Annotated in this window: 54 protein-coding genes (1 of these 54 only partly in view); 30 read left to right on the top strand and 24 right to left on the bottom strand. The window is 62.2% G+C overall.

Annotated elements, in window-relative coordinates; translation table 11 throughout:
- The first annotated feature begins 100 nt into the window (after positions 1-100).
- Complete coding sequence (locus CSZ94_RS00985; RefSeq protein WP_102119768.1) at positions 101-1,780, top strand: AMP-binding protein; 1,680 nt, start codon at positions 101-103, stop codon at positions 1,778-1,780.
- Positions 1,781-1,856: 76 nt separating this feature from the next.
- On the opposite strand, the gene CSZ94_RS00980 is transcribed toward CSZ94_RS00985, so the two are convergent.
- The 8 genes from CSZ94_RS00980 to hutC form a co-directional block, all read right to left on the bottom strand.
- Positions 1,857-2,837, bottom strand: a complete 981-nt coding sequence (locus tag CSZ94_RS00980; protein ID WP_258000703.1) for a choice-of-anchor A family protein — start codon at positions 2,835-2,837, stop codon at positions 1,857-1,859.
- Positions 2,838-3,035: 198 nt separating this feature from the next.
- Positions 3,036-4,760: an ArnT family glycosyltransferase gene (locus CSZ94_RS00975; RefSeq protein WP_102119766.1), complete on the bottom strand. Its 1,725-nt coding sequence runs from the start codon at positions 4,758-4,760 to the stop codon at positions 3,036-3,038.
- 151 nt (positions 4,761-4,911) lie between these two features.
- On the bottom strand, positions 4,912-5,181 hold the full coding sequence (locus CSZ94_RS00970; protein ID WP_010401544.1) for a type B 50S ribosomal protein L31: 270 nt from the start codon (positions 5,179-5,181) through the stop codon (positions 4,912-4,914).
- A 177-nt stretch (positions 5,182-5,358) separates the two neighbouring features.
- On the bottom strand, positions 5,359-6,621 hold the full coding sequence (gene rho / locus CSZ94_RS00965; protein WP_034746249.1) for a transcription termination factor Rho: 1,263 nt from the start codon (positions 6,619-6,621) through the stop codon (positions 5,359-5,361).
- A gap of 156 nt (positions 6,622-6,777) precedes the next feature.
- The gene (trxA, locus tag CSZ94_RS00960) at positions 6,778-7,104 is read right to left on the bottom strand and encodes a thioredoxin TrxA (protein ID WP_102119765.1); all 327 of its coding nucleotides are present in this window, start codon (positions 7,102-7,104) and stop codon (positions 6,778-6,780) included.
- 313 nt (positions 7,105-7,417) lie between these two features.
- Entirely contained in the window at positions 7,418-7,876 is a 459-nt protein-coding gene (locus tag CSZ94_RS00955) for a response regulator (RefSeq protein ID WP_102119764.1), read from the bottom strand.
- A 71-nt stretch (positions 7,877-7,947) separates the two neighbouring features.
- Entirely contained in the window at positions 7,948-11,274 is a 3,327-nt protein-coding gene (locus tag CSZ94_RS00950) for a PAS domain-containing hybrid sensor histidine kinase/response regulator (RefSeq protein ID WP_102119793.1), read from the bottom strand.
- Between the two features lie 330 nt (positions 11,275-11,604).
- Positions 11,605-12,324: a histidine utilization repressor gene (gene hutC, locus CSZ94_RS00945; RefSeq protein ID WP_102119763.1), complete on the bottom strand. Its 720-nt coding sequence runs from the start codon at positions 12,322-12,324 to the stop codon at positions 11,605-11,607.
- Positions 12,325-12,504: 180 nt separating this feature from the next.
- Between hutC and ada the strand changes: the two genes are divergently transcribed.
- From ada to CSZ94_RS28415, 3 genes are all read left to right on the top strand, one after another.
- Positions 12,505-13,560, top strand: coding sequence for a bifunctional DNA-binding transcriptional regulator/O6-methylguanine-DNA methyltransferase Ada (gene ada, locus CSZ94_RS00940; RefSeq protein WP_102119762.1), 1,056 nt, complete (start codon positions 12,505-12,507; stop codon positions 13,558-13,560).
- Positions 13,557-14,246, top strand: a complete 690-nt coding sequence (locus CSZ94_RS00935) for a 2OG-Fe(II) oxygenase (RefSeq protein WP_102119761.1) — start codon at positions 13,557-13,559, stop codon at positions 14,244-14,246. Before ada ends, CSZ94_RS00935 begins: the two co-directional genes overlap by 4 nt.
- A gap of 154 nt (positions 14,247-14,400) precedes the next feature.
- Entirely contained in the window at positions 14,401-14,565 is a 165-nt protein-coding gene (locus tag CSZ94_RS28415; RefSeq protein ID WP_258000702.1) for a hypothetical protein, read from the top strand.
- A 365-nt stretch (positions 14,566-14,930) separates the two neighbouring features.
- Here the strand turns inward: CSZ94_RS28415 and CSZ94_RS00930 are convergent, their stop codons facing one another.
- Positions 14,931-15,428, bottom strand: coding sequence for a hypothetical protein (locus tag CSZ94_RS00930; RefSeq protein ID WP_102119760.1), 498 nt, complete (start codon positions 15,426-15,428; stop codon positions 14,931-14,933).
- Positions 15,429-15,562: 134 nt separating this feature from the next.
- Here CSZ94_RS00930 and CSZ94_RS00925 point away from each other — a divergent pair, with 134 nt between their 5' ends.
- The 8 genes from CSZ94_RS00925 to CSZ94_RS00890 all read left to right on the top strand — a co-directional run bounded on the left by CSZ94_RS00925 (position 15,563) and on the right by CSZ94_RS00890 (position 26,134).
- A complete protein-coding gene (locus CSZ94_RS00925; RefSeq protein WP_102119792.1) occupies positions 15,563-17,242 on the top strand; it encodes an amidohydrolase in 1,680 nt (559 codons plus the stop codon).
- A 106-nt stretch (positions 17,243-17,348) separates the two neighbouring features.
- Entirely contained in the window at positions 17,349-19,052 is a 1,704-nt protein-coding gene (gene hutU / locus CSZ94_RS00920) for a urocanate hydratase (protein ID WP_102119759.1), read from the top strand.
- A 19-nt stretch (positions 19,053-19,071) separates the two neighbouring features.
- Positions 19,072-20,631 carry a histidine ammonia-lyase gene (gene hutH / locus CSZ94_RS00915; RefSeq protein WP_102119758.1) on the top strand — a complete coding sequence of 520 codons (1,560 nt, stop codon included), beginning with the start codon at positions 19,072-19,074 and terminating at the stop codon, positions 20,629-20,631.
- Positions 20,632-20,651: 20 nt separating this feature from the next.
- The gene (gene hutG / locus CSZ94_RS00910; protein ID WP_102119757.1) at positions 20,652-21,440 is read left to right on the top strand and encodes an N-formylglutamate deformylase; all 789 of its coding nucleotides are present in this window, start codon (positions 20,652-20,654) and stop codon (positions 21,438-21,440) included.
- Entirely contained in the window at positions 21,425-22,813 is a 1,389-nt protein-coding gene (locus CSZ94_RS00905) for a formimidoylglutamate deiminase (RefSeq protein ID WP_102119756.1), read from the top strand. Before hutG ends, CSZ94_RS00905 begins: the two co-directional genes overlap by 16 nt.
- Positions 22,813-23,388, top strand: coding sequence for a HutD/Ves family protein (locus CSZ94_RS00900; protein ID WP_102119755.1), 576 nt, complete (start codon positions 22,813-22,815; stop codon positions 23,386-23,388). The genes CSZ94_RS00905 and CSZ94_RS00900 overlap by 1 nt, the downstream gene beginning before the upstream one ends.
- Before the next feature lie 13 nt (positions 23,389-23,401).
- On the top strand, positions 23,402-24,628 hold the full coding sequence (hutI, locus tag CSZ94_RS00895) for an imidazolonepropionase (protein WP_102119754.1): 1,227 nt from the start codon (positions 23,402-23,404) through the stop codon (positions 24,626-24,628).
- A 21-nt stretch (positions 24,629-24,649) separates the two neighbouring features.
- Complete coding sequence (locus tag CSZ94_RS00890; protein ID WP_374703551.1) at positions 24,650-26,134, top strand: glycine betaine ABC transporter substrate-binding protein; 1,485 nt, start codon at positions 24,650-24,652, stop codon at positions 26,132-26,134.
- 5 nt (positions 26,135-26,139) lie between these two features.
- On the opposite strand, the gene CSZ94_RS00885 is transcribed toward CSZ94_RS00890, so the two are convergent.
- Positions 26,140-26,319 carry a hypothetical protein gene (locus CSZ94_RS00885; RefSeq protein ID WP_102119753.1) on the bottom strand — a complete coding sequence of 60 codons (180 nt, stop codon included), beginning with the start codon at positions 26,317-26,319 and terminating at the stop codon, positions 26,140-26,142.
- Between the two features lie 14 nt (positions 26,320-26,333).
- On the opposite strand from CSZ94_RS00885, the gene CSZ94_RS00880 reads away from it, so the two are divergent.
- Both CSZ94_RS00880 and CSZ94_RS27840 read left to right on the top strand, forming a co-directional pair.
- Positions 26,334-26,513 (top strand): hypothetical protein, encoded by a 180-nt coding sequence (locus CSZ94_RS00880; protein WP_102119752.1) that lies wholly within the window; start codon positions 26,334-26,336, stop codon positions 26,511-26,513.
- Positions 26,514-26,551: 38 nt separating this feature from the next.
- Positions 26,552-26,689: a hypothetical protein gene (locus CSZ94_RS27840; RefSeq protein ID WP_180977308.1), complete on the top strand. Its 138-nt coding sequence runs from the start codon at positions 26,552-26,554 to the stop codon at positions 26,687-26,689.
- Between the two features lie 196 nt (positions 26,690-26,885).
- Here the strand turns inward: CSZ94_RS27840 and CSZ94_RS00875 are convergent, their stop codons facing one another.
- The 4 genes from CSZ94_RS00875 to CSZ94_RS00860 all read right to left on the bottom strand — a co-directional run bounded on the left by CSZ94_RS00875 (position 26,886) and on the right by CSZ94_RS00860 (position 29,678).
- On the bottom strand, positions 26,886-27,395 hold the full coding sequence (locus CSZ94_RS00875; protein ID WP_102119751.1) for a GNAT family N-acetyltransferase: 510 nt from the start codon (positions 27,393-27,395) through the stop codon (positions 26,886-26,888).
- On the bottom strand, positions 27,392-28,336 hold the full coding sequence (locus CSZ94_RS00870; RefSeq protein WP_102119750.1) for a DMT family transporter: 945 nt from the start codon (positions 28,334-28,336) through the stop codon (positions 27,392-27,394). The genes CSZ94_RS00875 and CSZ94_RS00870 overlap by 4 nt, the downstream gene beginning before the upstream one ends.
- A gap of 321 nt (positions 28,337-28,657) precedes the next feature.
- Positions 28,658-29,107 (bottom strand): glycine zipper 2TM domain-containing protein, encoded by a 450-nt coding sequence (locus CSZ94_RS00865; protein WP_102119749.1) that lies wholly within the window; start codon positions 29,105-29,107, stop codon positions 28,658-28,660.
- A 142-nt stretch (positions 29,108-29,249) separates the two neighbouring features.
- Complete coding sequence (locus CSZ94_RS00860; protein ID WP_102119748.1) at positions 29,250-29,678, bottom strand: Mpo1 family 2-hydroxy fatty acid dioxygenase; 429 nt, start codon at positions 29,676-29,678, stop codon at positions 29,250-29,252.
- Between the two features lie 95 nt (positions 29,679-29,773).
- On the opposite strand from CSZ94_RS00860, the gene CSZ94_RS00855 reads away from it, so the two are divergent.
- Entirely contained in the window at positions 29,774-30,298 is a 525-nt protein-coding gene (locus CSZ94_RS00855; RefSeq protein ID WP_102119747.1) for a DNA-deoxyinosine glycosylase, read from the top strand.
- Positions 30,299-30,320: 22 nt separating this feature from the next.
- On the opposite strand, the gene CSZ94_RS00850 is transcribed toward CSZ94_RS00855, so the two are convergent.
- Positions 30,321-31,529 (bottom strand): hypothetical protein, encoded by a 1,209-nt coding sequence (locus tag CSZ94_RS00850; protein ID WP_102119790.1) that lies wholly within the window; start codon positions 31,527-31,529, stop codon positions 30,321-30,323.
- 106 nt (positions 31,530-31,635) lie between these two features.
- Positions 31,636-32,502, bottom strand: coding sequence for an HDOD domain-containing protein (locus CSZ94_RS00845; RefSeq protein ID WP_102119746.1), 867 nt, complete (start codon positions 32,500-32,502; stop codon positions 31,636-31,638).
- Between the two features lie 289 nt (positions 32,503-32,791).
- Here CSZ94_RS00845 and CSZ94_RS00840 point away from each other — a divergent pair, with 289 nt between their 5' ends.
- Positions 32,792-33,370 carry a DNA-3-methyladenine glycosylase gene (locus CSZ94_RS00840; RefSeq protein ID WP_102119745.1) on the top strand — a complete coding sequence of 193 codons (579 nt, stop codon included), beginning with the start codon at positions 32,792-32,794 and terminating at the stop codon, positions 33,368-33,370.
- Here the strand turns inward: CSZ94_RS00840 and CSZ94_RS00835 are convergent.
- Together CSZ94_RS00835 and CSZ94_RS00830 are read right to left on the bottom strand one after the other, a co-directional pair.
- Positions 33,367-35,061: a methyl-accepting chemotaxis protein gene (locus tag CSZ94_RS00835; protein WP_102119744.1), complete on the bottom strand. Its 1,695-nt coding sequence runs from the start codon at positions 35,059-35,061 to the stop codon at positions 33,367-33,369. The two genes, CSZ94_RS00840 and CSZ94_RS00835, sit on opposite strands and share 4 nt — an antisense overlap.
- Before the next feature lie 68 nt (positions 35,062-35,129).
- Positions 35,130-35,594: a cache domain-containing protein gene (locus CSZ94_RS00830; protein WP_102119743.1), complete on the bottom strand. Its 465-nt coding sequence runs from the start codon at positions 35,592-35,594 to the stop codon at positions 35,130-35,132.
- A 283-nt stretch (positions 35,595-35,877) separates the two neighbouring features.
- Between CSZ94_RS00830 and CSZ94_RS00825 the strand changes: the two genes are divergently transcribed.
- The 5 genes from CSZ94_RS00825 to CSZ94_RS00805 all read left to right on the top strand — a co-directional run bounded on the left by CSZ94_RS00825 (position 35,878) and on the right by CSZ94_RS00805 (position 41,596).
- Complete coding sequence (locus CSZ94_RS00825) at positions 35,878-37,242, top strand: KamA family radical SAM protein (RefSeq protein ID WP_258000701.1); 1,365 nt, start codon at positions 35,878-35,880, stop codon at positions 37,240-37,242.
- 2 nt (positions 37,243-37,244) lie between these two features.
- Entirely contained in the window at positions 37,245-38,594 is a 1,350-nt protein-coding gene (locus CSZ94_RS00820) for an MFS transporter (RefSeq protein ID WP_180977307.1), read from the top strand.
- Positions 38,539-39,387, top strand: coding sequence for a fumarylacetoacetate hydrolase family protein (locus CSZ94_RS00815; protein ID WP_102119741.1), 849 nt, complete (start codon positions 38,539-38,541; stop codon positions 39,385-39,387). The genes CSZ94_RS00820 and CSZ94_RS00815 overlap by 56 nt, the downstream gene beginning before the upstream one ends.
- Positions 39,387-39,953: a carboxymuconolactone decarboxylase family protein gene (locus tag CSZ94_RS00810; protein WP_102119740.1), complete on the top strand. Its 567-nt coding sequence runs from the start codon at positions 39,387-39,389 to the stop codon at positions 39,951-39,953. The genes CSZ94_RS00815 and CSZ94_RS00810 overlap by 1 nt, the downstream gene beginning before the upstream one ends.
- A gap of 95 nt (positions 39,954-40,048) precedes the next feature.
- Positions 40,049-41,596, top strand: a complete 1,548-nt coding sequence (locus tag CSZ94_RS00805; protein WP_258000700.1) for a S1C family serine protease — start codon at positions 40,049-40,051, stop codon at positions 41,594-41,596.
- A gap of 56 nt (positions 41,597-41,652) precedes the next feature.
- On the opposite strand, the gene CSZ94_RS00800 is transcribed toward CSZ94_RS00805, so the two are convergent.
- The 3 genes from CSZ94_RS00800 to yjgA all read right to left on the bottom strand — a co-directional run bounded on the left by CSZ94_RS00800 (position 41,653) and on the right by yjgA (position 43,621).
- Positions 41,653-42,321 (bottom strand): alpha/beta hydrolase, encoded by a 669-nt coding sequence (locus tag CSZ94_RS00800; protein ID WP_102119738.1) that lies wholly within the window; start codon positions 42,319-42,321, stop codon positions 41,653-41,655.
- Positions 42,318-42,947 (bottom strand): molybdopterin adenylyltransferase, encoded by a 630-nt coding sequence (mog, locus tag CSZ94_RS00795; RefSeq protein WP_102119737.1) that lies wholly within the window; start codon positions 42,945-42,947, stop codon positions 42,318-42,320. The genes CSZ94_RS00800 and mog overlap by 4 nt, the downstream gene beginning before the upstream one ends.
- Before the next feature lie 74 nt (positions 42,948-43,021).
- A complete protein-coding gene (gene yjgA / locus CSZ94_RS00790) occupies positions 43,022-43,621 on the bottom strand; it encodes a ribosome biogenesis factor YjgA (RefSeq protein WP_102119736.1) in 600 nt (199 codons plus the stop codon).
- Positions 43,622-43,713: 92 nt separating this feature from the next.
- Here yjgA and pmbA point away from each other — a divergent pair, with 92 nt between their 5' ends.
- From pmbA to CSZ94_RS00775, 3 genes are all read left to right on the top strand, one after another.
- Positions 43,714-45,066 carry a metalloprotease PmbA gene (gene pmbA, locus CSZ94_RS00785; RefSeq protein ID WP_102119735.1) on the top strand — a complete coding sequence of 451 codons (1,353 nt, stop codon included), beginning with the start codon at positions 43,714-43,716 and terminating at the stop codon, positions 45,064-45,066.
- Positions 45,067-45,312: 246 nt separating this feature from the next.
- The gene (locus CSZ94_RS00780; protein ID WP_102119734.1) at positions 45,313-47,724 is read left to right on the top strand and encodes a TonB-dependent receptor plug domain-containing protein; all 2,412 of its coding nucleotides are present in this window, start codon (positions 45,313-45,315) and stop codon (positions 47,722-47,724) included.
- 9 nt (positions 47,725-47,733) lie between these two features.
- Positions 47,734-49,053, top strand: coding sequence for an aminotransferase class V-fold PLP-dependent enzyme (locus tag CSZ94_RS00775; protein WP_219725953.1), 1,320 nt, complete (start codon positions 47,734-47,736; stop codon positions 49,051-49,053).
- A 43-nt stretch (positions 49,054-49,096) separates the two neighbouring features.
- On the opposite strand, the gene CSZ94_RS00770 is transcribed toward CSZ94_RS00775, so the two are convergent.
- Positions 49,097-50,239, bottom strand: coding sequence for a cytochrome-c peroxidase (locus CSZ94_RS00770; protein WP_258000699.1), 1,143 nt, complete (start codon positions 50,237-50,239; stop codon positions 49,097-49,099).
- Between the two features lie 242 nt (positions 50,240-50,481).
- Entirely contained in the window at positions 50,482-51,606 is a 1,125-nt protein-coding gene (locus tag CSZ94_RS00765; RefSeq protein WP_102119732.1) for a M14 family metallopeptidase, read from the bottom strand.
- Between the two features lie 141 nt (positions 51,607-51,747).
- Between CSZ94_RS00765 and CSZ94_RS00760 the strand changes: the two genes are divergently transcribed.
- A complete protein-coding gene (locus CSZ94_RS00760) occupies positions 51,748-52,002 on the top strand; it encodes a hypothetical protein (RefSeq protein ID WP_102119731.1) in 255 nt (84 codons plus the stop codon).
- A 110-nt stretch (positions 52,003-52,112) separates the two neighbouring features.
- Here CSZ94_RS00760 and paaX read toward each other — a convergent pair whose 3' ends face one another.
- On the bottom strand, positions 52,113-53,063 hold the full coding sequence (paaX, locus tag CSZ94_RS00755) for a phenylacetic acid degradation operon negative regulatory protein PaaX (protein WP_102119730.1): 951 nt from the start codon (positions 53,061-53,063) through the stop codon (positions 52,113-52,115).
- Between the two features lie 267 nt (positions 53,064-53,330).
- Here paaX and paaA point away from each other — a divergent pair, with 267 nt between their 5' ends.
- The 5 genes in view from paaA to paaE are tightly spaced (at most 39 nt apart) and all read left to right on the top strand, a layout consistent with a single transcriptional unit that may run on beyond the window.
- A complete protein-coding gene (paaA, locus tag CSZ94_RS00750) occupies positions 53,331-54,320 on the top strand; it encodes a 1,2-phenylacetyl-CoA epoxidase subunit PaaA (protein ID WP_102119729.1) in 990 nt (329 codons plus the stop codon).
- Between the two features lie 28 nt (positions 54,321-54,348).
- Entirely contained in the window at positions 54,349-54,633 is a 285-nt protein-coding gene (paaB, locus tag CSZ94_RS00745) for a 1,2-phenylacetyl-CoA epoxidase subunit PaaB (protein ID WP_034746356.1), read from the top strand.
- A 14-nt stretch (positions 54,634-54,647) separates the two neighbouring features.
- Positions 54,648-55,400 carry a 1,2-phenylacetyl-CoA epoxidase subunit PaaC gene (gene paaC / locus CSZ94_RS00740; protein WP_102119728.1) on the top strand — a complete coding sequence of 251 codons (753 nt, stop codon included), beginning with the start codon at positions 54,648-54,650 and terminating at the stop codon, positions 55,398-55,400.
- Entirely contained in the window at positions 55,400-55,939 is a 540-nt protein-coding gene (paaD, locus tag CSZ94_RS00735; RefSeq protein WP_102119727.1) for a 1,2-phenylacetyl-CoA epoxidase subunit PaaD, read from the top strand. The genes paaC and paaD overlap by 1 nt, the downstream gene beginning before the upstream one ends.
- A 39-nt stretch (positions 55,940-55,978) precedes the next feature.
- On the top strand, positions 55,979-56,713 hold the 5' portion of the coding sequence (gene paaE / locus CSZ94_RS00730; protein ID WP_102119726.1) for a 1,2-phenylacetyl-CoA epoxidase subunit PaaE. Its footprint extends 345 nt past the window's final position; 735 of the gene's 1,080 nt are visible here — the first part of the coding sequence; its start codon is at positions 55,979-55,981; its stop codon lies off the right edge, out of view.

Below are 56,713 nucleotides of genomic sequence, written 5' to 3'. Positions count from 1 at the left end.
ATTACAGCAAGCCGGTGCAGGGCGGGGGCGGTTGCGGCTATAATTTTCAGCATCGAAGACGATATCAAGAGCGCGTCGCGCCACACACCCCGGAGACAGCATGCAAGCAATGAGTTATGTACACGGTGCCCACGAGACGCCGTTGATCGGTGTAACGATAGGCGCTTACCTGGACGGCATCGCCGCCCGCTACGGCCAGCACGATGCCCTGATCGTGGCGCACCAGAACCTGCGCTGGACCTACGCCGAATTCCAGCAGCGCGTGCACCGCCTGGCCGCCGGCTTGCTGAAGCTGGGCTTGCAGCCGGGCGACCGGGTCGGCATCTGGTCGCAAAACTGCGCCGAATGGGTGCTGACGCAGTTCGCCACGGCGAAAGCCGGTTTGATCATGGTCAACATCAACCCCGCCTACCGGCGCTCGGAGCTCGAATACGTGCTCGACAAGGTGCAATGCAGCGCGCTGATCCTGTCGCCCAGCTTCAAGTCCAGCGATTACCTGGCCATCGTGCAAGACGTGGTGCCGGAAATCGCCCGTTCGCGCGCGGGCACCCTGCAGTCGCCGCGCCTGCCGCAATTGCGCCACGTCATCCGCCTGGGGGCGGCCGCCACGCCAGGCATGCACAACTTCGACGCCTTGCTGGACGGCATCACGGAGGCCGACCTGGCGCACCTGGCCGAAGTGAGCGCTACCTTGCAGTTTGACGATGCCGTCAACATTCAGTTCACTTCCGGCACCACGGGCGCGCCTAAGGGCGCCACCTTGACGCACCACAATATCCTCAACAACGGTTTTTTCATCGGCGAGGCCATGCGCCTCACGCAACAGGACCGTTTGTGCATCCCCGTGCCCCTGTACCACTGCTTTGGCATGGTGCTGGGTAACCTGGCGTGCGTCACGCATGGCGCGGCCATGGTGTTTCCGGGCGAAGGCTTCGACCCGAAAGCCGTGCTCGAGACCGTGCAAGCCGAGCGCTGTACGGGCTTGCACGGCGTGCCCACCATGTTCATCGCCATCCTCGACCATCCTGATTTCAAGCAATACGATCTGTCGAACTTGCGCACCGGCATCATGGCCGGCTCGCCCTGCCCGATGGAAGTCATGACGCGCGTTATCGAGCTGATGCACATGGCGGAAATTACCATCGCGTATGGCATGACGGAAACGTCGCCCGTCAGCTTCCAGACGTCGATCGAGGACCCGCGCGAAATGCGCGTCTCGTCCATCGGCCGCGTCCACCCGCACCTGGAAGTGAAAATCATCGATGCGGAAGGGCGCATCGTGCCGCGCGGCGAAAAGGGCGAATTGCTCACGCGCGGCTATTCCGTGATGCAGGGCTACTGGGGCGACCCGGAAAAAACGGCCGAAGCCATCGACACAGCCCGCTGGATGCACACGGGCGACCTGGCCGTGATCGATGACAACGGCTTTTGCAGCATCGTGGGCCGTTCGAAAGACATGGTCATCCGTGGCGGCGAAAACATTTATCCGCGCGAAGTCGAGGAATTCCTGTACCGCCACCCGAGCGTGCTCGACGTGCAATGCGTGGGCGTGCCCGATGCCAAGTATGGCGAAGAGTTGTGCGCCTGCATCATCTTGCGTCCGGGCACGCAGGCCACCAGCGACGATATCCGTGCCTTTTGCGACGGGCAGATCGCCTATTACAAGATTCCCCGCTATGTGCGCTTTGTCGAGGAGTTCCCCATGACGGTGACGGGCAAGATCCAGAAATACCTGCTGCGCCAGCAGGTGGCTACCGATCTGGGCCTGAGCGCGGAATAAGCTTTTCGCCAGCACATAAAAAAACACCGGGACGCTCACGCGACCCGGTGTTTTTTTTATTGATTCAGCGTAAAGCTCAGGCCACCGCGGCTTGTGGTGCGCGCGCTGGCATGCGGCGACGCACGAAGGCCAGCAAGCCCAGGCCGGCCAGCAGCATGGCCCAGGTGCCTGGTTCCGGCACGGCCGATACGCTCACCGTGTTGAAGCCGGCACCGTTCATTGCGACATGGCCACCATTGATCGAGCTGACCGAATTGGCGATCAGGGTGCCATTCATGTCGCCCGAACCCGAGAATGCGCTGTTCGGCGCCAGGATGCTGCCGTTGATGCCGACGTTGTTCAGGGTGGTGGTGGTGGCATTGGCGAAGTTGAACAGCGTGCGGTTGGCGAAGCTGGCGAAATTGTCGAAGCCGCCGCTCATGGTGATGTTGGTGGCCGTGCCGTTGATGATAATGCTGGCCGTGCTTTTCAGCGAGCCCAGGTCCAGGGTCAGGTTATGCAGGTTCAACGCATCGATATTGAAAATATTGACATCGGCGTTGACATTGCCTACCAGGGTCATGTTGCCGTGTTGGGAAATCACGGTACCGTTCGATTGCAGCTTGGCTACATCGCCGGACAGGGTCGTCAATTGTTGCTTGGCGCCCGCGAAATCCAGGGTGGAGGCGTTGCCTTTGCTGATGTTGTTAGTCGGGAACCATTGTGGTGCCGTCAAGGTGGCGTTGGCGTTGCTGACGCCGTACACGGCCGAACCGCTGAGCGTGCCCCAACCCGTGTTGAGGTTGCCGCCAGCAACGACCGAATTGACGGCGCTGCCTGGCTTTTTGTTCGTGCCAACGTTGTAGTTGTCCAGGTAGATATTGCCGCCAGCGGCAATGCTGCCACCGACGCTGGTGAAGCCGGTGGCGCCGCTGCTGCCGATGTTGCCGAAGATGAAAGCCGAGTAGCCGTTGGCGACGCCGAGGTCAATCACGGTCGCCTGGGCCGAGGCGCTGAAGGAGAAGGCGAACAGGGCGGCGCTGATGAGCGGTAAGCTGCGGGTGCTAAATAATTTCATGGACATTCTCATAGTGAATTGGGGGACGAATCAGGCGGGAAAGCAATACACCGCCATCGCGCAAGTCGTCATTATAATCTAAAAAGCAATTCTAGTTCTATTTAGGTAATTAAATATCTTTTAAAGCAACACTTTTCCTGTTGCCGGTGATTACCGGGCGGACATCAAAAAACCGGGGCTGGCCCGGTTTCGCATGTGCTACCTGACGCGCTGGTACAGGCGGAAACGTTCGACGTCATCCGTGGGGCGGCGCCCTTCCCACAGCTTGATCCAGTCCGCGCCGTGGTGCTCGGGCAGGCGTTCCTTGCTGTCGGGAACCTTGATACTGTCTTGCAACAAGAATACATCGCATTGCTGCTGCCCCACATTGGCAAACGGCAGATGGCCGAAGTAGGCGAACGAGGCGCGCTGGGCGGCCCCGACGTTGCTGTTGATGCATTTGCTGCCAGGCGGCAAGTTAACCGAAATCTGGTGCGCCACGCTGGCGTAGCTCTTGCTGTAGTTCAGCGGCGGCAGGAACAGGGTCATGATCAGCACCCAGATCAGGATCAGGCCGCCGGACGACAGCACCACGGCGCGCCACAGCACGGCCGGCTGGCGCGAGATGCGCCAGTGCACCAGCACCACCCAACCCGCGCTGGCGCAGGCGGCCACGAAAAAGGCCAGCAAGTCCAGCTCGGGTTTGAAGCCAGGCATGAGTTTCAGGGCATTATGCGACAGTTTCGGTGGCCAGCCGGTCAGGATGGCGAACCAGAACAGCCACAACGCGAGGGCGCAGACGGTCAGCACCATCACGGAGAACCAGTCGATGGCGTTAATGGCACCGCGCTTCATGGTCAGCAAGCCAAACGCGGCCATCACGGCCAGCGGCGGCAGCAGCGGCAACAGCTGGCTCGGGTCGGGGTCGGGATGGCACAGGCCCAGGATGGCCAGCATGGCAACAAAGGTCAGTGGCACGACGATGTGCAGCACGTGGTGCTGGCGCCGCCAGGCATACACGGCCCAGGCGGCGAAAGGCCACGCGGGCCAGAAGAACCAGATGCCGACACGCAAGAAATATTGCAGACTTTTCAGGCTCGGGGCGCTGAACTGGCGGCAATTCCACTCCATCCACGCCTTCAGCGGCGAATGGCCGTACGGTTGCAGCAGTTCGCCCGGCAGCAGCCAGACGAGGGTCAGCGCGGTGCCGATCAGGATGGCCAGCGCCAGGTGACGCACGCTGCGCAGCAGCGGCAGGCGCAGGAAGACGGTGCATAGCAGCAGGGCGATGCTCAGCGCTGCCGGCGTGATCCAGCCGCGCGTGAGGGTCAGGCCGCCCATCGCCAGGCCCAGCAGGGCCGCATTGCGCACGGAGGGGCCTTCCATGTAGCGCACGGCGCGGTACAGCAGGTAGGCCATCAGGGACACGTACAGCGCTTCGGCCGTGATGTCGTGGCTGTGCTGCAGCAGTCCCAGGCAACCCAGGTAGATGAGCACGGCGGCATCGGCCAGGGTGCGGCCGAAATCGTCGGGCTCGGGCTGGCCGCCGAAGGCCAGGCGCAGGGGCTGGGCATCGTTGCGGCGGCCCAGGTTGAAGGCGGTGTACCAGACGGACAGGGTGCTGACGACGAAGATGCCGATGGTCGACATGCGCGCGCCGAAGACGTCGCCGTCGATCCAGCCGAACAGCTTGATGAAAATGGCGCCCAGCCAGAAGGCCAGCGGACCTTCATCCGGCTGCGACAGGCCGGCCACGTTGGGCCACAGCCAGTCGTTCAAGCCGCCATGCGCCATGGTCCACATGATGCCGAAACTGGCGGCGTCATCGTTCTTCCACGGTTCGCGGCCGATCAGGCCAGGCAGGATGTACAGCAGGCCAAGCGCAAACAAGGCCCAACGTGGCAGCGCGAGTGTGGCAGCGGCGGGAAGGCGAACTGGCTTCATCGATAATCGGTATCAGAATAGTGGCAAGACGCGACGAATGGCGTCGGGTATGCGCGAGTATAAAGTAAAGCGGCCAAAGACAAAAAAGGCAGCCGTAGCTGCCTTTTTCCTGGTAGCCGAAGCTGCCCTTTTTGCCGCAAAGCGGCAAAAATCAGCCTGCTGCGACTGCGGTTTTCGAACCAACGGTACCGAACTTCTGACGGAACTTCTCGACGCGACCAGCGGTATCGACGATTTTGTGCTTGCCCGTGAAGAATGGGTGCGATTCAGCCGAAACCTCGATCTTCACCAGTGGGTATTCTTTACCGTCGTGGGTGATTTTTTCGCGGGTTTGGATGGTCGAGCGGGTAACGAATTTGAAATCGCACGACAGGTCGTGGAAAACAACTTCGCGGTATTCTGGATGGGTATCGACTTTCATGGTCTTCTCTCTAGTTTGGTAGCCAAACAGCACTTCGTCGGTCGTCCAGCTTCTTGACCCGATTGCCGATCACTTGCCAGGGTTTAAAATAATGCAACCGTCGATTATATAGCGCTTTCACGCAGACGGCAATAAAAAAGCCGCTCGGGGAGCGGCTTCGCATGAAACTGGGCAGGGTTATCCGCCGCGTCTCATCATATCGAAGAACTCTGCGTTGTTCTTCGTGGCTTTCATCTTGTCCAGAATGAACTCCATCGCTTCGATCTCGTCCATCGAGTACAGCAACTTGCGCAAAATCCAGATTTTTTGCAGCTCGTTCGGCTTGATCAGCAGTTCTTCGCGGCGGGTACCCGATTTGTTCAGGTTAATTGCCGGATAGACACGTTTCTCTGCCAAACGGCGTTCCAGATGCACTTCCATGTTGCCGGTGCCCTTGAATTCTTCAAAGATCACGTCATCCATGCGCGAACCCGTTTCGATCAGCGCCGTGGCGATGATGGTCAGCGAGCCGCCTTCTTCGATATTGCGCGCGGCGCCGAAGAAGCGTTTTGGACGTTGCAGCGCATTCGCGTCGACACCACCGGTCAGCACTTTGCCCGAGGCAGGGATGACGGTGTTGTAGGCGCGCGCCAGGCGGGTGATCGAGTCGAGCAGGATCACTACGTCTTTTTTCATTTCGACCAGGCGCTTGGCTTTTTCCAGCACCATCTCGGCCACTTGCACGTGGCGTGTGGCCGGCTCGTCGAAGGTCGAGGCGACGACTTCGCCGCGTACCGAACGTTGCATTTCGGTAACTTCTTCCGGACGTTCGTCAATCAGCAGCACGATCAGCGTGATATCCGGGTGATTTGCCGTGATCGCATGCGCGATGTGCTGCAGGATCACGGACTTACCGGATTTCGGCGATGCCACCAGCAAGCCGCGCTGGCCTTTGCCGATCGGGGCGATCAGGTCGATGATGCGGCCGGTGATGTTTTCCTGGCCATTCATTTCACGTTCCAGGCGCAGCGGCTCGTTCGGGTGCAGCGGCGTCAGGTTTTCAAACAGGATGCGGTGTTTCGACATCTCCGGCGATTCGCCGTTGACCTTGTCGACTTTGACCAGTGCGAAATAGCGTTCGCCATCTTTCGGGGTCCGTACCTCGCCCTCGATCGAATCGCCGGTGTGCAGATTGAAGCGGCGGATTTGCGAAGGGGAGATGTAAATGTCGTCGGTGGACGCCATGTAGCTGGCGTCAGGCGAGCGCAGGAAGCCGAAGCCGTCTGGCAGCACTTCCAGGGCGCCGTCGCCAAAAATCTGTTCGCCGGACTTGGCGCGTTTTTTCAGGATAGCGAACATCAGCTCCTGTTTGCGCAAGCGGGCTGCGTTGTCAATGTCAAGACCGATCGCCATCTCAAGCAGGGCGGATACGTGTAGGGCCTTTAGTTCGGATAAATGCATATGTGTTGAGTGTCCCGAGACGGGATGTAAAGGTAGGGGAGGGGACTGCGTGGCGTTGATTAATTATTGGGGAAGGCTGTGCACGAATGATGGCAAAGCTGCTTCCCGGTCGTTCCAGTCAGGCGGCGCTGCGGGCGCAGCGCTGCCTATCATACATTAAATGTTGCTGTCGACGAAAGTGATCAACTGGCCCTTGGCCATGGCACCCACTTTTTGAGCAGCTGCAACACCATCCTTGAACAGGATCAGGGTCGGGATGCCGCGGATGCCGAACTTGGCAGGTACTGCCTGGTTGGCGTCCACGTCCATCTTGGCGATCACGATGCGGCCATCGTATTCCTTGGCCACTTCTTCCAGGATCGGGGCGATAGCCTTGCAGGGACCGCACCATTCTGCCCAGAAGTCGACCAGCACTGGCAACTCGGATTTCAGGACGTCTGCTTCAAAAGATGCATCGCTAATGTGTTTGATATTTTCGCTCATATTTTCCTCAAATGAGGGTGGGGTCAATAATGCCTGGGATTAAGCATACGCTGGTTCGCCATCCATGCTTCCTGGAGTGCAGCTAGCAGATGGGGGCAATGGGCACGAATTCAATATTCTTGGAAGGTGCGACCAGAGGTATGCAGGCGGGGATGGCTGAAATAATAACCCATTTTTTCAAAGCGTGGCGATTATTGCAGAAAAACTTGCGGCATATCGCCAGCATATCGCTCCTGCGCGTGCCGGCAGGGCGGCAAAGCCGCATGCCTGCTGGCCTGCAGCGCCGTGCCCGCCCTCCCGGCCATCCTCCGCGTCAGGCTTGTACGCTGGCCAGACGCGCCGTGTGCTGCAGCTGCAAGTTCACCATGAGCTGCAATTCCGCGCTTTCCATCGGCTTGCGGAAGGTGCCTAATATATGCAGGCCATTGGCCACGGCCAGGCGTTCGGCTGCCAGGCGCACGGCCGAATGCAGGCCGGACAGCAACACTACGCCGCCGCGGAAGCCATGGTCAGCCGCCATGCGCAGAAATTCGATGCCGTCGATGTCGGGCATGGACAGGTCGCAGATCAGCAGATCGGGCTGGTGCTGCTTCAGGGCCGCCAGCGCCTGTTCGCTGTGCGACTCGCAGCGGATGTCGAACGGGCCCATTTGCTCGAGCATGTCGCTGAGCACGTCGAGCATGAAGACGTCGTCGTCCAGCAGCAGCACGCGCAACGGCGCCAGGCCTGCTTCCTTGTGTTCCTGGCTTGCTTGGTTTGATACAGTAGTCATCGTCCTGTCTTTCTGTTGATATGCTGCATCGCTGTCGATGCCGATACCTTGCCGTAACGTCCTGGCGGTAGCTAATCGTCATTGGCAAAGCTGGTGTTATTCATGATTTGTTCGGTAATCTGTTCCAGCAGGGGCCACAGGCGCGCCACGATGCGCCTTGCCCGCTCTGCCTCGTCGGTCGGTTCGCCCGGTGTCAGGGTTTCCAGGTTGTGGCACAGCTCGGCCAGCCCCAAGGCCCCCACGGTGCGCGCCGACGACTTGATGCGGTGCCCCAGTTCGCGCACCTGGTGCACGTCGCCGCGCGCCAGGGCCGCGTCCATGTCGCCAAAGCCTTCCTGCGTGGTCTGCAGGAACTTGAAGGCGAATTTGCGCACTTTTTCCGGGTTGTAGCCCAGCAACTTGGCCAGGATGGACAGGTCGATCACCTGCGGGTCGCCCGCCAGGGTGGTCTTGAAGGCGGGGGCGGCGCGGCTGCGCGCCGGTGGTGGTGGCATCTCGCGCGCCGGCAGCCAGCTGGCGATGGTCTGGTACATCATGGCCGGCTGGATGGGTTTGGAAATGAAATCGTCCATGCCCGCCTCCAGGCAGCGCACGCGGTCTTCGCTGGTGGCCGTGGCCGTCATGGCCAGCACGCGCAGATGCGCCAGCTGCGGGTCGGCGCGGATGTGGCGCGTCGCCTGCAAACCATCCATCAGCGGCATCTGCACGTCCATCAGCACGCAGTCGAACTGCGTCTGGCGCAGCAGGTCGAGCGCCTCTTCGCCATTGTTGGCCAGGCAGACGGAGGCGCCCGCTTCTTCCAGCAATTCCAGCGCCACCTGCTGGTTGAAGGTGTTGTCTTCCACCAGCAGGATGCGTGCATGCTTGAGCGTGCGCAGCACCAGGGCCGCGTCGGCGCTGGCGCGCATGGCCGCTGCCGTCTGCGCCATGCTGTCGAGCATGGCCGGCGCCGCCTGGTCGGAAATGCCCAGGTTGGCCGTGAACCAGAAGGTGCTGCCGGCGCCGGGACGGCTGTCGACGCCGACGTCGCCGCCCATCAGTTGTGCCAGTTGCTTGCAGATGGCCAGGCCCAGGCCCGTGCCGCCATATTCGCGCGTGGTGGAGGTGTCGGCTTGCTGGAAGGACTGGAAGAGTTTACTCATTTCATCCTGCGACAGGCCGATGCCGTGGTCGCACACTTCGAAGCGCACCAGACAGTGTTTGGCGTCCGGCACCACCCTGCGCACTTTCACGGTAATGCTGCCCTGTTCGCTGAACTTGATGGCGTTATTGGCGTAGTTGATCAGCACTTGTCCCAGGCGCAGCGGGTCGCCCACCAGCACGGCCGGCAATTGCGGGTCGATCTCGAACAGCAGTTCCAGGTTCTTGCCGGCGGCGCGCGGTGCCACCACCGTCATCAGGGTTTGCACCACGTGGTCGAAACTGAAGTTGACGCGCTCGATTTCCAGCTTGCCCGCCTCGATTTTCGAGATGTCGAGGATGTCGTCGATGATGCCCAGCAGGTGCTCGCCGGCAAAGCGGATTTTTTCCAGGTAATCGCGCTGGCGCGGTTCCAGGTCCGTCTTCAGGGCCAGATACGCCATGCCGATCACGCCATTCATCGGTGTGCGGATTTCATGGCTCATATTGGCCAGGAATTGGCCCTTCGCCAGGCTGGCTTCTTCGGCCACTTGCTTGGCCTGGTCCAGCTGCTCCGTGCGCTGCGCCACGCGCTCTTCCAGATGTTCATTGAGTTCGCGCAAGGCGCCCTCGCTGCGCTTGTGATAAGTGATGTCCGTCAGGCTGGCCACCACCATGCCGACCTTGCCGTATTCATCGCGGATGGCCTCGGTATTCACGGATAGCCACGACAGGCTGCCGTCGGGCTGCTGCACGCCCATCAGCACGTCGCGCATGGCGACACCCGTCGACAGGGTGATGTGCACGGGATGGCTGCGCTGGTCGAAGGCGGAACCGTCTTCGCGGATGGCTTGCCACAGGCTGGCCTGACTGGCCGGACTGGCTGCCAGCATGCGCTCGGCGGCCGCATTGCTTTCCAGGATATGCCCATGGCTGTCCTGCACCACCAGGCCGTTGGTGACGGCGCCGAAGACGGAGGCCATGCGCTGGCTGGAATTCGACAGCGCGATCGACGCCTGGCGCCGTTCCGTGATGTCGGTAATCATGGCCAGCGTGCCGCCCGGCTCGCCATTCTCCGATTGGATACTGGTGCTCGACAGCAAGCCCCACAGACTGGACAAGTCCTTGCGGAAGAAGCGGAAGTCGACCTGGTCCGGCTGGCTGGCGACGCTGCCGTGGCTGGCCAGGCGGCGCTGCATCAGCAACTGGCTGTCGCGGTACATGAAGTCGAGCATGGGACGGTTCAGCATTTCCTGCACCGTGTAGCCCAGCATGTGCGCCATTTTCGGGTTGACGAAGGTGGTTTTGCCATCCGCATCCGTCATCCAGATGCCTTCGGCGGCCGTCTGCACGATCAGGCGGTAGCGTTCCGAACTGGCGTGCAAGGCTTCTTCGGCGCGCTGGCGCTGCGTCATGTCGCGCAGCGAGACGATGGAAAATACTTGTCCGGCCATGCGCAGCGGCGACAGGCTGACCTTGGCGGGGAAGTGCGTACCGTCGCGGCGGCGCGCCGTCATCACCCGGCCCGGCAGGCTGTGCCGCGCTTGCGGGTCGCCCACGGAGTGGTTGGACGTGCTTTCCGGTACCAGTTGCTCCAGCGACATGCCCGTCAATTCGGCCAGCGGATAGCCGAAGCAGCGCGCGCCGATCTGGTTCGCGTAATGCACCTTGCCCTCGACATCGGCCACCAGCATGGCTTCGGGAGCCGCTTCCAGCATCAAACGCATGCGCGATTGCTCGTCCTGCTTGCGTTCGCTGATATCGCAGACGATGCCGCTGGCCTGCGTGGCGGCGCCATCCGAGGCGCGCGACAGCACGGCGCCGCGTGCCAGCAGCCAGCGCCAGTGGCCGTCGCTGTGGCGCAAACGGAATTCGCAATTGAAGGTGCCGGGCGCCTGGCCGTCCAACTGCTGGCGAAATGCAAGACTCAGGCGTGCGCGGTCATCCCGGTGCACTTCGGCCAGCCAGTCGGACAGTGTATGGTCGAGCCTGGCGTTCGTGTCGCCCAGCACGTCCTGGTACTGGGACGCGAACTGCAGCCGGTCGGACTGGCGCCGCCAGGTCCAGCCAGCCAGGGCGGCACCGCGCAAGGCTTGCCCCGCATCCTGTTCGGCCAGGGCTTGGGCGGGCAGTAGCAGGCGGCGCAACTGTTGCCGCAGCCGCCAGGCTTGCCAGCAAGCCAGTCCCGCCAGGGCGGTGGCGCTGGCGGCAGCGTACGGCCACAGCAGTGCCGGCGCCATGCCGTGTGCCGCCGCCTGCACCGGCAGCGTGAGTGCCATGCCTGCCGCCAGCATCGTACGAGCGAGCCGGCGCAGCGCAGGGCGCCGTCGGCGTGGTGCGCTGAAACTCGTGTGGCTGCAATACGACAAATGCATCCCTTTCTGGGGCGTGATTGGACTGGGCTGGCAGTGCATGGGACGCGTTTAAATAAACGCCTGCGGCGCTTTCTGGCGGCAACTATAGCATCGAATATTTAGTCGGAGTATTTAAGTTCTGAAACAGCCAGAACGGGATTTTTTTTGCCCCGGCATGGCTGTTTTTTTTGCGATTTGGTGAGAATTCGTGAGAAAGTTGGCGCAAAATCGTGCTAATGAATCGTGGCGATGAACTTAGGCGAAACTGCCTGCAAACTGATAGCGGTGACCGGGATGCCACATGGTGGCGATCGAGGCGATCTTGCCGCCCGAGCGCGTCTGGCGGCGCAGCACCAGGCAAGCCTGTTTCGTGTCGATGGCCAGCATTTCGGCAATGTCGCGCGGCGCCGACAGCGCTTCGATGCTGTAGGTGGCGCCTTGCAAGGGGGCGGCAGCCATCAGGTATTCGTTCGGCGTGATGCTGGAAAAATCCTGCGTCATGTAGTCGGGCGCGCACTCGGGATTGACCCAGCGGTCTTCCACCTGGATCGGCACGCCGTTTTCAAAATGCACGATCAGCGAATGAAACAGCGGGTGTTCCGGCGGCAAGACGAATTGCTTGGCCAGCAAATCGGATGCCTTGGTGCGTTCCAATAATTGCAAGCTGCTACGGTGGATATGTCCGCGCGCGCGCACTTCATCGGCGATACTCTTGATTTCCAACAAGGTCGCCTGGTATTTTTGCTGCGCCACATAGGTGCCGGAACCCTGGCGCCGCGTCAGCACCTGCTCGCTGGTCAGTTCGCGCACGGCGCGGTTGACCGTCATGCGCGAGACGCCGAATTGTTTCACCAACGCTTGCTCGGAGGGAATCACGTCGCCTTCCTTCCAGCGTCCGGCAGCGATGCCGGCCAGCAGAAAATCCTTGATGCGCTGGAAAATGGGCGTATTTTCCTGGGTAGTATGATCGTCCAATGCGGTTTCTCCGGGGCACGGGCAGGGCGCGCCGCCGGCTGGAGGCGCGATGGCCGATTTTAGCACCGAGCACGATGCCTGCCGCCAGCCTTTTTTGAATTCAAAAGCAAGCGCCGGAGTGTGGCGCGCTTTGGCGCTGGCTATGCTAGTGACTTACTATAGACCTGCACGGAGTTCGCCATGGAACACGCTTACCTGACTGACGATGAACGCTGGGATGCCCTGCAGCGGCGCGCGCCCGACGCCGACGGCGTTTTTTATTACTCGGTGCGCACGACGGGCGTGTATTGCCGGCCTTCCTGCGCCGCGCGCCCCGCCCTGCGCCGCAACGTGGCCTTCCACGCCAGTTGCGAACAGGCGGAGGCGGCCGGTTTTCGTCCCTGCCTGCGCTGCAAACCCAACTTGCCGCCACTGGCCCAGCGCCAGGCGGCCATCGTGGCCGATATCTGCCGTTTGATCGATGCCAGCGACGCGTTGCCCGACCTGGACAGCCTTGCCAGGGCCGCCGGCATGAGCCGCTTTCACTTTCACCGCGTCTTCAAGGTGCACACGGGCATCACGCCGAAAGCCTATGCGGCGGCGCGGCGCGGCGAGCGCCTGAAGGCCGGCTTGCAGGGCGCGGCGAACGTCACCGAAACCCTGTACGCGGCCGGTTTCAATTCCAGCGGCCGCCTGTACGCCGCCACGCCGGGCTTGCTGGGCATGACGCCGGGTGCGTTTCGCGACGGCGGCAGCGGCGCCGTGATCCGTTTCGCCATCGGCGCCTGTTCGCTGGGCGCCATCCTGGTGGCTAGCACGGACAAGGGCATTTGCGCCATTTTGATCGATGACGACCCGGAAGTGCTGCTGCGCGACTTGCAAGACCGTTTTCCGCAAGCCGAACTGCGCGGCGCGGAAGCCGAGTACGAACAGACGGTGGCGCAGGTGGTGGGCCTGGTCGAGGCACCCGCTATCGGCCTGGATTTGCCGCTCGATGTGCGCGGCACCGTGTTCCAGCAGCGCGTATGGCAAGCCTTGCGCGAGATTCCTGCCGGCAGTACGGTCAGCTATGCCGAGCTGGCGCGGCGCATCGGTGCGCCGCAAGGCGCGCGCGCCGTGGCGGGCGCCTGCGCCGCCAATGCCCTGGCTGTCGCCATCCCCTGCCATCGCGTGGTGCGCAACGATGGCGCCTTGTCCGGCTACCGCTGGGGCGTGGAACGCAAACAGGCGCTGCTCGAGCGCGAGGGCGAACGGTGAGGGCGCTGGACTGGCAGCAGATCGAGGCTGAGCTGAATCAGTATGGTTGCGCCGTCGTGCCAGGCTTGCTCGATGCTGGCGCCTGCGCGGCGCTGGCGGCGCAGTATGACGACGCGTCGCGCTTTCGCAGCAAGGTGGTGATGCAGCGCCATGGTTTTGGCCAGGGCGAGTACCAGTATTGGGCGCATCCGCTACCCGAGCCGGTGGCGGCTTTGCGCGCGGAACTGTATCCGCCGCTGGCGCTCATCGCCAACCGCTGGCACGCCAGCATGGGCATCGACAGCCGCTTTCCTGTGGCGCACGGGGATTTCCTGGCGCGCTGCCATGCCGCCGGGCAGACGCGGCCCACGCCCTTGCTCTTGCGCTACCGCGAGGGCGATTACAATTGCCTGCACCAGGACTTGTATGGCGAGCACGTGTTTCCGCTGCAACTGGCCGTGCTGCTGTCGCGCCCGCAAGACGATTTTACGGGCGGCGAGTTTGTGCTGACGCAGCAGCGCCCGCGCATGCAGTCGCGCGCCGAAGTCGTGCCGTTGATGCAGGGCGACGCCGTCATCTTTCCCGTCGCGCAGCGCCCCGTCAACGGCACGCGCGGCAGCTACCGCGTCAACATGCGCCACGGCGTGTCGCGCCTGCGTTCTGGCTTGCGCCACACCCTGGGCATCATTTTTCACGATGCGAGCTGAAGAGTAGCTGCGACGCTTGAGTTTCCAGGATTACATGGCATGATGGCTTTTCTTGTCACTCTTTCATTTCTGCCATGTCCGCGTTGTTCCGCCTGCTGTGTCAGGGTGCCAGCGGCCTGATCCTCATACGCGCGCCCTGCGCAAGGGCGAATATGTGCGCGTGGGCGATTGCGAGGGCACGGTGGCCGATGTGGGCATGTTCGAGACGCGTTTGCGCACGGGCCTGGGCGAGGAAGTGCTGAACCGCTTGCACCAGAACATCCTCGACGTTTTCAACGAATTCGACGTGCAAATTTACTTCGCCGCACTACATCGATGAGCCGAAAGAAGCGCGAAGTGGGATCGGACGCGGGTAGCGGCCTTCCCAGGAAGGATACGCCATACACTTTTCCCGCCACCAGCGGCGCGGCATCACTGCTCTCGCCCCCTCGGGAGCCTTGCCGTAGCGCACGCATCCCCTGTTTGGCAGCCGATAGGTGGGATCGTCAAACGAGGCCTTGGGAAACATGAGCGTCCATACATTGTTTCAGCCATTCTGCTCGGATTTGCTGATCGTTAACATCTTCAGACTGACAGGCCCCCTTGACCGTTCCTCTTCCTTGGAAATCTTGAAGCAGGGAAGGCCCGCTTCCATAATGACGGCGGTAGGACCCATGCGCGACCACGCCGCGGCATTCATGCTCATCAACCGACGTCCTTGTCGGTCGTCTTGATGCCATCGAGCTGGACGACCTTGGCGGCAGGCGCAGCGTGTTTTTGCGCGGCGGTGCAGCATGGCGATTTATCCGCTTGCGGCAGGAATTCGGCCTGGGTAATTTGTTCCTCCCACTTGCTGGCCACGCGCCCCGTGCGCCCCCTGGCATCCGTCGTCCCCGTCCACGTTTCGCCATTGCTCAAGGTGAGCCGGTAGTCGGCGTGCGCCAGCGGCACCTGGTTTTGCGAGACGAATTCCAACTGCTCGTCGTAGCCGCAGCACCAGCATTCGTCGGGCTGACCGGCCAGGCGGTGCAGTTCGCAGCCACTTTTCGCGTCGCGCAGGGTGGAGCCTAGGACGGGCTGGCCGTCGGCGCTGAAGGTGACGATCATGCTGTCGAAGCGCGCGCCCAGGCTTTTATTCTGGGGCGCCACGCGCTTGAAGAACACGTCGCACGCGGTGGTGCTGATGACATGTTGCCTGGCCATGGATACTCCGCGATAAAACGCCAGCGTAGGCCAGCGGCGGCGGGGAGGTATTGACTGGGCACAAGGGCTGCGCGCTTTGACCATTTTGCCAATTTCTATACACTCGTCTATTCATTCAAGACCTGGAGATGGAAATGCCGACCCTGCCAATGCGCCGCACCCTGCTTGTTCTCGCCTGCCTGGGCTCCTTGGCCCACGCCCATGCCCGTGCCGACACGCTCATCGACAATGCCAACGGCTACACGCTCGACGCCCACGGCAAGGTAGTCCGCTTCACGGCGCTGGCCTTTGACGACGCTGGCAAGCTGCTTGCCGTTGGCAGCGCCGCGCAGGTGAAGCGCAAGGCGGCCAAGGACGCCAAACATGTCGACGTGCAGGGAAAAACCGTGTTGCCGGGCCTGATCGACGCGCACGGCCACGTGTTTGGCCTGGGGACGATTGCCAGCGGCGTGATGCTGTACGGTTCGTCGTCGCTGCCGGCCGCCGTGCAAGCCGTGGGCGACTTCGCCCGCGCGCATCCGCAGCGCAGCTGGGTCGTCGGCAATGGCTGGAACCAGGAAATCTGGAAACTCGGGCGCTTTCCCACGGCCGCAGAACTCGATGCGGCGGAAAGCGCGCGGCCCGTGTGGCTGCGCCGCGTCGATGGCCACGCGGGCTGGGCCAACAGCCGGGCGCTGGCGCTGGCCGGCATCACGCGCGCCACGCCAGATCCGGCAGGCGGCAAGATCGAACGCGACGCGGACGGCAATGCCACCGGTGTGCTGGTCGATAACGCCATGGACTTGATGGATGCCGTGCTACCCAAGCCGGGCGACGTGGAAAACCGCGCCGCCCTCGATGGCGCGCTGGCGCAATTGTCGCAGGTGGGCCTGACCAGCGTGCACGATGCGGGCATCGGCCAGATGCAGGACCGGCTGTTTCGCGATTATGCAGACCAGGGCAAGCTGAGGGTGCGCGTGTACGGCATGATTGCCGACACCACGGAAGATTTTGACGCGCTGTCGAAAAACGGTCCTTTGAACAGCTATGCGCGCGACATGTACGCCTTGCGCGCCGTCAAACTGCTGTCCGACGGCGCCTTGGGCAGCCGCGGTGCGGCCCTGCTGGCGCCCTACAGCGACGATCCTTCTACCCGCGGCCTGCTGTTCTTCAAGGATGATGCCATGCGCGCGAAGATGGCAAAAGCCATGCGCGCCGGCTACCAGGTGAGCGTGCACGCCATCGGCGACGCGGGCAACCATCAAATCCTCGACGGTTACCAGGCCTTGATCGCGCAATACCGCAGCGTGGGCCTGCGCCACCGCATGGAACATGCGCAGGTGGTGCAATTGAGCGACATCCCCCGCTTCAAGGCGCTGGGCATCGTGCCGTCGATGCAGCCCACGCACGCCACGTCCGACCAGAACATGGCGGAGCAGCGCGTGGGCCACGAGCGCATCAAGGGCGCGTATGCGTGGCGCACCTTCCTCAAGCAGGGCTCGCGCATCGCCTGCGGTTCCGATTTCCCCATCGAGTCGCCGAACCCGTTCGAGGGCATCCACGCGGCCGTCACAAGGCAGAACAGCGAGGGATTCCCGGCAGGTGGCTGGTATCCGCAGCAAGCCATGACGGTGACGCAGGCGCTGCGCTGCTTCACTCTCGACGCGGCCTGGGCGGCGCACCAGGAAAAAGTCATCGGCACCTTGGAAGCGGGCAAATGGGCGGACTTCATCGTCGTCGACCAGGACCTGTTCAAGGTGGCGCCGACCGCCATCGGCAAGACGCAGGTGCTGCAGACGTGGGTGGCGGGCAAGCGCGTGTTCGAGAAAAAATAGGCGCTGGACGGCTGCAAAAACCTGTTGACTTGGTTGTATAGACAACCTATGCTGGGAGTACAGGAGCGGGTCACGCATGCCCGTTCGCACCCTACGAGGAGACAGCATGAACAGCACAATGGACACCGATCCACGCTTTGATGCCAGCCGTACCATCCGCGCCCCGCGCGGCACGGTCATGGCTTGCAAGAGTTGGCAGGCCGAGGCGGCGTACCGCATGTTACAAAATAACCTGGACCCGGAAGTGGCGGAAAATCCGCAGCATCTGGTCGTCTACGGCGGCATCGGCCGCGCCGCCCGCAACTGGGCCTGTTTCGACCAGATACTCGCCTCGCTGCGCGAGCTGGAAGACGACCAGACCTTGCTGATCCAGTCCGGCAAGCCGGTGGGCGTATTCCAGACGCACGCGGATGCGCCGCGCGTGCTGATCGCGAACTCCAACCTGGTGCCGAAATGGGCCAACTGGGAACACTTCAACGAACTCGATCGGCAAGGCCTGTTCATGTACGGCCAGATGACGGCCGGCAGCTGGATCTACATCGGCACGCAGGGCATCGTGCAGGGCACGTATGAAACCTTCGCCGAAGCGGGCCGCCAGCATTTCGGCGGCGATTGGGGCGGGCGTTGGATTCTGACGGCGGGCCTGGGCGGCATGGGCGGCGCGCAGCCGCTGGCCGCCACCATGGCGGGCGCCGTCTCGCTCAATATCGAATGCCAGCAAAGCAGCATCGACTTCCGTTTGCGTACGCGCTATCTGGACAAGCAGGCGGCCAGCCTGGACGAAGCCCTGGAACTGGTCAAATACCATACGGAGCGCAAGGAAGCCATTTCCATTGGCCTGCTGGGCAACGCGGCCGAAGTGCTGCCGGAACTGGTGCGCCGCGCGAAAGCGGGCGGCATGCTGCCGGATCTGGTGACGGACCAGACGTCCGCGCATGACCTGGTCAACGGCTACCTGCCGCGCGGCTGGAGCGTGTCGGACTGGAAGGCGGCGCAGCAGGACCCGCAGCGCCATGCGCGCCTGACGGTGGCGGCCGCCGATTCCTGCGCCGCCCACGTGCAAGCCATGCTCGACTTCCACGCCATGGGCGTGCACACCGTCGATTACGGCAACAACATCCGCCAGGTGGCGTTCGACCAAGGCGTGCAGAATGCCTTCGACTTCCCCGGTTTCGTGCCCGCTTACATCCGCCCGCAATTTTGCGAAGGACGGGGACCGTTCCGCTGGGTGGCCCTGTCGGGCGACCCGGAAGATATTTATAAAACGGATGCGAAGATCAAGCAGCTGTTCCCGCAGCACACGCAGGTACACCACTGGCTGGACATGGCGCGCGAGCGCATCGCCTTCCAGGGCCTGCCGGCGCGCATCTGCTGGCTGGGACTGGGCGAGCGCCACATCGCCGGCCTGGCCTTCAACGAAATGGTGCGCACGGGGGAGCTGAAGGCGCCCATCGTCATCGGCCGCGACCACCTCGATACGGGTTCCGTCGCCAGCCCTAACCGCGAGACGGAAAGCATGAAGGATGGCACGGACGCCGTTTCCGACTGGCCGCTGCTGAACGCCATGCTGAACACGGCCGGCGGTGCCACCTGGGTCTCGCTGCACCATGGCGGCGGCGTGGGAATGGGGTATTCTCAGCATGCGGGCATGGTTATCGTGGCCGATGGCACGGCAAGCGCAGCGAAACGCCTGGCCAGGGTGCTGGTCAACGACAGCGGTTCCGGCGTGATGCGCCATGCCGATGCCGGCTACGAAACAGCGGCCGCCTGCGCCAAGCGCAACGGCCTGATTCTTCCCATGCTTCCTTGAGACCTAGACTCGAATGACTATGACACAGCACTCCAAAAGTTGGACCTTAACACCCGGCGCGATGACCCTGGGCGTCCTGCGCGCCGTCTGGGCCGCGCCCGTGAAACTGATCCTCGCCGCCGAGGCCTATCCCGTCATCGAGGCGTCGGCCGCCGCCGTGCAAGCCATCGTCGCCAAGGGCGATGCGGCCTATGGCATCAACACGGGCTTCGGCCTGCTGGCCAAGACGCGCATCCCCGATGAAAAGCTGGAGCAATTGCAGCGCAACCTGATCCTGTCGCATTCCGTCGGCACGGGAGAACTGCTGTCGGACGCCGTCGTGCGCCTGATCATGCTGATGAAGATCGGCAGCCTGGCGCGAGGCTTTTCCGGCGTGCGCCCGCTGATCGTCGATACCCTGATTGCCCTGTACAACGCAGGCATCATGCCGGCCATTCCCGCCAAGGGCTCCGTCGGCGCTTCGGGCGACCTGGCACCCCTGTCGCACATGACCCTGGCCATGCTGGGCGTGGGCGACGTGCGCGTTAACGGCGAATTGATGCCGGCCCCCGAGGCGCTGGCGCAGGCGGGCATCGCGCCCGTGGTGCTGGCGGCGAAAGAGGGCCTGGCGCTGATCAACGGCACGCAAGTGTCGAACGCGCTGACGCTGCATGGCCTTTTCATGGCTGAACGCCTGCTGGAAGCGGCCATGGTCACGGGCGCGCTGTCGCTCGACGCGGCCAAAGGCAGCGATGCGCCGTTCGACGCGCGCGTGCATGCCGTACGCGGACAGCCGGGGCAAATCCTGGCCGCGCAGATGTATCGCCAGCTGGTGGCCAACAGCGCCATCCGCGCTTCGCATCTGGAAGGCGACGAGCGCGTGCAGGACCCGTACAGCCTGCGCTGCCAGCCGCAAGTCATGGGCGCCTGCCTCGACCTGATCGGCAATGTGGGTCGTACCCTGCTGATCGAAGCCAATGCCGTCACGGATAACCCGCTGATCTTCCAGGATGGTCCCAACGGGCAGGCGGAGATCGTTTCGGGCGGCAATTTCCATGCCGAGCCGGTGGCCTTTGCCGCCGACACCCTGGCGCTGGCGATCGCTGAAATCGGCGCGCTGGCCGAGCGCCGCATCGCGCTGCTGATCGACGCCACGCTGTCCGGCTTGCCGCCCTTCCTCGTGCGCGATCCGGGCGTCAATTCCGGCTTCATGATCGCCCACGTGACGGCTGCCGCGCTGGCGTCGGAGAACAAGTCGCTCGCGCATCCGGCCAGCGTCGACAGCCTGCCCACGTCGGCCAACCAGGAAGACCATGTGAGCATGGCTACGTTCGCCGGGCGTCGCCTGGACGACATGGCGCACAACACGGCCGTCATCGTCGGCATCGAGCTGCTGGCCGCCGCGCAGGGCATCGATTTCCATCGCCCTCTGAAAACCTCGCCGCACCTGGAACATGTACACCACCAGCTGCGCCAGAAAGTGCCGTTCTTTGACGCCGACCGCTTCTTTGCGCCGGACATTGAGGCGGCCAAGCAAATGGTCTTGCGCGGAGAGTTGAGCAGCACCTGCAAGAATTTGTTCGCCCCGCTGTACGCTTGAGCAGGCGCAAGGAGACAAGCATGGATTTCCGCTTCAACGAAGGCAGCATCCCGCTGCTGGTATCGATGCCCCACGTGGGCACCGACATACCGGACGATATCGCCGCGCGCATGACGCCGCAGGCCTTGATCAAGGCCGATACGGACTGGCATTTGCGCGAGCTGTATGGCTTTTTGCAGGAGATGGATGCGTCCGTGCTGTCGGCGCGCTGGTCGCGCTATACCATCGACTTGAACCGCCCGCAGGAAGACACGAATCTGTATCCGGGCCAGGATACGACGGGCTTGCTGCCCAACGATACCTTCCACCGCGAGCCGCTGTACCTGGCCGGCAAGGAACCCGATGCGGCTGACGTACAGCGCCGGTTGCAGCGCTACTGGGCGCCATACCACCGGCAACTGCGCGCGGAACTGGACCGGCTGCTGCGCGTGCATGGCGCGGTGGTGCTGTGGGATGCCCATTCCATTGCCTCGCATGTGCCGCGCTTCTTTGACGGCAAGCTGCCCGACCTGAACTTCGGCACGGCCGATGGCGCCAGCTGCGATGCAGGCATGACGTCCGCCGTGGTCGATATCGCGCGCGCGCAGGATCACTTTAGCGTGGCGCTGAATGGCCGCTTCAAGGGAGGGCATATCACCCGCCATTACGGCCAGCCGGAGGGCCGCGTGCATGCGATCCAGCTGGAGATGTGTCAGTGCCTGTACATGGATGAAGCGATGCCGTTCGGCTATCGGCCGGACCTGGCCGCGCAAGTGCAGCCGCTGCTGCGCCAGATGATGGAAGCGGCCGTGGCGTGGGTGGCGCGTTGAGCGGCTGTTTGTTTGCGCGCCACGTGCTGCTGCCGCAAGGCTGGCGCCGCGACGTGCTGCTGGAATGGGACGCGGCCGGCGATTTGACGGCGGTGACCGACAATGCTGCGCCGCCGAACGGCGTGGAAGTGGCCGAATATGTCTTGCCCGGCATGGTCAACCTGCATTCGCATGCCTTCCAGCGGGCGCTGGGCGGCATGACGGAAGTCGCTGGGGACGAGGTTAATCATGTAGCGGATAGTTTCTGGACCTGGCGCGACCTGATGTACCGCTTCGCGCGCCACATCACGCCGGAACAGATGCAAAGCATCGCCGCGCAGCTGTTTGCCGAATGCCTGCGCCATGGTTACACGGCCGTGTGCGAATTTCATTATCTGCAGCGCGATGCGGCTGGCGCGCTGTATGCGCGCCCCGCCGAGACGGCTGAACGGGTGCTGGCCGCAGCGCGCATCAGCGGCATCGGCATGACGATGTTGCCCGTGCTGTACAGTCATGCGGGCTTTGGCGAACAGCCCTTGAAAGCCGAGCAGGCGCGCTTCCGCACCGATGCGGATGAGGTCTTGCGCATCATCGAGGCGCTGGCGCCGCAGCGCGGCGGGCAGGTGGAGGTAGGCTTCGCGCCCCATTCGCTGCGCGCGGCCAGTGTGGCGCAGATCCGCGCAGTGGCGCAAACGCTGCCGGCAGGGCGCCCCATTCACATTCACATCGCCGAGCAGCAGGGCGAAGTGCGCCAATGTGTTGACTACGGCGGCCGGCGCCCGGTGCAGTATCTGTACGATCAGGTCGATGTCGACGCGCGCTGGTGCCTCGTGCACGCCACGCATGTGCAGCCCGACGAAGTGGCGCTGATGGCTGCCAGCGGCGCCGTGGCAGGACTGTGCCCGACGACGGAGGCGAACCTGGGCGATGGCCTGTTCCCGCTGGCCGAATTCATCGCCACCGGCGGGCGCTTCGGCGTCGGCAGCGACAGCCATGTATCGCAGTCGCCCGTCGAGGAATTGCGCTGGCTCGAATACGGCCAGCGCTTGCAGCGCCAGCAGCGCAATGTCGCCGCCACACCCGATGAACGCCATGTGGGCGACTACCTGTGGCAGGCGGCCTTGCGGGGCGGCGCGCAGGCGTCCGGGCGCAAGCTGGGCGCGCTGGCGCAGGGCTGCCGCGCCGACTTGCTGGTGCTCGACGACGCTCATGTGAACCTGTGCGGCGTGGCCATCGCCGATGTGCTGGGCAGTTTTCTCTTCTGCGGCAACGACAAGCTGGTGCGCGACGTGTTGTGTGGCGGCCAGTGGCAGGTGCGCGATGGGCGCCATCTGGCGCAGGACGCCATCGCCACCGCCTACAAGCGCACCCTGGCGCAGCTGAGGGCACTCTGATGGCGACCTTCATCCCGCATGAATACCTGCGCGCCGCGCCGTGGAAAAATGGCGGCGGCAGCACGACGGAAATCGCCATTGCTCCCCTGGGCGCCGGCTTCGACGACTTCGACTGGCGTATCAGCCTGGCGACAATCACGGCCAGCGGTCCGTTTTCCAGCTTTCCCGGCATCGACCGCAGCCTGATGCTGGTCGATGGCGACGGCTTGCAGCTGACGTTTGAGGGCACGCGCACGGTGGTCTTGAGCGCAGCGCAGCCCATGCTGTGGTTTCCCGGCGAAGCGGCCGTGTCCGCGCAAGTCAAGGGGCCGACGACGGATTTCAATGTGATGACGCGGCGCGACCGCTGCCGCCACCAGCTGGAAAAAATCACGGCGCCGGGCAAGCTGGCGCGGCGCAGCGCGGCGACCCTGCTGTTTGTCGCCGGCGAGGGTGCCGTGCTGGCGCGTGGCGATGACCAGCAGTTCGCGCTGGCCCGCTATGACGCCCTGCTGCTGGACGCCGACGATGCGCAGGAATGGCGGCTCGAGGCCTTGCAGCGCACGGCCGTGTTCCGCGTCGACCTGTTCATCTAGGAAGGAAAACACCATGCAAGACTGGGACCTGGTCATCCACAACGTCCACCTGGCCACCATGGAGCACGGCTACGGCGAGCTGCTGGACGCGGCCATCGCCGTCAAGGATGGCCGCATCGCCTGGTTCGGCCCCGGCGACGAGCTGGCGGCCAGCGGCGCAGTCCTGCTCGACGGCCAGGGCTGCTGGCTCACGCCCGGCCTGATCGACTGCCATACGCATATCGTCCACGCGGGCAACCGCAGCGACGAATTCGAGGCGCGCCTGAATGGCGCCAGCTATGAAGAGATCAGCCGCGCCGGCGGCGGCATCATGTCCACCGTGCGCGCCACGCGCGCGGCCAGCGATGACGAGTTGCTGCGGCAAAGCCTGCCCCGCGTGCTGGCGCTGCTGGCCGAGGGCGTGACCACTCTGGAGATCAAGTCCGGCTACGGCCTGGCTGCGGACAGCGAGGCGAAGATGCTGCGCGTGGCACGCCGCATCGGGCAAGAGTTGCCGGTCACTGTGCGCACCACCTTCCTGGGCGCGCATGCGCTGCCGCCCGAATATGCGGGCCAGCCCGATGCGTATATCGAGCTGCTGTGCGCGCAGATGCTGCCCCGGCTGGCCAGCGATGGCCTGGTCGACGCCGTCGACGCGTTCTGCGAGCGCATCGGCTTTACGCCAGCGCAAACGCAGCGCGTGTTCGAGGCGGCGCGCGCCTTGAACCTGCCCGTGAAACTGCATGCGGAGCAGCTCTCGGACCTGGGCGGCGCGGCCCTGGTCGCCCGCTACGCTGGCCTGTCGGCCGACCATCTGGAATTTCTGTCGGAAGAAGGCATCGCCGCCATGGCGGAACATGGCACGGTGGCCGTGCTGCTACCGGGCGCGTATTATTTTTTGCGCGAGACGCAGCCGCCACCGGTGGCGGCTTTGCGCGCGGCCGGCGTGCAGATGGCCGTGTCCACCGATTGCAACCCGGGCACCTCGCCTATGACGTCCTTGCTGCTGGCGATGAACATGGCGTGCACCCTGTGGCGTTTGACGCCGCAAGAAGCGCTGGCCGGCTGCACGCTCCATGCGGCGCGCGCGCTGGGCCTGCAGCATGAAACGGGCAGCCTGGTGGTGGGCAAGCGCGCCGATTTCGCCCTGTGGCGCATCGCGCGTCCGGCCGACCTGGCGTATGCGCTGGGCCTGAACCCGTGCGCTGGCGTGGTACACGGCGGTGTCTGGCGCGCACCGGTGGTAAGCTTGCCGGATTGATCATCCGTCCTGGAGCGCCGCGTGCGTGTAGTCTACCTGCTGTTATTGCTTGTTTTTGCCGCCGCGCCGGCGCACGCCCTGGACGGCGGCACCTTGAAGGTGGGCTCGAAGCGTTTCACGGAATCGTATATTCTTGGCGAAATCGTCAAGCAGAGCGCCGCGCCATACGTGCAAACGGAGCACCGCCAGGGCCTGGGCAACACGGCCATCGTGCTCGCCGCGCTGCAGGCGGGCAGCATCGACGTGTATGCCGAATACATGGGCACCATCGCCAGCGAAATCCTCAAGCACGACAAACCGATTGATCTGGAACAGATGCGGCGCGAGCTGGCGGTGCTGGGCCTGGGTGTGGCCGTGCCTTTGGGCTTTAACAATACCTATGCGCTGGCCATGCGCGGCGATGAACAGACCATTGCCAGCCTGGGGCAACTGGCGCAGCATCCCGCCTTGAAGTTTGGCTTGTCGCATGAATTCATTGGCCGGGTCGATGGCTGGCCGGGCCTGGCCGCGCGCTATGGCTTGCCGCAGCGCCCGCGCGGGCTCGATCACGGCATCGCCTATGAAGCGCTGGCCCAGCGCCAGGTGGACGTGATCGACATTTATTCGACGGATGCGAAGATCCGCCAGTACGGCTTGCGCGTGCTGGCCGACACGCAGCAGTATTTTCCCCGCTACGACGCCATGCTGCTGTACCGGCTCGACGTGCCACAGCGTTTCCCCGCCGCCTGGCAAGCGTTGCAAGGGCTGCAGGGGCGCATCAGCGAGGGCGACATGATCGCCATGAATGCGGCCGTGGAAATCGATGGCAAGAGCTTTGCGGGCGTGGCGCGGGAGTGGCTGGCCTCGGGGACGCAGGCGAATAAACCGGCGGCGCGCAGCAATCTGCTGGATAAAATCATCGGCGACGATCTGTGGACCCTGACGCGCCAGCATCTGACCCTGGTGCTGCTGTCGGTGGCCCTGGCGTGCCTGATCGGCATTCCGCTGGGCGTACTGGCGGCGTTTTCGGCGCCGCTGCGGCAAACGGTGCTGGCCTTCGTTGGCGTGCTGCAGACGGTGCCGTCGCTGGCCCTGCTGGCGATCTTGATCCCCGTGCTGGGCATGATCGGCACCGTGCCGGCGCTGGTGGCCCTATTCGTGTACGCGCTGCTGCCCATCGTGCGCAATACCTGCACGGGCATCTTGCAGGTGCCGCAAGGCTTGCGCATGGCGGCGCTGGCGCTGGGCTTGAACCGGCGCGACCGCCTGCTGCACGTGGACTTGCCGCTGGCCTTGCCCGTCATGCTGGCAGGCGTGAAAACGGCGGCCGTGATGAGCGTGGGCACGGCCACCATCGCCGCCTTCATCGGCGCGGGCGGCTACGGCGAACGCATCACCATCGGCCTGGCGTTGAACGACAACGACATGCTGCTGGCCGGTGCCATCCCCGCAGCCGTGCTGGCCCTGCTGACGCAAGGCTTGTTCGAGCTGGTGGAGCGCTGGGCCGTGGCCGGCCGGCAGCGCTGAAGGCATCACAGCGAGTGCAGTTTCGAGCGCACCGAGACGACGGCCTGGTGCAGGATGCGTTCAGCCTGGAAGTCGTTCTCGCGCTGTTCGGCGATGGCTTGCAATTCGCGCGTGTAGCGCTCCAGGCGGGAGCGCAGGTAGGCGCGGTAGATTTTCATGACGAGCGGTTTGGCAGAGACATTCATGATGTGGCTCCCATGTGCGTAACGATTCGGTCATTGATTCGTTCATTGTGTGTGAGCGCATTGCCGCCATTTTGCGTCGTATCAAACGCCAGCGCGCCGTCACTTTGACGCGTTTGATATTGCGCAATGCCCCACCAGCAGAAGATGCCACACTGAATCTTCCCTGCCTGGCCATCATCGGCCGCAGGCTTTGATCCCCCTGATACCTTCTAGCATATTCAAGGAGCGTCGCATGGTCATTTTTGCCGTGGTTGCTGGCTGCATCGCCTGCCTCACAGTGTACCAAATCTATAAGAATGCGCAGGGTGGCAGTGGGGTGACGCAACAACATATCGGTTTGCACGGCACATTGATTGCGCCACGGAAATAAACTGTGCTTAAGGATGCACAGTTAGCCGACAGCTTTAAGGAAAATGTAAGGCCCGGTAAGCAAATGTAAAGGTCGGCGCGGTGACCAGTCGTAGCGTTTATATTGATAACCGTTGATTGCATTCTCCCCCTCCCACTTGACAATGGGTTCACCCCGCGGTGCCGCTAGCCCGCGGGGATTTTTTTGGGTAAATGGTTTATGCCGGTTTCGGCGTGCCCGCCGACAATTGCGTCAAGGCATCGCCAGCAAGCCGGCAAATGCGCCAGTCCGGCATCACGTCCGCGCCCATACCCTTGTAGAAATTGATCGCGTTTTCATTCCAGTCGAGCACCGACCATTCGAAGCGGCCGCAATCGCGTTCGACGGCCAGTTGCGCCAGCGCTACCAGCATCTGCTTGCCATAGCCATTGCCGCGCACCGATTGCTTCACGTACAGGTCTTCCAGGTACAGCCCTTTGCGGCACAGGAAGGTGGAAAAATTGTGGAAGAACAGGGCGAACGTCACCACTTCGCCATTTTCCGTGCCAATCAGCGCTTCGCATGCGGGATGGGGGCCGAACAGGCTGTCATGCAACATGGATTCCTTGGCGATCATCATGTGTTCGAGTTTTTCAAACACGGCCAGTTCATGGATCATGCCAAAGATGGCGGCCACGTCGGTTTCCTGGGCGGGACGGATGGCGAGAGTGGCGGTGGAAGTGTTCATGTTGCCTTTGCTGATGGAGTGGTGGAAAGGGAGGCGACGGCAGCGGTCTTGCGCGCGCCCGACGTCAGGGCCCAGGCTACGCTGGACAGGCAGAGCAACATGCCCACCCATTCGACGGCGGCGGGCCGGTAATGTTCGAACTGCACCGACAGTAGCACGGAAATGACGGGCGTGACGACGCCGATATACACGGTCTTTTGCGTGCCGATGCGGGCGATTAAAGTGAAATACGCGCTGAAGGCGATCACCGAGCCGAAGATTGCCAGGTAAAACAATCCCATCCAGTAACTGGGGCGCGTGGGCAATTGCCAGGACTGGCCCGTGGCGATGGCCCAGACGGCCACCATCAAGGTACCCCACAGCATGGTCCAGGCCATGGTCAGCATCACGTTGCCCGAATGTGCGCGCACTTTCATGACCAGGGCATTGCCGGCCGTGCTGGAAATGGTGGCCACCAGGGCCAGCATGAAACCGAGCAGAAAGTGGCCATTGCCGCCGCCCAGAATATCGTGCAGCGCCGCGCCGATGGACTGGTAAAACAGCAGCACGATGCCGCAGATGGCGACAAACGCCGCGCAGCAGGTGCTCCAGGTAATCGGCGTGCCGAAGGCGATGCGGTTGAGCAAGGGCGTCCAGAACACCATCAGTGCAAACAGCACGCTGACGAGGGCCGAGACCAGGTATTGCTCCGAGCTGTAGGTGCAGACATAGCTGAGGGAAAACGAGGCCAAGCCTTGCAGCAACATCCATTTTTGCGCGCGCCAGGGCAGGCGCAAGTTGTCGCCGCGCAAGGTGCACCAGGCAAACAGGGTGGCGGAAGCCAGGCCGAAGCGGTAGACCACGGAAACGGCGGGGGCGACATCGCCCAGCTGCAAAGTGATGGCCCAGAAGGTGGAGCCCCAGATAAGGCAGGCAATGATGAACAGGAGAGGAGAGGACATCGCGCAAGTATACGGGCATAGCGCGTCCCGGTCGAGCTTGGCAAATGGATGAGCGAAATGCGCGGCAAGCTACCCTCAGGCATTGAGCCAGCGCAGTGCTTCTGGAAAATATTAAATTTATGAAAATATTTGCATTATTATTAAGTAAATATTTTCTGAATTGCATCCTTAAGGAGGAGCGCCATGCCAGCTTCACTGCAGATCAAAGTCTGGAGCTTGCTTGTGTATGTCGTTGTGACCGCTGTGATTGCCATCTGGCTGCACCCGTCTGCCTTGCTCGCTGCCGGCGCATTCGGCTGAGCGCATGCGCCGGCAAGCAGATCAATGCGTGACGCGGGTCTTGCGGCCATCCGACAGCAGGCGCACGCGCTCGCCCGGGCGGAATAGTTCGTCCGCGTCTTGCACGATGGCGCGCATGTCGCCATTGTCCAGGCGCACGGTGATTTCCAGGCCGGGTTTGTTGGACGCGTTCGCTTCGATGCTCTTGCCCGCCATGCCGCCGGCGACGGCGCCGAGGATGCTGGCCGCGATGGCGCCCTTGCCGCCGCCGACTGTCGAGCCGGCCACGCCGCCCAGCGCCGCGCCAGCCAGCACGCCCGTGCCCGTTTCACCCTTGTCGATGGTCACTTGGCGCACGGATTCAACCGTACCCATGCGAACCGACTGTTCATTCTGCGCCTGGCGCGCATTGTAGACGTTAGCCGAGTTCGGTTGTACGGCGCAGCCGGCCAGGGCGGCGAGCAATGCCACTGCAATGATAGGTGCTTTCATGTGGAACTCCCTTGGACAAAAGTTAGTTGCCGATTGCGTCGACCGGCAGTAAAGATGCTGACTTATCATAAGGACATTTGCTACAGATAACTAGTTGCGAATAGTAAAAATCTGTTACCGGCCCCGCGTGGCCGCGTGCCGCTCAATACGCCAGCCGCAGGCGCCGGTACAAAAATCCCAGCACGAACAGGGGCCCCACCAATAAGAAACGCAAGTCGTCCAGAAACGACGGTTTCTTGCCTTCGATTTGATGGCCGATGAACTGGCCTATCCAGGCTAGCACGAACAGTGCCAGCGACATGGGCAGGATGGTCAGCGGGGGCAGCAGCAGAAGCAGGCCCAACATGGTGGCCAGCATCGCCAGCATGCCCGCCGCAAACGCGCGCGACAGCTTGTAATAATAGTATAAGGCCAGAATACTGCCGAGCAGCGCCACGCTGGGATGCACGCTCCACAGCAGTCCCAGCAGGCTGAAAACGATCAGGGGCACGCACACGATGTGCACCCATTCATTGACGTGGTTGCGATGGCTTTCGCCATATTGGGCCAGCAGGGTGTCGATGGTGCGCATGGGCAGTCTCTTGTGCAGGGATGGTTGTCCGGGAATTCTACACCGTCGCGTGGCCGGGTAAAATGGCCCTTCATTTTCCCTTCCGGACATCTCATGTGAATAGCCCTGCCTTCTTGCCAGACGCTGCTGCCGACCCGCGCAAGCGCTGCTTCGATCCCGTCGTCGACGCCGATACGCGCTTGCTGATACTGGGCAGCCTGCCCGGCGAAAAATCGCTGGCCCACAGCCAGTATTATGCGCATCCGCAAAACAAGTTCTGGATGCTGCTGGGCGAAGTGCTGGGCGTGAATTTGATAGGCCTGCCCTATGCCGCGCGTTTGAGCACCTTGCTGGCGCACGGCGTGGGCCTGTGGGACGTGGTGGCGCAGGCGCAGCGCACGGGCAGCCTGGACAGCAATATCCGCGCCCGCGACGATAACGACCTGGTGGCCCTGACGGCCAGTCTGCCACGGCTGCACACGATCGCCTTCAACGGCGGCACGGCCGCGAAGCTGGGCATCAAAGTGCTGGGCGAACACGCGCAGCGCTACCGCATCGTCAGCTTGCCGTCGAGCAGCCCCGCCTACACCTTGGCGTATGGCGCCAAGTTGCTGCAATGGAAAACATTGCATCCGTTTTGATGCAGGCTTACACGCCAGCTTCTTACGCTGGCGCGTAAGCCTGCGCTTCCAGCGGCTGTCCCTTGGCGTCGAATTTCAGCGCCACGGACAATTGCGTCACGCCGATGGTGGCCAGTGCATCGCAGATGTCGTCGACTTCGTCCTGCAGGTCGGCGGCCAGGTCCAGCGGCTTGTCGGCGCTGTGCAGCAATTCGCCGCCCGCCGTGCTGACGTTGACGCGCAACAGCATTTCGCCGTGCTCATCGGCCGGACCGACGATCACCGAGACGTCGCCGGCGTCCACCTTGTTTTCCGCCAATGCATGGTTGATGCCGGACATCATCTGCAGCATCGCATACTCGCTCATGCCTTGTTCCTTGCCGCCGTGGAACAGATCCTGGTACAAAAAGCTCACTTCCAGGGCGCTGCCGGCCGGCGCCAGGCAGCGTTTCACCAGGTCGCCCACTTCCGTCGTCCACTGCTGGTAGCGGGCCATGCGCGCGTCGAACCAGGCGTCGAGCGCCGCTTCGTCTTTTGGTTCCGCATAGAACGGGTCGTCCACGCGCTTGAGGGCAAAGCCCAGCAGGAAGCGCAGTTCAATGGCGGTGTCTTGCGGGCCGAAGGCCGTCTCGCTCCAGCCGACGATGCTGTTTTCCAGGCCCGGCGTGGCGACGATTTTCTTGTCCGTCATCGATGAGTACGCATCGCGCACCATCTCATGTAAATGGCTGTAGGTGATGCGGTCGATTTCATCGAGGTCATAGGCATGGCTCATCAAGACCACCTTGGCCTTGGGGCTTTCCAGTTCTGCCTGTTGGAAACTTTTGACCAGCGCCTCGAACGCGTCCTGATCCTGGAAGCTGTCCGCTTCCTTCAGGCCGCCCGTGTTTTGCACCAGCAGGGGCACGACGAAGGCGTTGATTTCCATGGTGGGGGCATTCTCGCGGCGGAACGTCACGACGGACGCGGCTTCCTCTATATGGCTGCGCAAGTATTGATAGGCGCCCACGTCTTCGTACTTGGCCCGCTCGATGGCGTCGTACAGGATTTCATCTTTCTTTTGATTCAAGGCCTTGCGGATCAGGCGGTCGAACTCGACGGCTTGCTCGGCCAGCACCGTGCCCTGCGATTCGCTGTCTTCCTGCTCCGCCAGGTTCAGGGCCATCGTGCACAGCATGCGCGTGACGGACTCATCCTTGTCTTCAGGCGTGTTGGCGGATTTACGGGGGACAGGGCGCTTATTTTTGGGCATGGCGATCAACAGGTTAAGAAATACAGGTCAGGCAAACGGAAACGGGCGCCATGGCTATGCCAGGCGCCGGGATGGATCATACAGGCGGACGCGGCCGCCTGATACCTCAATGGTCGGTATCGAACATCTCGTGCAACTCGTCGAGCAGGTCGGCGGCTTCTTCCTGCGACAGGCCGAGATGCTGGCAGGCAAGTTCGCCGCCCTTGTCCCACTCCAGCGAAGTACTGTTGCCATGGTAGCGCTGAATGCCTTTTTCGGCCAGCAGCGACAGGGCGACGAGCGAACGGATGGCGTCGTCCGTGGACGGGTCGGCCAACACCGTGTAGTCGTGGTGGTGCAGGATGGCCCAGGAGACATCGGAGGACAGGCCCCAGTTGCGCGCCAGCAAGCAGCCGATGGCCGCGTGGTTGGTCTGGTGGCGCGCGTCTTCCAGGCTGGTAAAGCAATTGTGCGCATCGTTTGCCGCCGCCGCGTACGTCTTGACGTAGTCGGGAAAGCGGTTCATCAGCAGGGGCACGCCGATATCGCAGAACAGGCCGAAGGTATGGGCGATGTCGGGCGGGGCGATGCGCAGCTTGCGCGAGGTAAACACCAGGGCGCGCGCGCGCTTGGCCGACACATCCCAGAAGTTGTTCAGCTCCACGCCTTCCGCTTCCAGCGCCTGGCGCGCCAGCAAGCCCGTCATCATGGCGCTGCACTGGTTGATGCCGAGAAAGTTGATGCCTTGTTCGACGGATTTGGCCTTGCGCGCGGCGCCATAGAAGGGCGAATTGGCCAATTTCAGCAGGGCGCCGGACATGCCGACATCGTCGGCGATGATGCGCGCGATGCGGCGCGGCGACGGGGCGTCTTCTGCCAGTTCGCGCTGCAAGTCGACCAGCAGGCTGGGACGCGGCGGGATACGGATGGAACGCATCAGGGCGTCAACCGGATCTTCCTGCACTATCTGCTTTTGCGCTGCCGCTCTCATCATCACGCTTTCATCATCATTTTTGTGCCCGGTGCTTATTCTGTCGTGCGCTGCGCATGGACGGCCGCATGGACGACTTGTGCAATGCCCGGTGATTATCCATGTTTATGCATGGCAATAGTTCATCTCTACAATAGATTGTCGAAAAATTCCTGTTTTTGCCGTGATTGCCACCGATGTTGCTCATTTGGCGACGCAATCAGCCCCTGTTTTATGGTGAGAAAAGTAAGATGTATTTGTTTTTAAGGCCGCTGCCGGTGCGTGCGGGCAGGCGTGGCGCTACAATTGCCGCATGAAAAAACTCTTGGCAGGCATCGATTTTACGGGCGATTCTTGCAGCGTGGCGCGCCAGCTGATCGGCGTGACCGTGCTGGTCGACGGCGTGGGCGGGCGCATCGTGGAAACGGAAGCGTATGACAGGCTGGACCCCGCTTCGCACACGTATGGCGGCATGACGCCGCGCAATGCGGCCATGTTCGGCCCGCCCGCGCACGCCTATGTCTACCGCTCGTACGGCATCCACTGGTGTCTGAACTTTGTGTGCCGCGAAGCGGGCCATGGCGCCGGCGTGCTGATCCGCGCCATCGAGCCGCTGGCGGGACTCGATACCATGCGCGAGCGGCGCGGCGTCGAGGAACTGCGGCAGCTGTGTTCGGGACCGGGCAAGGTGTGCCAGGCACTCGGTGTGAGCCATCTGCACAACCGCCTGGCGCTCGATGCGCCGCCATTCATGCTGCTGGCCCGCGAGGATCACGTGACGGTACGGGCGGGGCCGCGCATCGGCATTTCCAAGGCGATGGAAACGCCGTGGCGCTTCGTGCTGGCCGGTTCGCCCTATTTAAGCAAACCCATGCGCGCGCCTGCCGCTTAGCTGCGCCGGCGCTGTGGCGTCGCGCTTGCGCCGCGCTGGGCAGACTTGCCGCGTAGCGGGCTGTGCAGCGCGCGCCTGTCCTGCTGCACACTGGCCGGATGCTGGAATGCCCCGTCTTCGGTGTGGCTGGCGGGCCTGGCGGTGTGCTCGTCCAGGGTAAAGACGCTGACTGCCGCCGACAGTTTGACAGCCTGGTCCTGCAAACTGGCCGCCGCCGCTGCCGCCTGCTCCACCAGGGCCGCATTTTGCTGGGTGACATCGTCCATTTGCGTGACGGCCTGATTCACTTCCGTGATGCCCGAGGCTTGCTCGGCGCTGGCCTGTTTCACGCGCTCGATGATGTCATTGACTTGCTGTACCGAGGCCACGATGGCGCCCATGCTGTCGCCCGCTTGCTGCACGGCCACGCTGCCGCCATCGATGGTGGCCACGGACGTGGCGATCAGGGTCTTGATTTCCCTGGCCGCCTGCGCCGAACGCTGCGCCAGGGTGCGCACTTCGGACGCGACCACGGCAAAGCCGCGACCTTGTTCGCCCGCGCGCGCCGCTTCCACCGCCGCATTCAGCGCGAGGATATTGGTCTGGAAGGAAATAGCATCGATCACGCCGATAATATCCACGATCTGGCGCGAATTGGCCCGTATCGTCGCCATCGTCGTCACCGCCTGCTGCATCGACGCACCCCCTTGCACGGCCAGCGTTGACGCTTGCCCCGCCAGCTCGCAGGCCAACTGAGCGTTGTCGGCGTTGTCATTGACGGCTTGCGTCAGCGCTTCCATGGCGCTCGACGTTTCTTCCAGCGAGCTCGCTTGCATTTCCGTGCGCGCCGACAGATCCAGATTGCCGGTGGCAATTTCGCGCGAGGCCGTATCGATCGATTGCACGGCACCCATGATGGTGCGCAAGGTCTGGTTCAAGTTGGCGATGGTCTGGTCCAGCACGCGCGAGGTGGCGGCGATCTCGTCATTGCCCTGCTTGGGCGCACCGGCGATCAGCTTGCCTGCAGCCAGGTCTTGCACGGCGTCGGCAATGCCGCGGATTTCCACCAGCATGGCGCGCCGTACCAGCATGGTCACCACGATGGAAACGCAGATGGAGAGCAGGACCGTCAGCAGCAGGCTCCAGCCCAGGCTGCGAAACTCGGTGCTGGCCGTCGCATGGGCCTGGCTGCTGAGCGTCGTTTCCAGGGCCGACAACTGCGCCAGTTGCGTATTGAACTGGCCGAATTGCGTTTCCGCCTTGAGCATGGAATTGGTGGCGATCGACTGGTCCATCTGCGCCATTTCCATGGTTTCCAGCACGGCCTTGCGGTAGCCGGCCAGTGCCGTGATGGCCGCATCGACCAGGCTGCGCTCGGCACCCGTGGCCGTGGCGCGCAGCGTGGCCAGTTGGGCGTCGATGGCCGCGTGGCGCGCCTTGATCTGTTGCTCCAGCGCGTCGATGCGGGCCTTGGCGAAGCTGCCATTCGTCCACGACAGCAACTGGTACATATTGCCGTGTGCGTGCCTGGCCTCGCCTAGTATTTCGGCGGCCGCTTTCAGATGCGTGATGCGTACCCGTACCATGTTTTCCAGCGAGGCATTTTGCCGCACCATGCCATACCAGGCGCCGCTCGAGCTGAGTATCAGCAGCAGCAAGACCAGGGCGGGCGCCAGCAATAATTTTGGTCCGATGCGTAGTGTATTGAGCATGCTTGACTCCTGGCTATGGCTGTTCCAGGCGCAGGCGGCGCACAGCGTTCGTGTACGCCGCCGCTGCCTTATTTTTTGTAGATCCCCGCTTCCAGCACCACATCGTTGACGCGCAAGATATACGTGGTCTTCGGCTCGATCTTGCCGCTGGTGGGATTCTTGTACTGGTAGTTGACCCAGCCCTTGCCCTGCTTTTGCGCCAGTTCGATGATTTCACGGCGATATTTCTTGCCATTCGCGTCGGGCACGTCCGTCAAATCCTTGCCCACGATGGAAGGATTGATGGGGTGGGCCAGCACGATGCCCGTCTTGATGTCACGCATGTCCACATACAGCGAGCCCTGCACGAAGTCGGGGTCTTTCGCCGTGATTTTCTTCATCATTTCTTCCTTGCCATGCGCCTTCATGAAGGCGGCGCCCCGTTCGGCCATGGCGATGGCGTCTTTTTCCGTTGCTTCGACGGCGGCACTGACGCTGCCGCTGCCGCCGGCAAAGGCTAGGCACAGCAGGCTACCCGTGAATAAGCGTTTCATGACAGCTCCTTGTGAGAATCGAGGGATGGGTTGCAAAGCCGTAATTTACGTCGTCGAGGGTTCCATCAAATTGCGATGGAACAAACTAAGGTGTTGCTTGTAGGCAGCGAGCAACGTATCGGAATGCTTGTTGATGTGTAGCAATTTGGTTCTGTATGGCAAGAATTATGATGACTTTCACAGCATGCAGAGCTGGCATGGCCTGTGGGAGAAAAGGCTGGAATTGGCTGATATAGGGTCAATTTCATGAAAGTTATCGCTATTTATTGGCAAGGAGACTATCGTGTCCGCACTCATTACCGAGCCGTTTCCACCCAAGTTCAAGCCGTATACGCGGCAAACCATTCATCAGGCGCGGCAGTGGGAATGGTTGCCGGAAGAGCAGCGGGTAGCCGTGCAAGTGGTGTCGCACGTCTTGCCGTTTCGCACGAATGCCTATGTGCTCGACCAGTTGATCGACTGGAACAACATCCCTGACGATCCCATCTACCGCCTCGTCTTCCCTCACCGCGACATGCTGCCGCCCGAGCAGTACGCGCACTTGCGCGATCTCGTGCTGGTGCAGCGTGACAAGGCTGCCATCGACGCTTATGTGCACGGTATCCGTCTGGGCATGAATCCCCATCCTGCCGGGCAGATGACGCATAACGTGCCGAAAGTCAACGAGGCGCCCGTGCGCGGCCTGCAGCATAAATATGCGCAAACGGTGCTGTTTTTCCCCAGCGCGGGCCAGACCTGCCACGCGTATTGCACCTTCTGCTTCCGTTGGCCCCAGTTCGTCGGCATGGATGACATGAAATTCGATGCGCGCGAGTCGCATGAGTTGGCCGCCTATTTGAAACTGCATCCGGAAGTGACGGATGTGCTGATCACGGGCGGCGACCCGATGATCATGAATGCCCGCCAGTTGGCGGCCTACCTGGAACCACTGCTCGAACCGGGCCTGGAACATATCCAGAACATCCGCATCGGTACCAAGGCGGTGGCGTATTGGCCGCAGCGTTTTGTCTCCGACCGCGACGCGGACGATTTGTTGCGCCTGTTCGAGCGCATCGTCAAGGCGGGCAAGAACCTGGCCGTGATGGGCCATTACAGCCATGCCGTGGAGTTGCGCCAGGACATTGCGCAGCACGCCGTCAAGCGCATCGTGTCGACGGGCGCCACCTTGCGCATGCAGGGTCCGCTGATCCGCCACATCAATGAAGACCCGGCAAGCTGGGCCGAGCTGTGGCAAACGGGCACGCGCCTGGGAGCGATTCCGTATTACATGTTTGTCGAGCGGGACACGGGGCCGCGCGGCTATTTCGAGTTGCCGCTGGCGAAGGCACATGAAATCTTCCAGGCCGCCTACCAGATGGTGTCGGGCCTGTCGCGCACGGTGCGCGGACCCTCCATGAGCGCGTTTCCCGGCAAGATCGTCATCGATGGCATCGTCAGCATTCATGGCGAAAAACTGTTTGCCCTGCAATTTTTGCAGGCGCGCAACCCGGACTGGGTGCGCCGGCCGTTTTATGCGAAGTTCGATGCGGAAGCCACGTGGATGGACGATTTGAAGCCCGCGTTCGGCCACGATAAATTCTTTTTCGAGACGGATGAGCCTATGCCGCAGTTGCCGCATAAAATCATCCGCCTGGCACAGGCCGCCTGAGCATGCACGGCGCCGGCGCTTCTTCCCGTTCCGGCGTGGCCGTGTTTTTCCTGGTGTTCCTGCCGTTTGCGCTCGGTCATTACCTGTCGTGCCTGCTGCGCGGCGTGAACGCCGTGCTGACGGCGGAATTGCTGGGCGCCATCGCCCTGACGCCGGCGCAACTGGGCTTGCTGACCAGCACCTTTTTTCTCTCCTTTGCGCTGGTGCAACTACCGATCGGCATGGCCCTCGACCGTTATGGCCACCGCAAGGTGCAACTGTGGCTGCTGGCGCTGGCGGCCTTGGGCGTATGGCTGTTCAGCCGGGGCCACAGCTTTGCCGAGCTGATGTGGGCGCGGGCCCTGATGGGGGCAGGCCTGGGTGGCTGTTTCATGGCCGCCGTGAAAGCGATCTCGTGTGCCATCGTGCCCACGCGCCTGCCGTCCGTGCACGGCTATCTGATCGCCGTGGGCGGCCTGGGTGCGGCCACGGCCACCATGCCCGTCAAGCTGGCCCTGCATTACACGGACTGGCGCGGCGTGTTCCTGGGCTTGGCGCTGGCGGCGCTGGCCATCGGCGTGCTGATCCGCCTGCTGTCGCCAGCCATGCCCGCGCCCGCCGCTGGCATGAGCAAGGTGAGCAAGGTCAGCGTCTGGAGCGTGTACCGCGATCCCGGCTTTCGCCGCACCATCGCGCTGATCCTGCTGCCGCACACGGTGTTCTTTGGCGTGCAGGGCTTGTGGGTGGGGCGCTGGCTGGCCGACGTGGGCGGCTTGTCCGATGATAGCGTGGCGTATATGTTGTACCTGGGCATGGCGGCCGTCATCTTCGGCGCCATCGGCATGGGCATGCTGACGGAATGGGCTGGGCGGCGCGGCGTTGAACCCATGCAAGTGGCGGGCGCCGGCATCGTCCTGTTTGTCGCCGTGCAAGTGGCGATGGCATGCAATGTCGTGCCCAGCCTGCCCATGCTGTCCGTGCTGTTTACCTTGCTGGGTACGGTAACGGGCCTTGAGTATGCAATCGTCGCGCAAAGCATGCCGGCCAGCCTGACGGGCAGGGCGGCCACCTGTTTGAATCTGCTGATTTTTACGGGCGCCTTCCTGGTGCAGGCGGGCTTTGGCCTGATACTCGGCTGCTGGCCCCTGAACAGCTTGCAGCAGTATCCGCCGCAAGCGTATCAGGTGGCGTTTGGCGTGCTGGCGGCCTTGCAGCTGCCGGGACTTGCGATGTTTTTCATTCACCGCCACAGGCGCGCCGGGCCATCCGGTAAAATGGCAGCCTGCACAGCGGCAATGATCAACTCCAAGGAAGACTATGAAACTCGTTCGTTATGGACGTCCAGGCAAGGAAAAACCGGGCCTGATCGATGAAGAAGGCAAACTGCGCGACCTGTCCGGCGTGATTGCCGATATTGACGGCGCGCAACTGTCCGACAAGGCCTTGCGCAAGCTGGCCAAGCTCGACGAAAAGACGCTGCCCCTGGTGCGCGGCAACCCACGCTTCGGCGTGCCGCTGGCGAAAGTCGGCAAGTTCATCGGCATCGGCCTCAATTACGCGGATCACGCGGCCGAGTCCGGCATGCCGATTCCTGCCGAACCCATCGTCTTCATGAAGGCGATTTCCTGCCTGAATGGTCCGGACGACAATGTCGTGCTGCCGAAAGGCTCGAAAAAGACGGACTGGGAAGTGGAACTGGGCGTCGTCATCGGCACGCGCGCGCAATACGTGAGCGAAGAGGATGCGCTGCAATACGTGGCCGGCTATTGCGTCGTCAACGACATTTCCGAGCGCTCGTTCCAGCTGGAGCGGGGCGGTCAATGGGATAAGGGCAAGGGTTGCGACACCTTCGGCCCCATCGGCCCGTGGCTGGTGACGCGCGACGAAGTCATCGACGAGCAAGACCTGGACCTGTACCTGGAAGTGAACGGCAAGCGCATGCAGACCGGCAATACGCAAACCATGATTTTCACGGTGGCACAGATCGTCAGCTACCTGTCGCAATTCATGACCCTGGAACCGGGCGACGTCATCGCCACGGGTACGCCACCGGGCGTGGGCCAGGGCCGCAAGCCGCAGCGTTTCCTGAAAAAGGGCGACAGCATGCGTCTGGGCATCCCCGGCCTGGGCGAACAGCAGCAGGACGTGGTCGCCTGGACTGCCTGATGGCCGGTAGCGATATTGACCGTTTGCCGCCGCTGCCTTTGGCGCAGCTGGACCTGCAGCAGCGCGCGGCCGCGCAAGCCATCATCGACGGTCCGCGCGGGGCGCTGTACGGCCCCTTCGTGCCGCTGATCCGCAGCCCCGAGCTGATGGAAACGGCGCAGCGCATGGGCGAGTATTTGCGCTACCGCAGCGCCATCGGCACGCGGCTGTCGGAACTGGCGATTTTGGTGACGGCGCGCCAGTGGGACCAGCAAGTCGAGTGGGCCATCCACGCGCCGCTGGCCGTGCAGAACGGCATCGCGCAAGTGGCAGTGGACGCCATTGCCGCGCGGCGCGCGCCGCTTGCCCTGAAAGAAGACGAGCAAGCCGTGCACGACTTTTGCATCGAGTTGCAGCAGAACAAGCGCGTCAGCGATGCCACGTATGCGCGGGCACTGGCGCTGTTCGGCGAGCACGGCGTGGTCGACTTGATGGGCATCAATGGTTACTACACTTTCCTGGCCATGGTGATGAATGGGGCGCAGACGGCGGTGCCAGCCTTGGGCGTGCCGCCCTTGCCCGCCTGATTAGAGTAGTTCTTCGGGCAAAGATGGACAAAGTGTAATGAAGTTGAAATTATTCAATATATAATTTTGCTTCCCTTCCATTGCCAATAAGCTCAATGAAAACTCGTTCGTGCATCACCCTGATGGGCCGCGCCTTCCTAGTGTTGGCCCTTGGCCCCTTGATGACGGTGTGCGCGCTGGCCGCCGAGACCAGCGCTACCGCCAGTGCGTCTGCACTGGAAAATTCCGTCGTCAAGGTGTTTTCCACCCTGCGCGGGCCGGACCCCTATAAACCCTGGAGCAAGGCCGCGCCGCAAGAGGTGACGGGCTCCGGTGTCGTCATCGAAGGCCGCCGCATCCTCACCAATGCGCACGTGGTCGGTTATGCCAGCCAGGTGCAGATCCAGGCGAATGGTGCGGGCGACAAGATACCGGCGACCGTGCTGGCCATCTCGCGCGGCATGGACCTGGCTTTGCTGAAAATCGACGACGACAGTTTTTTCGCCAGCCACAAAGCGGTGCCGCGCGCCAATGTCTTGCCGGACGTGCGCGATGCGGTGCTGGCATATGGCTATCCGACGGGCGGCACCTCGCTGTCGATCACCAAGGGCATCGTCTCGCGCATCGAATTCGCGCGCTACAATTTCCCCGTCTCCGGCTTGCGCATCCAGATCGATGCGGCCATCAACCCGGGCAATAGCGGCGGCCCCGTGATTGCCGGCGACAAGATGATCGGCCTGGCCTTTGCCGGCATGCTCAATGCGCAAAACATCGGCTACATCATCCCCAACGAGGAAATCGAGCTGTTCCTGCGCGACCAGGAAAGTGGTGCGCCCAAGGGCAAGCCGGCCATGCGTGACGTGACGCAAACGCTGGAAAATCCCGCGCTGCGCACTTATCTGAAGCTGGCCAAGGGTGTCGAGGGCGCCGTCGTGATGACGCCGGCCAGCAAGGACGCCGCCTATCCGCTCAAGGAGTGGGACGTGATCACGCATATCGGCGATTTTCCCATCGACAACCAGGGCATGGTCAAGCTGAATGCCAACAGCCGCGTGCGCTTCCAGTACCGGGTGCAGCAGTTGGCGAAAGACGGCCAGTTACCGTTGACGGTAGTGCGCCAGGGCGCGCCCCTGAAAATCAAGGTGCCCGTCTCGGCGGCGCACCCGATGCTCATTGCCAGCCTGCAGGGCAATTATCCATCCTATTTTATTTTCGGACCCATGGTGTTTTCGCGCGCCAGCACGGAATTCATGGCTGCGCCGAATGGCAACCCCACGATATTGGGCGGCATGGCGTTCGCCGGCAATCCACTGGCCACGCGGCGCGGCGATGCGCCCGATAGCGAGCGCGAAGAGCTGGTGGTGATTGCCGCGCCGTTCTTCCCGCACAAGCTGATGAATGGCTACAGTACCCGGTTCCTCTCGGTCGTCGATTCCGTCAATGGCGTGCGCGTGCGCAGCCTGGCGCACCTGGTGGCCTTGTTGCGCGACCAGACGGATGAATTGCTGACCTTCCGCTTTCAGCAGCGCGATGCGGAAATGGTCGTCGTACCCCGCAAGGACATGCTGGCAGCGACGGAATCGGTGCTGACGGATAACGGCATCCGTTCGGAAGCATCGGCCGACATGTTGAAGATATGGAATGAAAAAACGCCGGCGAACTGATCGTTCCCGGCGTTATGTACACCAACAGGCGCGGCGCGCACCGCGCCTGTTTTGCTTTAAGCTAATACTTTTTTCAGCCAGGCGCCGATGGCGTCGATTTCCTCCTGACACAGCGAGTGTTGCATCATGTACTCGTGCCATTCCACCTTGTAACCCATGCCGGTGAGCAAGTCGCGCGACTGCTGGGCGCGGGCGATCGGCACCACGGGGTCGGCCTTGCCGTGCGCCATGAAGATCGGTGTTTCCAGGCTGGCTGGCGTGCGCTCAAGCGCCGTCTTGTCGGCCAGCGGCAGGTAGCCCGACAGGCACATCAGGCCGGCCAGCGGTTCCGCATGACGCAAGCCCGTTTGCAAGGTCATGGCGCAGCCTTGCGAGAAGCCGGCCAGGATAATGCGGCTGGCAGGAATGCCGCGCGCCTTTTCACGCGCGATCAGCGCTTCGACCTGTGCCTGCGAGGCGCGCAAGCCGCTTTCATCTTCGCGGCGCACCAGGTCGTTTTCGCGGATGTCGTACCAGGCGCGCATCACATAGCCGTTGTTGATGGTGACGGGCATGGTGCCGGCGCTGGGGAAAATGAAGCGGATGGCGGGGCAGCCGCGCAGGTCGAGTTCCTTGACCAGGGGCACGAAGTCGTTGCCGTCGGCGCCCAAGCCGTGCATCCAGATGATGGAAACGGTGGGGTTCGGGGCGCTGTCGAGTTCTATGGTTACCAGCAAGGTGCTCATGTATTTTCCTCAGGTAAAGGTTGCGCCGGACGCAGCGCCGATTTGGGACGGAAGGCCTTGCAGATGGCCGGGTCGGTTTCCATGTAGGGGCCACCGATGAGGTCGATGCAATACGGCACGGCGGCAAAGATGCCGTTGACCAGTTGCACGCCGTTGGCATCCTTCAAGCCTTCCAGGGTTTCCTTGATGGCTTTCGGCTGGCCCGGCAAGTTCATGATCAGGCAAGCGCGCTCGGGCGTTTCGCGGATCACGGCTACCTGGCGCGACAAAATCGCCGTCGGCACGAATTGCAGGCTGATCTGGCGCATCTGTTCGCCGAAACCGGGCATTTCCTTGGTGCCGACGCTGAGCGTGGCGTCCGGCGTCACATCGCGCCGTGCCGGGCCCGTACCGCCCGTCGTCAGGATCAAATGGCAGTGGCTCAGGTCGACCATGTCGATCAGGGTGTTTTCAATTTGCGAACGCTCGTCCGGGATCAGCCGTTTTTCCACGCGAAACGGCGTGCGGATGGCGGCCGAGAGCCAGCTTTCCAGGGCCGGGATACCCAGGTCTTCATACACGCCGCCGCTGGCGCGGTCCGAGATCGACACGAGGCCGATAATCAATTCGTCTTCTATCGTGGTCATGGGGCACCTGTCTATGTCGTAAAAAAACCGGGTTGGTTCCCGGTTTTTGTCAACCCAAGCCCAAGAGCTGGGGTTTATTCGTCGTCTTCTTGCTCAACGTCATCTTCGTCGGCATCTTTCTTGCCGCTGTTTTTCTTCTTGGCGATCTCTTTCAAGATCTGGAAGATTTCGCGGTAGGCCTTGGGTGGCTTGTTCTCGGCTTGCTCCTTGCGGGCATTGCGGATCAGCGTGCGCAGGTGCTGCACGTCCAGTTCCGGGTTTTCCGACAGCAAGACGGTCAACGCCTTGTCATCCGTCAAGAGTTTGTCGCGGCGGCGCTCCATTGCGTGCATATTGGCCGTGTCGGCTTTCGACAAGCCTTTCCAGCTATCGATGGTGCGTTGGATGGCGGCAACTTCTTCCTCATCCAGCGTGCGCATTTTTTTGCCCACGTACTGCAACTGGCGGCGGCGGCCTTCGTGATCGCGGATCATCTGGCATTCGAGGATGGCTTCGCGCACGTCTTCCGGCATCGGAACGCGCTTGACGCGGTCGCGTGCTTCATTGACGAGTTCTTCCCCCATTTTTTGCAGGACGGTCATCTGGCGCTTGAGTTCCGATTTCGAAGGACGTTCATATTCCTGTTCGAATTCGGTGGATTGGAAGCCGCAAGCTCCCCGGTTTGGATTTGGCATGATAAGGCGGGATTGGCCGCGTAGGCCGCACCTGTAAACTGTAAACGACTGCTATGATAACCTTTTTAGCGGCTTTCCGAAGAAAACAGCGCATGAACGACTCCGTATTTACCCATAGTCAAGAGCAATTGCAGCAACTAGCCCGTGATGTGTTGTCTTTTGTGCGGGAAGCGGGTGGCACCGACGCTGCCGTCGAAGTCAGTGTAGGCAGTGGCTTGTCCGTTTCTGTACGAAAAGGCAAGATCGAGACGATCGAGCAAAACAAAGACAAGGGCATGGGCGTGAGCGTGTTTGTCGGCAAGAAGCGGGGCAATGCCAGCACGTCCGATTTCTCGCCGTGCGCCCTGCGCGCCACGGTGGACGCGGCCTACAACATCGCCCGCTTCACGGCCGAGGACGATTGCGCGGGCCTGGCCGACGCCGACCTGCTGGAAATGTCCCCCCGTGACTTGCAACTGTTCTATCCCTGGGGCATTTCCGCCGAAGACGCTGTCGTGCTGGCCCAGCGGGCCGAAGCGGCCGCGTTTGCCGTCGACCCGCGCATCACCAACAGCGAAGGCGCTGGCGTGCACGTGCAGCAATCGCATTTTGTTTCCGCCAATTCGCGCGGTTTCATCGGCGGCTACCCGTTTTCGCGCCACACCCTGTCCGTAGCACCCATCGCCGGCAAGGGGGTCAGGATGCAGCGCGACGACTGGTATTCGTCCGTGCGCGACGCCGCCAAAATGTCGAGTCCGGAAGCCATCGGCCGCTACGCCGCCGAACGCGCCCTGTCGCGCCTGAACGCGCGCAAACTGGGCACGCGCACCTGCCCCGTGCTGTTCGAGGCACCGCTGGCGGCCGGTTTGCTGGGTACCTATGTGCAAGCGACCTCGGGCGGTGCCTTGTACCGCAAATCCACTTTTCTGAACGATTCCCTGGGTACGCAAGTGCTGCCCGCGCATGTGCAGATATTTGAAGACCCGCACGTGATCGGCGGCGTCGGTTCGGCGCCGTTCGACGAAGAGGGCGTGAAAACCGTCAGTCGCGATGTCGTCAAGGATGGCGTGGTGCAAGGTTATTTCCTGTCGACTTACACGGCCCGCAAGCTGGGCATGCAGACGACGGGCAACGCGGGCGGCTCGCACAATCTGTACCTGACGTCCAGCCAGACGGCCGCCACCGACGATTTTGTTGCCATGTTGAAAAAGCTGGGTACGGGCTTGCTGGTGACGGAACTGATGGGACAAGGAACCAATTACGTGACGGGCGACTATTCGCGCGGCGCCTCCGGTTTCTGGGTGGAAAATGGCGTGATCCAGTACCCGGTGGAAGAAATCACCATCGCCGGCAACATGAAGGACATGCTGCGTAACATCGTCGCCGTGGGCGCTGATGTGCTCCGTCGTGGCACCAAAGAGACGGGTTCCATCCTCGTCGAGAGCATGGTGGTGGCGGGCGGCTGAACGCAGGCATTCCTCCTTGTCAAAAGGCGCCGCTGGCGCCTTTTTTCTTGTCCCTGTGTTTTTTCGGGCAGCGGCCGCCTCGTCATACGGCGGAAATATTCGCTTCGTATGATGACGCCACCTGACGTTATTTGCGTGGTTTAGATGCTTTTAATGTAAGTAAGCCGAACTTCGTGATATTTCATGCAAGATGCGAGTCTTGCAGTAACGCGTCGTTGTTGATCCAACCTGCATAGTGAACTCTCCATGACCTACTCCCGTACCCGCATCGCCCGCGCGGTGGCCCTGTTGTGTGCCATGAACGCGCTGTTCTCCACCCAGGCGCAAGCCCATGGCGATGCGTCTGCCACACCAGCGGCCGCCAGCGATTCCCTCGATGCACCGCAAGCCGTGATCGTCACCGGCACGCGCGGCAGCAACCGCACGCAGTTCGACACCATGGCGCCCGTGGACGTGTTCAACCGTGAAGATATCGGCGCCGTCGCATCGTCGGACTTGAACGATGTGCTGGCGCAATTGGTGCCCTCGTATGTGGTGCAGCGCCTGCCGATGGCCGATGGGCAAGTCTTCGTGCGCCCTGCAACCCTGCGCGGCCTGTCGCCCGACCAGACTTTGGTGCTCGTGAACGGCAAGCGCTTCCACCGCAGCGCCCTGCTGGGAGCGCGCGGCGCGCAGGCGCCCGACCTGGCGCAGATACCCGTGTCCGCCATCAAGCGCATCGAAGTGCTGCGCGACGGCGCCTCGGCCCAGTATGGCTCCGACGCGATCGCCGGCGTGATCAACATTATTCTCGACGATACGCTGGGCACGGAGCTTTCCGTGCAGCACTCGCAATACTCGGAAGGCGACGGCAAGGGTAATGAGCTCAAGCTGAAGACGGGCTTTGCTTTTGGCGAGACGGGCAAGGTGACGATTTTCGGCGCGCTGGCCCAGTCCGACCCTACTTCGCGCACGCGCCAGCGGGCCGACGCCATTGCTTTCCAGAACGCCCATCCGGCATTGAAGGTGCCGAACCCCGTGCAGCGCTGGGGCCAGCCTGAACTCGACAGCAAGCGCATCGGCTTCAATGCCAGCGTGGCCCTGTCCGACACGGCGCAACTGTACGGCTTCGGCCTGTTCAGCCGCAGCGACGGCACCTCGGACTTCAACTGGAGGAATCCCGATACCAGCACGGGCGCGTATAAAACCAGCAGCCTGTTTCCCGGCTGGGATTTGCGCAGCCTGTATCCACTCGGCTTCAGCCCCAGCTATTCGAATGATCAGGATGATGTACAGTTGGTGGCCGGCGTGCGTGGTCACTTCAACGACAGCGTCGGCTGGGATGTGAGTGCTTCCTACGGTCGCAACCGCATCGACTACAACTTGGCCAATTCCATCAATGCGTCGATGGGCCCGGCCAGCCCGACGGCGTTTTACCTGGGCCAGTTGTCGCAGGTCGAAAAGATTCTCAACGCCAATTTTAATTATGAATTACCCGTGGCATCCCTGCCGCAAGCCGTCAATATCGCGTTTGGCGCGGAAGCGCGTAACGAAACGTATGGCGTGAAGGCGGGCGATACGGCATCCTGGACGGTGGGGCCGGGCGCGGCCATCGGCCTCGATGCGAACGCGAATGGCGCCCCCGGTTTCAGCGACCGCCAGGCGGGCAGCTGGGGCCAGGACAGCTATGCGGCCTACCTCGACGTGGAAGTGCCCGTCACCAAGGCCCTGAGCCTGGGCGGCGCGGCCCGCTATGAGCATTTCTCGGACTTCGGCAGCACCGTCAATGGCAAGTTGTCAGCCCGTTACGCCTTGAGCGCGGACCTGGCCTTGCGCGGCTCTTACTCGACGGGTTTCCGCGCGCCAACACCGGGCCAGTCGAATACCAACAGCACGAATCAAGGCCTGGACACCAAGACCCTGCTGTTGTTTACCAGCGGCCGCCTGGCCAACAACGACCCGCTGGCCATCCTGCTGGGGGCGCAGGCGCTGAAGCCGGAAAAATCGAAAAACCTGTCGCTGGGTTTTACGTGGAAGACGCCGGCCGGCTTTTCCGGTTCCGTCGATGTGTATGACATCCAGGTCAGCGACCGCTTCAGCACCTCCGCCGCGTTTGCCGTGCCCGCTGGCGTGGCCAATCCGCTGCGCTACACCTCGGTCAGCTATTTCACGAATGACTTCGACACCACCACGCGCGGCATCGATATCGTGGGCAGCCACCTGAGCCGTATCGGCGGCGGCAAGCTGAACTTGACCCTGGCCTACAATTACAACACGACGAAAGTCGATGGCGGCAAGTCCAGCCTGGTGACCAATCCGGCGCAGCGCCAGGTCTTCGAGGAACGCCTGCCGCGCCAGAAGGCCAGCATCAGCGGCAACTACGCGCTGGGCAGCTGGAATACCCTGGTTCGCGTGCGCTATTACGGCGCGTGGACGGATAATTCCGGCAACGCCACGGGCGATATTTTCCAGCGCTTCGGCGCCATGCAATTTCTCGACCTGGCGGCCAGCTACAAGATCAGCGACAAGCAGTCCGTGCGCGTGGGTATCGACAATGTGCTGGACAAGTATCCCGATGAAGCAAGCTTCCAGGCCAGCCGCGGGCTGATCTATTCGCGCAATGCGCCCTACGACACGGACGGGCGCAATCTGTACGTCGAGTACAAAGTGAAATTTTAAGGGGTGATGATGATGAATCCACAACGCCGCGCCTTGTTACGCGCGGGTTCGTTGGCGGCGGCGCTGCCCTTGACGGCGGGCGCAGCAGCGGCCGCATCCGCCGCCTTGCCTCCAGCCTTGCCGCCCTTGCCAGCAGTGCCCGCCGGCAGCACGCCGGAAGCCCTGGCCAGCAACCAGGCGTACTGGCAGGCGGTAGCTGCGCAATACGACACCACCGATGCCGTCGTGCAACTGGACAACGCCTTCTGGGGCTCGATGGCCAGGCCCGTGCTGCGTCATTACGAGCAGCAATTGAGCATGGTCAACCGCGACAATGCCTGGTATGCGCGCATGCGCTTTCCGGCCGACTTCGAGGCGGCCCGCGCGGCGGCGGCCAGGGCGCTGGGCGTGGCGAGCGATGAAATCGTGCTGACGCGGGGCGCCACGGAAGCGCTGCAAGTCTTGATCGCCGGCTACAACCGCTTGCAGCCGGGCGATGCGGTGCTGTACGCGGATATCGATTACGACAACATGATCACCGTCACGCGCTGGCTGCAGCAGCGACGCGGCGCCCAGGTGGTGTCGATCAGCATGCCGGAACCGTTTACGCATGACAATGTCGTCGCTGCCTATATTGCCGCCATGGAAAGCCAGCCCACCTTGAAATTGATGCTGCTCACGCATGTCAATCACCGCAACGGCATGCTCTTGCCGGTGGCCGAGATCAGTCGCCTGGCGCGCGCACGTGGCATCGATGTCATCGTCGATACGGCGCACGGTTTTGGTCAGCTCGACATGACGATTCCCGACCTGCAGGCAGACTTTGCCGGCATCAATCTGCACAAATGGATAGGCGCGCCCGTGGGCGTGGGCGCCGCCTACATCAAGCGGGGCAGGCTGGCCGATATCGACCCCTACCTTGGAGAAAAGGCGGGCGACGATATTCGCACCCGCGTGCACACGGGCACGGTCAATTTCGCCGCGTATCTGAGCTTGCCGACGGCGCTGGACTTGCATGCGCAAATCGGCGTGGCCAACAAGCAGGCGCGGCTGAGGTTGCTGCGCAACCGCTGGGTGGACGCGGCGCGCGGCATCGATGGCATCGAGGTGCTGGCGTCCGGCGATCCGCGCCTGACGAGCGCCATTGCCGCGTTCCGACTGAAGGGCAAGACGAGCGTAGCCGACAGTTACGCCTTGTCGAAAAAGCTGGTGCAGGAATACGGCATCTTTACCGTGCCCCGCGACGGGCTGGCATCCGGTGCGTGCGTGCGCGTTACGCCGGGCATCTTTACGCCCGAGTCGCACCTGGACAAGCTGGTCGCTGCCCTGCGCAAGGTGGCGCGCGGCTAGTTGTCAGGGATGTGCGCGCTCCAGCACTGGAGCGCCGCATGCCTCACTGCTGCACTTGATAGCCGTCCGTCAGGGTGGCCAGAAACTTCACCATATCCTCGATCTCGCCCGCGGTCAGCGCCGGCGCCATGCCGCGCTTGCGGTCGAACGGTGCTTCGCGGACGTTCACGTTGCTGCGGTAGCTGCGTGGCACGTCGTTGAATTTCTGCACTTTCCCCCGTTTGTCGCGCGGATACCATTCTTGTGGATGCGTATCGCGCCGCACATAAAAACGCAGGGCATCCGTCAGATTATCGAACACGCCATTGTGAAAAAATACCTGGCGCGTGGCCACATTGCGCAGGCTGGGCACCTTGAAGGCGCCGCATAACTCTCCCTTCAGCGTCAGATCCGTGCGGTCGGGGCCGCACAAACCCAGGTCGAAATAGGCCGGGTCGGCGGTGGCGGGAATGCGCGTATTGCGCGGCACGCCCAGATTGTCAAAACTGAAGTCCGTAAACAACGGTGGCGCGCCATGTTCGCCTCGCACGCTGGGGTGGCAAGCGGCGCAATTGCCCTTGCGTTCGTCGTTGAACAGGGCCAGGCCCCGCAATTCGGCCAGTTCCAGTGGAACCTTGTTGGCCAGGTAGAGGTCATATTTGGAATCGTAGCGGTGGAAATCCGGCTCTTCTTGCTGGAATTGCTGCAAGGCATAGGTGATGCGGCTGAATGCCTGTTGCGGTTGCGCAAAGATGGCGTCGCCAAAGGCGTGTCGGAATGCTTCCGCGTAACTGCCCTTGCGCAGCCTTTCCACTACCTCGTCCGTGCTGGCATTGGCCATTTCGTGCGCTGCCAGGAACGGTCGCTCCGCCTGTTCTGCCAGGCTGGCGGCGCGGCCGTCGCGGTTGATGCCGCCGTTGGGCGCGCCCTCTGCATCAAAGCGGAAGGGCGGATTGTGTTCCAGATAGCGCAGCGATGGCGTGGCGCGGTAGCCGTGCGCCTGGCCATCGGCGCCTCCCAGTTGCACGGCCAGCTTGTTGCCGGGCGCGTAGGCGTGGGCCGGATCATGGCAACTGGCGCACGACTGCTTGCCCGAAGCGGACAGACTGGCATCGTGGAAGATGTGCCGCCCCAGCTGTGCGGCAGGACTGAGTTCGGCCGCCAGGCAGAATATTCCTGTCAGGCTGGTAACTGAAGCGATGCACACGTGTGCAAATCGTATCCTGAAAAAGCGCTTCAGGGCGCGTGGCTGGTCTGTGTTTTTCATATGTGGATGGGTTGACGGCAAGAAGGAAGACACAAGCATGCTGCCAGCAGTATAGGCAGCAATGGCTGGCCTGGCAACGATTAGCGATGCTGCGCTGCGCAAGAAGAGGCAAGGGTAGCGCCAGCGGCAGAGATGCTGCCGGCCTGGCCCGTCATGCTCGACGGGCCGGTGTCATGCGGCCATCAGGCGCGCAAGGTGGACAGGATAGCTTGCAGTACGGCCGCGCCCAGGGCAGCGCTGCGGGCGCCGTTCCAGCCCGTTTGTGGGTCGGGATCGTTGGCATTGTCCTTGAACGGCAGTTCCAGGGTCAACGCCAGGCAGCCGAAGGCATGCGTGATATGGGGCGAACCCATGGTCAGCACTTCCGGCGTGAACGGGCCGTCTTCATAGCCGTGTTCATCCTGGAAATCGGGACTGGCCACCTTGAAGTCGGCGATGAAGCGGTCTTGCTCAGCCTTTTGTGCAGGCGTGAAATTTTCCAGCGCATCGCTGCCGGCGACGAACACGTAAGGCAGACCTTCGTCGCCATGCACGTCGAGGAACAGGTCGCAGCCGATTGCATGCATTTTCTGTTTCACCAGGAACACTTCCGGGCTGCGTTCCATCGTCGGCGTCATCCATTCGCGGTTCAGGTTGGCGCCGGCCGCGTTGGTGCGCAGGTTGCCATGCACGGAACCGTCGGGGTTCATGTTCGGCACCACGTAGAAGACGGCATCCTGCAGGCACTGGCGGGCAAACGGATTGGCCTGGTCCAGCAAGGCTTCGAGCATGCCTTCGACAAACCATTCCGCCATCGTTTCACCCGGATGCTGGCGCGCGATGATCCAGACTTTCTTCTCGGCATCGGCGTCGCCGACCACCAGCAGATTCATGTCGCGGCCTTCCACCGTGCTGCCCAGGTCGATCAAGCGCACCAGCGGCGACGCTTGCGCGCTATCGATCAGGGCCAGGTGGCGATCCCATGGGTACGGTTCGAAGTAGGCGTAGTACACGCTTTCTTCTTCCGGCGTATGGTTGATCGTCATCACCGTGCCGTCAAAACTGGTTGGCACGCGGAACCAGGTTTCGCGGTCGTAGCTGGCCACGGCCTGGTAGTCTTTCCAGCCGTCCGGGTAGGCCGACTTGCCTGCATTCATGAAGCGGATCGTGCACGCCTCGCCTTGCGCGCCTTGCAGGCGGAAATAAAACCACTGCGTGATATCGGCGTGGGAATCCTTGCGGATGTTCAGCTCGATGGAGTGGGCATCGTCGGCGCGCAGCACCTCGATCGCGCCGGCGTCGAATTGCTGGCTGATTTTAATGGTCATGTGTGTTCCTGATAAAAACGTATGGGTTTTGCATCGTGTGCAATGGCGCGATGATACCTGTTTTGCGCTGGCCTTTGTGCTGGCGCAAACGATGCAGGACATGCTTTGCTAACGTGGAAGCTCCAACACGGGGAGATCATCATGGACGACAACGGCAACCACATACGCGAACTGGAAAAGAAAGTCAGCGCCCTCAGCGATGCTCTGGCGCATCTGGGCAAGGGCACCACCTTGCAGGAATTGCTGCGTATTCTGCGTTTCCCCGGCTACACCACGCCGGCCGAATTGACCTTCAATGCCGCCATCCTCGATACCATGCTGGTGCAAGCGAATGCGCTGGAAAAGCTGGGGCAGGATTTGTTGGCGGGGGCCAAGCAAGTAGTGGCGAAACAGTGAGCAGACAGTAACTTATTCCTGAACGCCTGAAAAATGTTCAGGGCAAGGCGCAGGGCCGCAGGCAGTACGAACGTACGCCCAGGCCCTGCAACGCCGCCATGGACGTTTTGTCAGGTGTTCAGGCCGCCGAAACGTTCGAAAAACCATGGTTCCACATCCGCCGCCTGCTCATCCTCGCGCCGCAAGGTGGCCAGGATATGTTCCTCGGCCGCCGCATGGGTGATGCGGTACAGGTCGCGCGCCAGTGCATACGCTTGCGTGCCTGGCCATGGTTCGGGCAGCAGTTCGACGGGCAGTTGCGGATCGTGCAACTGCACGCGGCGGTAGGCGTGCGTCAGCAGCGAGCGGATGACGAAGGCTTGCTCGGCATCGAACACGGGTTCTTCTTGCAGCAGGGTCAGCAGCGGCTGGAAGCGAGCGATGAATTTTTCGTAGCCTGCCATCACCTCCGACAAGTCCCAGCATTCGCCCACCATGTCGCGTAAGGGGCGTGTGCTGACACCTGGCAACTCTGTAGTGTGGCAGACATACAGCTTGCCCTGTACTTCGTTGCGCACGAGGATATCTTCCAGCGCCTCCGAGTTGCTGGCCGGATGGCCAAAGATGCCAGGAGAGATCAAGCCATAGCCAGCCCACAATAATTCCTTGCGCAGTGCGCCCCGTTCGGCGGCGCCGATGCTGCCGGCCGGCCCGATCACCAGGGTCCAGCTGCCATCCCAGTGCACGACCAGTGGCGCATAGATGCGGCGATAGGCGCGCTCGAAGCGGGCCAGCGCCTCCGGGCGTATCGTATAGGCGCTGCGGCGGCCGTCGCGTTGCGAGCTGAGCCAGCCTTCCTGCGCCAGGCGAAACACGCTGGTGCGCAATAAACGGTCATTCACGCCAAACGGTGCCAGCAGTTCGATCAGGCTGCCCAACCAGATGGCGCCGCCGCGCGGCACGATGGCGCCGCCGCGCGGCACGATGGCGTCGCCAAAGATGGTCATCACCAGGGACTTCGAGCGCGGTGGGTCGCTTTCCAGGAAATCGGCTATCCATGCCGTGCAGCAGGTGTTCTTCATGTGGTTCCGGTCTGGCCGTGTTGCGGTCGATTCAATAAAAGCAGCAGTTTACTTGGCTGCGCGGGTAGCGCGTCAATAATTTGCCGTAAGCGCTGGTGGCACTTCACAATGTTTTCTCATCCGCAATATCATACGCACAAAAAAGCTGCACAAGATACGAATTTTTAAAATGATTCAAATCAAGTGTATGCAAATCGTTTTTTGTATCGTATCATCTGTTGATCGCACCGCGTTGCTGCGCAAAATCAAAGACATGGGAGACAGATCATGTACGCACAAATGGTTGAAACCGGCCTCAAGAACGTCCTTTCCATCGATGACATGGGGGCCGAAGAGCGCGCTTTTCAGGCGCGCATCGACGAAGGCATCAAGATCGAGGCCAAGGACTGGATGCCGGACGCTTACCGCAAGACCCTGATCCGCCAGATTTCGCAGCATGCGCATTCGGAAATCGTCGGTCAATTGCCCGAGGGTAACTGGGTCACGCGCGCGCCGACCTTGAAACGCAAGTCCATCCTGCTGGCGAAGATCCAGGATGAAGCCGGTCATGGCCTGTACCTGTACAGCGCCGCTGAAACCCTGGGTGTGTCGCGCGACGATCTGCTCGCTGCCTTGCACTCGGGCAAAGCCAAGTATTCCAGCATCTTTAACTATCCCACCCTGTCGTGGGCCGATATGGGCGCCATCGGCTGGCTGGTCGACGGCTCCGCCATCATCAACCAGATCCCGCTGTGCCGCTGCTCGTATGGCCCGTATGCGCGCGCCATGATCCGCGTCTGCAAGGAAGAATCGTTCCATGCGCGCCAGGGTTACGACATCATGATGTCGCTGTGCAAGGGCACGCCAGAACAGAAAGCCATGGCGCAGGATGCGCTGAACCGCTGGTGGTGGCCGTCCTTGATGATGTTCGGCCCGTCCGACGCCGCTTCCGTCAACAGCGCCCAATCGGCGCAATGGCGCATCAAGCTGTTCTCGAATGATGAATTGCGTCAGCGCATGGTCGACCAGACTGTACCGCAGATCGAATACCTGGGCCTGACCGTGCCTGATCCCGACCTGAAATTCAATGCCGAAACGGGTCACTATGAATTCGGCGAGATCGACTGGTCCGAGTTTAACAATGTCTTGAAGGGCAATGGCCCGTGCAACCGCGAGCGCCTGCAAACGCGGGTCAAGGCGTATGAAGACGGCGAGTGGTTCCGCGATGCCTTGCTCGCGTATGCAGATAAACAAGCCGCAGTCAAAGCGGTAGCGTAAATACATAAGACAGATAGGGGAGAGCAATATGAGCAAAGAATGGCCATTGTGGGAAGTTTTCATCCGCAGCCAGCACGGCCTGGCACACAAGCATGTGGGCAGCTTGCACGCCTCCGACGCCACCATGGCGGTCAACCATGCGCGCGACGTCTATACGCGCCGCAATGAAGGCGTGAGCATCTGGGTGGTGCGCGCGGCCGATATCGTCGCCAGCAGCCCCGGCGACAAGGGCGCCCTGTTCGAACCGTCGAACAGCAAGGTGTACCGCCATCCCACCTTCTTCCCGATGCCGGAAGAAGTCAAGAACCTGTGATGGGAGCGATCGCAATGGATGACAAAGTCAATTACCTCCTGCGCCTGGGCGACAACGCCCTGATCCTCAGCCAGCAGCTGTCGCAACTGTGCGGCAAGGGCCCTGCGCTGGAAGAAGACATGGCGCTGACCAATGTGGCGCTGGACTTGCTGGGCCAGACGCGTTTGTGGTTCAGCTATGCGGCCGAACTGGAAAACGCTGGCCGCGACGAGGATGACATCGCCTTTTTGCGCGACGCCCACGACTTCAAGAATTGTCTGCTGCTGGAGCAGCCGAACGGCAATTACGCCGACACGATGATGCGCCAGTTCTTCTTCGACACCTGGCACTACTTCCAGCTGCTGGAACTGGCGAAATGCAGTGATCCACGCATCGTCGAAGTGGCGCAAAAGTCGATCAAGGAAGTCACCTATCACCTGCGCCGCAGCGGTGACCTGATCGTGCGCCTCGGCGACGGCACGGCAGACAGCCACGCGAAAACACAGGCGGCGGCCGACAAGCTGTGGATGTACACGGGCGAGATGTTCAAGTACGACGCCGTTGACCAGGCCATGCTTGCCGCCGGCATCGCGCCGCCATCGGACGTGTTGCGCCAGGCCTTCCTCGAACACGTGGCCGAGATCTTCGCCGAAGCCACCTTGACCATGCCGGCGCCCGACGCCTGGATGCAAAAGGGCGGCAAGCAGGGCACGCACACGGAACACCTGGGATTCATCCTGGCCGAGATGCAGTTCCTGCAGCGCGCCTATCCCGGGGCAGATTGGTAATGAACACGCCCACGGCAGCGCTGAACGCCGCCCAGGTCTGGGCCTGGCTGGGCGACGTGCCGGACCCGGAAATTCCCGTCATTTCGGTAGTGGACCTGGGCATCGTGCGTGCCGTCGATGTGGTCAGTGGCGAAGAGTGCATCGTGACGATCACGCCCACCTATTCGGGCTGCCCGGCCATGCAGGTGATCGCCGATGCCGTCACGGAGGCCTTGCGCAGCCATGGCGTGGCCAAGGTGACCTTGGTGAACCAGCTGGCGCCCGCCTGGACCACGGACTGGATGAGCGAGGCGGGCAAGGCCAAGCTGAAAGGCTATGGCATCGCGCCGCCACAGCAGCAGGTGATCGACATCAGCGGCCTTCGTAACGGAATAGCGGGTGGTGTCAAGCGCCAGCCCATGCCGACGCTGGAGGTGATCTGCCCGAACTGCGGTTCCACGCATACGCAGCTGACCAGCCAGTTCGGCTCCACGCCGTGCAAGGCCTTGTACAAATGCCTGGCTTGCCGCGAACCGTTTGATTACTTCAAGTGCCACTAAAAAATCAGGCACACGTTCCGAAGAAACTGGAGATGAAGCATGAGTAAATTTTATCCGTTGTCCGTGGCGAACGTGCGCAATGAAACGCGCGACACCATCGCCGTCACGTTCGACGTGCCAGCCGAACTGCAACAGCAGTTCCGCTTCCAGCAGGGACAGCACCTGACCCTGCGCGCCAATATCAATGCGGAAGATGTGCGCCGCTCGTACTCCATCTGTTCTGCAGTGCAGGATGGCACGCTGCGCGTGGCCATCAAGCGCACGCCGGGCGGCGCTTTCTCTACTTGGGCGAACGACACCCTGAAAGCGGGCGCCACCATCGAGGTGATGCCGCCCATGGGCCACTTCAACGTGCCGCTCGACTGCGTCAACCGCAAACACTATCTGGCGTTTGCGGCCGGCAGCGGCATCACGCCCATCCTCTCCATCATCAAGACGACTCTGCTGACGGAACCTCTGAGCCGTTTCACGCTGTTCTACGGCAACCGCGCCTCGTCGTCTGTCATCTTCAAGGAAGAATTGACGGACTTGAAGGACGTGTACCTGGAGCGTTTGAACCTGGTCTACGTGATGAGCCGCGAGCAGCAGGACATCGAACTGTTCAACGGCCGCATCACGCAGGAAAAATGCGAGCAGTTCCTGCAGCACTGGATCAAGGTGGAAGACTACGACAACGCCTTCATCTGCGGCCCGGAAGACATGATGCAGGGCGTCTCCGCCGCCCTGCAGGCGGCCGGCATGCCGAAGCAGAATATCAAGATCGAACTGTTCGCC

It is taken from the genome of Janthinobacterium sp. ROICE36 (genome assembly GCF_002869965.1).
Taxonomy (GTDB): Bacteria; Pseudomonadota; Gammaproteobacteria; order Burkholderiales; family Burkholderiaceae_D; genus Janthinobacterium.
The sequence above is the reverse complement of the archived record's forward strand: the minus strand, read 5'-3'. Positions and strand labels throughout refer to the sequence as shown.

Coding starts and splice junctions, on each gene's coding strand:
- CSZ94_RS00810 (WP_102119740.1), top strand. CDS start 39,387: ATGGCCGGTAGCGATATTGACCGTTTGCCGCCGCTGCCTTTGGCGCAG.
- CSZ94_RS00985 (WP_102119768.1), top strand. CDS start 101: ATGCAAGCAATGAGTTATGTACACGGTGCCCACGAGACGCCGTTGATC.
- hutH (WP_102119758.1), top strand. CDS start 19,072: ATGACACAGCACTCCAAAAGTTGGACCTTAACACCCGGCGCGATGACC.
- CSZ94_RS00955 (WP_102119764.1), bottom strand. CDS start 7,876: ATGACTACTGTATCAAACCAAGCAAGCCAGGAACACAAGGAAGCAGGC.
- hutG (WP_102119757.1), top strand. CDS start 20,652: ATGGATTTCCGCTTCAACGAAGGCAGCATCCCGCTGCTGGTATCGATG.
- CSZ94_RS00800 (WP_102119738.1), bottom strand. CDS start 42,321: ATGAGCACCTTGCTGGTAACCATAGAACTCGACAGCGCCCCGAACCCC.
- hutU (WP_102119759.1), top strand. CDS start 17,349: ATGAACAGCACAATGGACACCGATCCACGCTTTGATGCCAGCCGTACC.
- CSZ94_RS00850 (WP_102119790.1), bottom strand. CDS start 31,529: ATGCCCAAAAATAAGCGCCCTGTCCCCCGTAAATCCGCCAACACGCCT.
- paaC (WP_102119728.1), top strand. CDS start 54,648: ATGGATGACAAAGTCAATTACCTCCTGCGCCTGGGCGACAACGCCCTG.
- CSZ94_RS00765 (WP_102119732.1), bottom strand. CDS start 51,606: ATGACCATTAAAATCAGCCAGCAATTCGACGCCGGCGCGATCGAGGTG.
- CSZ94_RS00930 (WP_102119760.1), bottom strand. CDS start 15,428: ATGGCCAGGCAACATGTCATCAGCACCACCGCGTGCGACGTGTTCTTC.
- CSZ94_RS00840 (WP_102119745.1), top strand. CDS start 32,792: ATGAAAAAACTCTTGGCAGGCATCGATTTTACGGGCGATTCTTGCAGC.
- CSZ94_RS00925 (WP_102119792.1), top strand. CDS start 15,563: ATGCCGACCCTGCCAATGCGCCGCACCCTGCTTGTTCTCGCCTGCCTG.
- CSZ94_RS00970 (WP_010401544.1), bottom strand. CDS start 5,181: ATGAAAGTCGATACCCATCCAGAATACCGCGAAGTTGTTTTCCACGAC.
- CSZ94_RS00900 (WP_102119755.1), top strand. CDS start 22,813: ATGGCGACCTTCATCCCGCATGAATACCTGCGCGCCGCGCCGTGGAAA.
- CSZ94_RS00875 (WP_102119751.1), bottom strand. CDS start 27,395: ATGAACACTTCCACCGCCACTCTCGCCATCCGTCCCGCCCAGGAAACC.
- CSZ94_RS00805 (WP_258000700.1), top strand. CDS start 40,049: ATGAAAACTCGTTCGTGCATCACCCTGATGGGCCGCGCCTTCCTAGTG.
- CSZ94_RS00820 (WP_180977307.1), top strand. CDS start 37,245: ATGCACGGCGCCGGCGCTTCTTCCCGTTCCGGCGTGGCCGTGTTTTTC.
- rho (WP_034746249.1), bottom strand. CDS start 6,621: ATGCATTTATCCGAACTAAAGGCCCTACACGTATCCGCCCTGCTTGAG.
- paaA (WP_102119729.1), top strand. CDS start 53,331: ATGTACGCACAAATGGTTGAAACCGGCCTCAAGAACGTCCTTTCCATC.
- ada (WP_102119762.1), top strand. CDS start 12,505: ATGGAACACGCTTACCTGACTGACGATGAACGCTGGGATGCCCTGCAG.
- CSZ94_RS00860 (WP_102119748.1), bottom strand. CDS start 29,678: ATGCGCACCATCGACACCCTGCTGGCCCAATATGGCGAAAGCCATCGC.
- paaX (WP_102119730.1), bottom strand. CDS start 53,063: ATGAAGAACACCTGCTGCACGGCATGGATAGCCGATTTCCTGGAAAGC.
- CSZ94_RS00980 (WP_258000703.1), bottom strand. CDS start 2,837: ATGAAATTATTTAGCACCCGCAGCTTACCGCTCATCAGCGCCGCCCTG.
- CSZ94_RS00815 (WP_102119741.1), top strand. CDS start 38,539: ATGAAACTCGTTCGTTATGGACGTCCAGGCAAGGAAAAACCGGGCCTG.
- yjgA (WP_102119736.1), bottom strand. CDS start 43,621: ATGCCAAATCCAAACCGGGGAGCTTGCGGCTTCCAATCCACCGAATTC.
- CSZ94_RS00845 (WP_102119746.1), bottom strand. CDS start 32,502: ATGATGAGAGCGGCAGCGCAAAAGCAGATAGTGCAGGAAGATCCGGTT.
- paaB (WP_034746356.1), top strand. CDS start 54,349: ATGAGCAAAGAATGGCCATTGTGGGAAGTTTTCATCCGCAGCCAGCAC.
- hutI (WP_102119754.1), top strand. CDS start 23,402: ATGCAAGACTGGGACCTGGTCATCCACAACGTCCACCTGGCCACCATG.
- CSZ94_RS00950 (WP_102119793.1), bottom strand. CDS start 11,274: ATGGCACTCACGCTGCCGGTGCAGGCGGCGGCACACGGCATGGCGCCG.
- trxA (WP_102119765.1), bottom strand. CDS start 7,104: ATGAGCGAAAATATCAAACACATTAGCGATGCATCTTTTGAAGCAGAC.
- CSZ94_RS27840 (WP_180977308.1), top strand. CDS start 26,552: ATGGTCATTTTTGCCGTGGTTGCTGGCTGCATCGCCTGCCTCACAGTG.
- CSZ94_RS00865 (WP_102119749.1), bottom strand. CDS start 29,107: ATGAAAGCACCTATCATTGCAGTGGCATTGCTCGCCGCCCTGGCCGGC.
- CSZ94_RS00885 (WP_102119753.1), bottom strand. CDS start 26,319: ATGAATGTCTCTGCCAAACCGCTCGTCATGAAAATCTACCGCGCCTAC.
- pmbA (WP_102119735.1), top strand. CDS start 43,714: ATGAACGACTCCGTATTTACCCATAGTCAAGAGCAATTGCAGCAACTA.
- CSZ94_RS00780 (WP_102119734.1), top strand. CDS start 45,313: ATGACCTACTCCCGTACCCGCATCGCCCGCGCGGTGGCCCTGTTGTGT.
- CSZ94_RS00775 (WP_219725953.1), top strand. CDS start 47,734: ATGATGAATCCACAACGCCGCGCCTTGTTACGCGCGGGTTCGTTGGCG.
- CSZ94_RS00870 (WP_102119750.1), bottom strand. CDS start 28,336: ATGTCCTCTCCTCTCCTGTTCATCATTGCCTGCCTTATCTGGGGCTCC.
- CSZ94_RS00975 (WP_102119766.1), bottom strand. CDS start 4,760: ATGAAGCCAGTTCGCCTTCCCGCCGCTGCCACACTCGCGCTGCCACGT.
- CSZ94_RS00830 (WP_102119743.1), bottom strand. CDS start 35,594: ATGAAACGCTTATTCACGGGTAGCCTGCTGTGCCTAGCCTTTGCCGGC.
- mog (WP_102119737.1), bottom strand. CDS start 42,947: ATGACCACGATAGAAGACGAATTGATTATCGGCCTCGTGTCGATCTCG.
- paaD (WP_102119727.1), top strand. CDS start 55,400: ATGAACACGCCCACGGCAGCGCTGAACGCCGCCCAGGTCTGGGCCTGG.
- CSZ94_RS00835 (WP_102119744.1), bottom strand. CDS start 35,061: ATGCTCAATACACTACGCATCGGACCAAAATTATTGCTGGCGCCCGCC.
- CSZ94_RS00760 (WP_102119731.1), top strand. CDS start 51,748: ATGGACGACAACGGCAACCACATACGCGAACTGGAAAAGAAAGTCAGC.